The following is a 56,362-nucleotide window of genomic DNA, read 5'->3' as shown; positions in this document are numbered from 1 at the left end:
CGTGCCGCCGATGCCGTCGAACGCGCCGGAATGGTCGGCGAGACCGGTGTCGGCACCGGGCGCGAAGGACGCGCCGTTCATCCCGGGCAGGTGCATCCCGGTGGCGCCGGGCAGCCCGAAACCGGGCAGGCCCTGCTGGAAGCCGGGCAGACCCTGCAGGAAGTTCGGCTGCTGCTGGTCGAGGGTCGGCAGATGTGGTTGGGCCGGAGCCGAATCCGCCTGCTGGTCAGTGGAATTGTCGAGCGGCAGACCCCAGCCGGGACGCGGGCCGTAGGTCGGCAGGCCGGACGCGCCGGTGTCGGTGTCGGGCAGGCCGAGGCCGTGGAAGCCGGAGATCGCCGGGTCGTTGGCCGGGATCGCGTCGAGCGACGGGAACAGGCCCGCGTCGGTGCCGTGCTGGTAGTCGCCGAGCGGGCCGAAGTGCCCGTTCACCGGCGCGGCGGCCGCCGGACCGTGGTGCGGGAGCACCGAATCCGCGGTCAGGTCGGGGAAGGTGATGGTCGGGCTCGGCACATTCGGCTGCGGGTCCTCGACCTGCGACCAGCCCACGTTCTTGCTGTCGTGGTTGATGGCCGGGGTGCCGCCGTGATTGCCGCCGGCGGCGATGAGCGCGCCACCGGTGACGTACGCGCCTGCCCTGGCCACCCGCGCGACTCCATTGGCAATGCGGTAGGCGGCGTCTCCGTCGTCGTCACCGGCACCGGCAGCATCGTCGAAGGGCAGATCACGCGTCATGTGGGCTCCGCTCTCAAGGCTTCGGCGACCCGCCGCGCGGGCCGCCGAACCGAACTCGTTTCACACCCTATTTCCGGATAACCGGTCTGTCACATCCACCAGGTCGCAGGCGGTGTGCTCAGCGGTGCGTCACATAGCTTGTCACCCGGCATATCAGTACGGAAGACCCATTTTCCGGTTGCATACCGAACCTTGCGCCTGACCGGGAATCTGCTACTTCTTCTTGTCCGTGGCGGAATCGGTGGACAGTGCGGCCACGAAGGCTTCCTGCGGCACCTCGACGCGACCGATCGTCTTCATGCGCTTCTTGCCTTCCTTCTGCTTCTCGAGCAGCTTGCGCTTACGGCTGATGTCACCGCCGTAGCACTTGGCGAGCACGTCCTTGCGGATCGCCCGAATGTTCTCGCGCGCAATGACCTTCGAGCCGATGGCGGCCTGGATCGGCACCTCGAACTGCTGGCGCGGGATGAGCTCGCGCAGCTTGGTGGTCATCTTGTGGCCGTAGGCCTGGGCGGCGTCCTTGTGCACGATGGCCGAGAACGCGTCGACGGCCTCGCCCTGCAGCAGGATGTCCACCTTGACCAATGCGGACTGCTGTTCGCCGGCCTCCTCGTAGTCGAGCGAGGCGTAGCCGCGGGTGCGCGACTTCAGCGAGTCGAAGAAGTCGAAGATGATCTCGGCCATGGGCAGGGTGTACCGCATCTCGACGCGGGTCTCCGACAGGTAGTCCATGCCCAGCAGTTCGCCGCGGCGGGACTGGCACAGCTCCATGATGGTGCCGATGAACTCGCTCGGCGCGATCACGGTGCACCGGGTGATGGGCTCGTAGATCTCGCGTACCTTGCCTTCGGGCCAGTACGACGGGTTGGTGACGACGTGCTCGGTGCCGTCCTCCATGACCACGCGGTAGATCACGTTCGGGGCGGTGGAGATCAGGTCGAGGCCGAACTCGCGCTCGAGCCGCTCGCGGGTGATCTCCATGTGCAGCAGGCCGAGGAAGCCGCAGCGGAAGCCGAAGCCCAGGGCGACCGAGGTTTCCGGCACATAGGTCAGCGCGGCATCGTTGAGCTGCAGCTTGTCCAGCGCGTCGCGCAGGTTCGGGTAGTCCGACCCGTCGACCGGGTACAGCCCGGAGTAGACCATCGGCCGCGGTTCGCGGTAGCCGGTCAGCGCCTCGGTCGCGCCGTCGCGGGCGGTGGTGATGGTGTCACCGACCTTGGACTGACGCACGTCCTTCACACCGGTGATGAGGTAGCCGACCTCGCCGACGCCGAGGCCCTGGGTGGGCTTGGGTTCGGGTGAGACGATGCCGATTTCGAGTAGTTCGTGCGTCGCGCCGGTGGACATCATCTTGATCTTCTGGCGCGGGACGAGCTTGCCGTCCACCACACGCACATAGGTGACGACGCCGCGGTAGGTGTCGTAGACCGAGTCGAAGATCATGGCGCGGGCCGGGGCGTCGGCCTGTCCGACTGGCGGCGGCACCACGCGGACCGCCTCATTGAGCAGTTCGGCCACGCCGACACCGGTCTTGCCGGAAACGCGCAGCACGTCCTCGGGCTCGCAGCCCACGATGTGGGCGAGCTCGGCGGCGTAGCGGTCCGGATCGGCCGCCGGGAGGTCGATCTTGTTCAGGACCGGAATGATGGTCAGGTCCTTGTCCATGGCCAGATAGAGATTGGCCAGGGTCTGCGCCTCGATGCCCTGCGCCGCGTCGACGAGCAGGATCGCGCCCTCACACGCCTCCAGCGCGCGCGACACCTCGTAGGTGAAGTCGACGTGTCCCGGGGTGTCGATCAGGTGCAGGACGTAGTCCTCGCCGTCGACCTGCCACGGCAGCCGCACGTTCTGGGCCTTGATGGTGATGCCGCGCTCACGCTCGATATCCATGCGGTCCAGGTACTGGGCGCGCATGGCCCGCTCCTCGACCACTCCGGTGAGTTGCAGCATGCGGTCGGCCAGGGTCGATTTCCCGTGGTCGATGTGCGCGATGATGCAGAAGTTCCTGATCCGGCTGGGATCGGTGAACGTCTTGTCGGCGAAGCTGCTAATCGGAGTCACTCCTCGGCATGGCGAAACAGCGGCATGTCAACCCCGAAGTCTACGGTGCTGCATTCTTGGCCTCCGCTCCGCTCCGGCGAGTTCGCGGCCCCGAGGTCTCGATTCTTCCCTCCTCCGCTCCTCCGTTTCGCTCCCCCGCTCCGTCGGTCCAGAATCGAGACGGCCGCGAACCCGCAGGTGAGCTACCTTCAGGCGCAGGCGAATCCAGTACAGGTGAGAATCCCGTTGTCCGCCGTTAGGCTGCCGGACATGGCCGGCAGGTGGAACGCTCTGGGGAAGCAGTTGGGGATCGTGGCTAAGGAGCAGGGCGCCCAGCTCGTCACGCAGCAGGCCCCGAAGTTGATCGGGCGGGTGCGGCAGTCGACGATGTGGGACCGTGCGCTGAAGGCGGTGGGGACGCCGCGCCAGGGTCCGGGCGTCAATGTCCGGCCGACCTCGTCGGCGGGAGTACCGTCGCACGAACGCGCGCGCCGCATCGTCTACAGCCCGCAGCTCGACGGCCGGGCCGATCCCGGCGAGATCGTGTGGACCTGGGTCCCCTACGAGGAGGACCCGGACAACGGCAAGGACCGCCCGGTGCTGGTGGTCGGCCGCGAGGGCGACACGCTGCTCGGGCTCATGCTGTCCTCGAATTCCGAACACGCGCACCATCCCAACTGGGTGGGCATCGGGTCCGGCCCGTGGGACAGCGCCGAGCGCGACAGCTGGGTGCGGCTGGATCGTGTCCTGGATGTCCCTGAGATGGGCATTCGCCGCGAGGGTGCGATCCTCCCCCGCAAGACATTCGACCGGGTGGCGCACCGGCTCTGCGCCGAATACCACTGGCACTAGCGCCTTCCCGATACGACCGGCCCCTGTTCCGGAACGAGGCAGGGGCCGGGATCCTCAGCTCTCCATATTGCGGGAACGGCCGTACAGCATCCCGTAGACCAGGGCCCCCAGAACGCCGCCGATCAGCGGGAACACGATGAACACCCACAGCTGCGCGGGCGCGCCGTCCTGATAGAACGCGACGGCCAGGCTGCGGGCCGGATTCACCGAGGTGTTGTCGACCGGGATCGAGACCAGGTGCACAACGGCCAGCGTGAAACCGATCGAGAGCCCGGCGAACGGGATGTCCGACAGCTGGTCGGTGGAGGCCAGCACCACGAAAACCAGCAACCCGGTCAGGATCACCTCGACCGTGATGGCCGCCGCCAGGCCGTACCCATTGGTGGTGACGTCACCGAGCACCAGCTTCGATGGGGAGTGCTCGCCCCAACCGTTCGCTCCCAGACCGTCTTTGGCCCGGTCGTAGGAGGGCAGGTTCTTGGCGACGGCGTAGATGACCACGCCCGCGAGCAGGCCCCCGATGAACTGCGCGATCCAATAGACCGCCGCGACAACGATGGTGATCCGTCCCAGCAGCAGATGACCCACCGTGACCGCGGGATTCACGTGGCAACCCGAGATCGGCCCGATCGAGTACACCAGGAACAGCAACGTCAGGCCGAAAGCCACCGCCACACCGAGCGGACCGACCCGGCTGCCCGCCAGCACCGCGGTGCCGACGCCACCGAGGACCAGCACGAAGGTACCCAATGTCTCGGCGTATGCCTTGCGCCCGAGGGCGGGCGGTTGCTGCTCGACCTGATCCTCGGCGACTTCCTGAGCTGTGGGGGACATCGGCTACCTTCCGCTGGCATGGACAACGCACCGACAAGAACCGGCGGCGCGAGCCGAAAACGCCTCAGGCCAGGCGAGTTATCTCCACTACGACCTCGAGATCGGTCGAGCCGCTCCCGCTGAAGATACCTTTGAGAGGGGGCACATCCGCGTAATCACGCCCCACCCCGACTGATACGTGTTGCTCGGTGACCGGGATGTTGTTGGTCGGGTCGTAGCCCCACCACTGCCCGGTCCAGGCCTCCACCCAGGCGTGCATCTGACCGGCGACGGTGTGGCCGACCTCGGCGGACGGGTCCGGATGCAGGTAGCCCGAGACGTAGCGGCTGGGAATCCCCATGCCGCGCAACAGCAGCAGCGTGAGGTGCGCGTAATCCTGGCACACGCCTTGCCGTTCGGCGAAGGCCTGCACCGCCGAGGTGTGCACAGAGGTGCTCCCCGCCAGGTAGTTCATCTCCCGGTGCACCCATTCCGCGGCCCGGACAACCGCTTTCGCCGGCGACACGCCGCGCGCCAGCTGCCGGGCCACCGGGGCCAGCCGCCGCTTCTCGCGCGGCACGTAGACGGTGGGTTCGAGCAGTTCGTCGAAGCGGTCGGCAATGGCGTCGTCGCGCAGCTCCTCCCAGGCCAGCTCCTCGGGCGGCCCCGCGAACGGCTCGGTCTCGACGACCGAGGCGCTGGTGACCTCCAGCTCGGTGTGCGGAGCGTGCAGGTCGAAGGCGGTCACCGCCGTTCCCCAGTAGTCGATGTAGCGGTAGGACCGGGTGGACGGCACGGTGTCGACCCGATTGAGGATCACGGTCTGCCGGCTGTCGGCGCGCGGGGTGAGCCGGGCCTCGTTGAACGACCGCGTGACCGGCGCGTCGTACACATATCCGGTGGTGTGCACCACCCGCATCCGCCAGCTCATGCCATCTCCTCGACCAGGTCCGCGCCGCGACCGTGCAGCCCCGTCCACGCCACCCATGATTCGGCGTGGAAGTACTGCAGCGCCACGGCCTCCCCCACCTCGCGGCAGGTCTGCTGCAGCCACAGCAGCCGGCTGGGCAGATCCTCCAGCAGCACCGACGAGGGCAGGAATTCCAGTTCGCTGCGCGCCCGGCCGAGCAGGCGATGCGCTTCGTGGCGCGCCGCGAACCGGCTGTTGGGGCGCTGATCCAATTCCTGCAGACAGGTTTCGGCCACCCGCAGCGAATGGAATACCGAGCGCGGGAAGAGGCGGTCGAGCAGGATGAATTCCGCGATCTGATTGGCGTCGAGGACGCCGCGATGGGTACGCAGATACGGGTCGTGGGCCCCCGCCGAACGCAGCACCGTCACCCAGGCCGGCGAGGAGGTGCGGTCACCGGCGCGCGAATGCAACAGGCGCACAGTCATATCCACGCGTTCGATGGATCTGCCCAGCAGCAGGAATCGATAGCCGTCGTCGCGGCTCAGGGTGGAATCGGAGAGTCCGGCGAACATGGCGGCGCGATCGGTGATGTAGTGGCAGAACTCGTGCGGCCCCAGCGCCCGTGCCGCCCGCTCGGCCGCCGCCAGCCCGTTGAAGGTGGCATTGAGGCACTCCCACATCTCGGTGGAGGTGACTTCCCGTGCGCCCCGGGCATTCTCACGCGCCCGGCTGATGGAATCGACGATGGAGCCGCCGTCGCGGCCGAAGGCCACCAGTTCGGTCACCGACCACACATCCAGTTCCCGGTCCTCTTCGGGCGGCTCGATGCCCAGTACCCGCAGCAGCACCCGCGAGGTTCGGTCCGGATCGACCGTGGCGTCCTCCAGCAGCTGATGGACCGCGACATCGAGAATGCGCGCCGTATATTCGGCTCGCTCGACGTAGCGTCCGATCCAGAAGAGGGATTCGGCATTGCGCGCCAACATGATGCTCTGCCCTATCTGCCTCCGCTTCGCTCCGGCGGGTTCGCGGCCCTGAAGGTCTCGTTCTTCCCTCCTCCGCTCCTCCGCTTCGCTCCCCCGCTCCAAGGCGGAGGTCTATTCCAGCCGCAGTCCAGAACGAGCGCTCCATCGACCTGTGCTCGGGCCGCGAACCAAAAGAGTTGAGCCTCAGCGAATGCTGTTTGTTGTTGTTACTGCTGTTGTTGGTTGGCCCGCATCGCCGAGGGCTCTCTGGATTGGTCTCTCTCCGGGGCGATCTGCGGTTCGCCGACCAGCTGCGAACCGGACAATTCCCGTTGCGCCACCGAGGTTCTCGGTGCGAGCACCCAGGTGTCCTTGCTCCCGCCCCCTTGACTGGAATTCACCACCAGCGAGTTCGCGGGCAGCGCCACCCGGGTCAGCCCGCCGGGCAGCACCCAGATGTCGTCGCCGTCGTTGACCGCGAACGGCCGCAGGTCCACGTGCCGGGGCGCGAGCCGCCCGTCGATCTTGCTCGGCACCGTGGACAGCTGCACCACCGGCTGCGCGATCCAGCCGCGCGGATTGGCCCGCACCTTGCGCCGGGTCGCCTCGAGCTCCCGGGCGCCGGCCGCCGGGCCGATCACGATGCCGTAGCCGCCGGACCCCTCCACCGGCTTGACCACCAGTTCCGCCACCCGGTCCAGCACCTCGTCGCGTTCGGCCGGTTCCCAGCAGCGGTAGGAGTCCACATTGGGCAGGATCGGTTTCTCACCCAGGTAGTACTCGATGAACGCGGGCACATAGGTATAGACGAGTTTGTCGTCGCCGACCCCGTTGCCGACGGCATTGGCCAGCACCACCGTGCCCGCGCGGGCCGCGTTCAGGATCCCGGCCACCCCGAGCATGGAGTCCGGGCGGAACTGCATGGGATCGAGGAAGTCGTCGTCGATGCGCCGGTAGATGACATCCACCTGCCGCTCCCCCGCGGTGGTGCGCATATAGACGACATTGTCGCGGCAGAACAGGTCCCGGCCCTCGACCAGTTCCACCCCCATCTGCCGGGCCAGCAGCGAATGCTCGAAGTAGGCGGAGTTGTGGACGCCGGGGGTGAGCACCACCACGGTCGGGTCGGCCTCGTTGGGCGCGGCGGCGGCGCGCAGGGCGCGCAGCAGGTGGGCCGGATAGTCGCCGACGGCGCGCACCCGGTGCGAGGCGAACAGGTCGGGGAACACGCGCGCCATGGTGCGCCGGTTCTCCATGACGTAGGACACGCCCGAGGGCGAGCGCAGATTGTCTTCCAGCACACGGAAATCCCCGTGCTCGTCGCGCACCAGGTCGATCCCGGCCACGTGGATGCGCACGCCATTGGGCGGCACCAGGCCGGCGGCCTCGCGGTGGAAGTGCGCGCAGGAGGTCACCAGCCGTTTCGGGATCACGCGGTCGCGCAGGATGGTCTGCTCGCCGTAGACGTCGGCGAGGAAGGCCTCGAGCGCGCGCACCCGCTGCCTGATGCCGCGTTCGAGTTTGGTCCATTCGCCGGCGGCGATCACCCGCGGCACCAGGTCGAGCGGGAACGGCCGCTCCTGACCGGAGAGCGAGAAGGTGATGCCCTGATCGACGAATGCGCGGTCCAGCGCCTCGGCGCGGGCGGCCAGGTCCTCGGCGTCGATGGTGGCCAGGGCGTTGAATATCCCCCGGTAGGGCGCCCGCGGGCGGCCCGCGGAATCGAACATCTCGTCATAGGCACGGTCGTAGCGGCCCGGTTGATACCCCGCGAAGACGCCTGATTTATCCGATTTTTCGCGTTCCAATCCGGAAGGAGCGAGCGCGGCGGAGGCTGACGCGGTGGATCTGTCTACTCTGGAGAGACCCGGTGCGGGTGCTGCGGGGGTCATGCAAAAATAGTCCATCACGCAGGGGCAACGCGCAGTTGGACGGCGATAAATTTCTGGTTTCGGCCAGATAGCCAACAGGCTCGATTTCATACCTCGCGGCGTCGCCTGGTAGTCTCGACTGTCGGCGCTGCAACTGCCCCTCTCGTAGTGCGCGCCCGAAGACTTTGCATCCCGCATACACCACCAAGTGAAGGAACACGAGGAAACCGGCGTGGCCAACATCAAGTCCCAGATGAAGCGGATCCGCACCAACGAGCTTGCGCGCCAGCGCAACCAGTCGGTGAAGTCCGCGCTGCGCACCTCGATCCGCAAGTTCCGCGAGGCCGCTGCGGCGGGCGAGAAGGACAAGGCGCTCGAGCTGATGCAGTCCGCGAGCAAGAGCCTGGACAAGGCCGCCTCCAAGGGCGTCATCCACGGCAACCAGGCCGCCAACAAGAAGTCGGCACTGTCGCTGGCTTTCAACAAGCTCGGCTGATCCTGCCCGGTACGCCTACCGGCATCATGCTTCTCACAGCCGCCGTGGCCACGAAGACCACGGCGGCTTTTGTCGTGTCCGGAGCTGGCGACTTGCGCGAGCGCGCAGTTGGCAGCAGGATGGCCGCGAACCGTCGGGGGCTACCTGTAAACCTGCACTGGGAGAGATCTCTTGGCAACGCTGCGTCGTGACAACCGTTCGTCCTGGACCCGGGGCACGCTGGCCGTCAGCGTGGCCGCGGTCGCGCTGACCACCGGAATGGGTGTGGCAGCCGCGCGTCCCATCGGCCCGTTCGAGGTGGGCGGGGCCATCGAGGTCGAATACGACGGGGCGGGCGGACCGGAATTCTTCGGTGATCCCACCATTCCGGAGACCGACGCCGCGGGCGGCGGCAAGAAGCAGGACTTCGTCAACAACGTCTCCATCTACTGGACCCCGGCTACCGACGCGCATGCCATCGGCGGCGCCATCCGCGACAAGTGGAAGGGCGCGGGCGCGGAGTCGGGCGCGCTGAAGTACCCGGTGGTGGACGAGGGGCAGACCTCGAAACCCGGCCGCTTCCAGCACTTCCAGGGCGGCTCGATCTACTGGTCGGTGGGTGCCGGCACCCATGTGGTGAGCGGCGTGATCCGCGACAAGTACTCCGCGGTCGGCTGGGAGAGCAGCCCGCTAGGCTTCCCCATCGCCGATGAGAACAAGACCAACAGCGCCACCACCCACGAGCAGCTGTTCGAGGGCGGGGCCGTCTACTCCACCCAGAAGACCGGGACCCACGTCGTGTGGGGCTCGATCCGCGACGAGTGGGTGCGCAATGGCGCCGAGAACGGCCGCTACGGCTACCCGACCAGCGACGAGTACGACTACCAGGGCGGCAAGGCCCAGGAGTTCCAGGGCGGCAAGATCACCTGGAAGCCGGAGTAGTCCCGGGCCTTCCCGCTACGAGGCGCTCTCGCGCAGATCAAGAATGCGCGAGAGTGCGTGCTCGAGTGCGTAATCCGCGTCGGCTGCCTGCCCCTTGACGTCGGCATTGAGCGCGGCGACCACCTGCAGCGCCGCCCCGATGGACGCGCCGGTCCAGCCGCGCGCCTGGCCCTGCGCCTTCTTCACCTTCCACGGCGGCATCCCCAGATCACCCGCCATCTTGAACGGGTCGCCGCGCCCGGCCGAGCCGACGCGGGCGATGGTGTGCACCGAATCCGCGAGGGCGTCCGCGAGCAGGACCGCCGGGACGCCGCGATCGATGGCCCAGCGCAGCGCCTCCATGGCGGCGGGCCGATCCCCTGACACGGCCAGATCGGCGACATCGAACCCGGTCACCTCCGCCTTGCCCGAGTAGTACTGCCGCACCGCCGCGAGATCCACCTTGCCGCCGGTGTCGGCCGCCAATTGCGAACTGGCGGCGGCGAGTTCGCGCAGATCCGAGCCCACGGCCTCGATGATGGCCTGCACCACGTCCGCCGGTACCCGCACATTGGCGGCCCGGAACTCGTTGCGCACGAACTCGACCCGCTCCCCCGCCTTGGTCAGCTTCGCGCAGTCGTGCACCACCGCGCCCAGCTTCTGCAGGGCCGGCGCCAGCGCCTTGGCGCGCCCACCCCCGCTGTGCAGCACCACCAGCACCACGCCCTCCGGTGGTGCGGACGCCGCATCCTGGATGACCGCGACCGCATCCTTGCCCGCCTCGGCCGCCGACTCCAGCACGATCACCCGGTCCTCGGCGAACAGCGAAGGACTCAGCAGCTCGGCCAATTCCGCCGTGCTGGCATCCCCCGCCCGGAGCCGATCCACCGGCAGCGCCCCAGCGTCCGTCGAGCCGGCCCGGGCCTGCGCGGTAATTCCCGCCACCGCCCGCTCGATCAGCAATTCCTCTTCACCGAGCACGAGATGCAGGGGCGCGGGTCGCTGGTTCACGCCCCGATCCTACGAGCCCGCTCCGACAACCCCTGCATCCTGCACCCGGCCAGCACTGGTACGCAAATGTGTGACACACTTGTCTTATTCATACGTCTTGCACAAATGTATAACCATCGGTTAGGGTCGAGCTCAGCACACCGGAACAAGGATCGGAGCAGACAATGACCGCACGCACCGCCACCCGCAGCAGCTTCGACATCGACGGCCGCGGACTGTCCTACGTGGATTTCGGGGGTACCGGCCGGACCGTCATCGCGCTGCACGGGCACATGTCCGACGGCGAGAGCTTCGCCGGCCTGGCGGCACGGCTGTCCGCGGGGTGGCGGCTCGTCGCGCTCGACCAGCGCGGCCACGGCCACTCCGATCGCGCCGCCGACTACACCCGCGACGGCTACCTCGCCGACATCCTGGCCCTGCTCGACCACCTCGGCCTGGAACGCGCTGTGCTGCTGGGTCATTCGCTCGGCGGCATCAACGCCTACCAGTTCGCGGCCCGCCACCCGGAGCGGGTGGCGGCGATCATCGATATCGACGCACCCGCCGCGCTCGGCCTCGACGGCCACAACCCGCTGGGCTTCGTGGCCGGCCTCCCCTACGAGGCGGCGACCCGTGAGCAGCTGATCGAGGCCATGGGCCCGATGGCCGCGCACTTCGGCGCGCTGGTTCGCGAGCGTGCCGACGGTTCCTGGAGCCTGCCCTTCCACCCCCTCGACATCGTCGCCTCCGAGGACCTGGTGCACGGCGACCACTGGTCGGACTGGGTCGCCGGCACCTGCCCGGCCCTGCTCATCCGTGCCGCGCACGGCGTCATCCCCGCCGACATGGCCGTGGCCATGCGCGACCGGCGCCCGGGCACCCGCATGGTCGAACTCGATACCGACCACTTCGTCTACACCAACGACCCCGCCGGTTTCACCGACGCCGTCAACGAGTTCCTGAGCTCCCGCTAGCCGGATGGCGAGTCCTCGTCTCGACCCGGCCGAGGCGGCACCGATCCCGGCACGGCGTCCGGATCCGCCCGTGAGCGGCCAGGGTGCAGAGCCGCGATCACCAAGGCGCACACCACCGTTGCGACCAGACCTGAACGCAGACCGGTCGGTAGCGAGACCGAGGCTCCCAGGGCGGCGGCTCGGTCGGAGACCGTGAGCAGCCACCACAGTGGCGGTGCGGTGCAGTGCATGACCGCCGCGGCGAGGGGCGACCACACGCAGGCGAGCAGCGCACCCAGCGCACCCAGGATGGTGATGGGCGCGATCACCGGTTCGACCAGCATGTTCACCACGATCGCGACCAGGCTGAGGTGGCCGGTCATGGCGATGACCAGCGGCGTGGTGACCACGAAGGCCGCAGCGGCCACCGCGAAGGAGTCGGCGGGGATCCGCCACCAGCCATGGGCGCGAAGCCAATCCGACCAGCCCGGGGCGATCACGATCAGTCCCGCGGTGGCCAGCACCGACAGGGCGAATCCGGCATCCACCGCGAGACCCGGTGACCAGGCCAGCAATCCGATGATGGCGGCGCACAGGGCGGGTAGGGCCTGCTTACGGCGTCCAGTGCAGAGAGCCAGCAGCGCAATGGCTCCCATGACGGCGGCACGCAGGACACTGGGCGAGGGGCGGGCCAGGATCACGAACATGACCAGAGCCGCACCCGCGGCCACCGCGCCGACCCGTGGATCCACCGTGAGGGTGCGCATCGAAACCAGCACGGCCCCAAGCAAAATCGTGACATTCGCCCCGCTGACAGCCGTCAAATGCGTCAAATCGGACTCGCGGAAGTTCTCCTGGACGTGGTCGGTGAGGGTCGAGGTGTCGCCGATGACCAGGCCCGGGAGCAGGCCGGCGGCATCGTCGGAGAGCGCGCGGTGGGCGGAGGTCGCGAAGTCGCCGCGCACCTGCCCGGCGAGGCGCTGCCACCAGGGCGGGGTGCTCACCGAGGTGGGAGCGGCCTCCGCCCGCAGGATGGCGACCGTCATGTCCGGACGCCACGGACAGGCCACGCGGGCGGGGAATTCCACCCGCTGGCCGGGCAACAGGGTCCGCCACCCCGCCGCCGGCGCCATCACCAGCACCGATCCGCCGGAATGCACAATCCGTCCACCCAACCGGTAATCCACCAGCCCGGCCCGCACCATCACCTTCGGCCCGCCGAACGGCCGGGCGGACACCCGCTTCGGATCATCGGTCAGCTCCACCACCGCCACCAGCCGCTGCCCGGCCCGCACCGCCCGCAACGGATGCGTCTGCACCCGATGCGCATGCCACGCCCCCGCCACCCCGAACCCCGCCCCGATCACCAAGGCCCCCAGCACCACCCACGCCACCCCACTCCCCCGCCCCGCCCGCACCCGCCGAATCACCCACGCCGCCACACACATCCCCACCAGCCCACACCCGGCCGCCACCCCGACCCCGGCCCGCCAGCCCACCACCAACGGCGCCACCGTCGCGCCCCAGCCACAGACCGCCGCCGGAACCAGCCGCGCATCCAGCACCTCGGGTATTTCGACGGGCCCGCGATCCCCGGCATCGACGCGGTCGGTCGCCCCCGTAGTCATCGCCACCGCCCCGGCTCTGACCGCAGCTTCGCTACCGGAGCCATTCCACTTCCGGGCGCCGACCGTCCACCGGCGGCGCAATCGTTGCGCCCCAACAACTCTGCGCGACTGCCCTGCTCGGCGTGGGCCGTCGCCTGCCGGCCCCGATGAGCGCCCGCACGCCTCGCTGTCCGAGTCGTGCTCGCGCCCTCCGACTCGGCTTTCCGGCAACCGGTGCGACTGTACTGGTGCGCAACAGGGCAATTCGCGGTGGTCATATCGTCACCCGATCGCGGATGCGGGTGAGGCGGGAGTGGCCTATGCCCTCGATTTCGGAGAGCTGGTCGATGGAGGTGAAGCGGCCGTGGCGGGTGCGCCAGGTGAGGATGGCGCGGGCGGTGACGGGCCCTATGCCGGGGAGGGTGTCGAGGTCGGATTCGGTGGCGGTGTTGAGGTTCACCTTCGCGGGGAGGGCGGTGGAGCGGGGTGGGCCGGAGGATGGGGGTGAGTTCGCCGGGGGGTGGGCGGAATTCACGACGGTGGTGCCGACCTGCTGGGTGGTGGGGCGGGGTGTGGTGCGGCCGACGATGATCTGGTCGCCGTCGATGAGGGGCTGGGCGAGGTTGAGGGTGGAGAGGTCGGCTTCGGGGCGGGGAGCGGCGACGCGGAGGGCGTCGGCTATCCGGGCTCCGGCGGGGAAGCGGCGGAGCCCGCCGTGCTCGACGAGACCGACGACACTGACGACGAGCTCGCCGGGGGTGGCGGCGCCGCCCGGGGCAACAGAGCCGCCCGGAGCGCCGGTTGCCGTGGTAGCGAGCGGGATTCGATCCGGCTGCGAGGCGGCGGGCCGTGACGCGGGCGGCTGGGCCGCGCCCGGCACGGGCGCGGCTGTGACCGTCACGGCGGAAGCGGCGGCTTCGGGTGCGGCATCCTCCCGGTCGGCGGGTGCGGTTTCGCTGAGTGCGGCGATGGGCGGGACCGGTTGGGAGACAGGCTTTTCGCGCAGGGTGACGTAGCCGGCGAAGAGGATGGCGGCGATGCCGAGGGCGGCGATGACGAGGACACCGCGCGGGCCCGGATCCCAGCGAGTGCCGCGGAAACGTTCGGGGACCAGGCGTTCGTGCCACAGGGACACGCTGCCGCAGGGCTCGGACAGCCAGTCGGGCGAGAATCCGTCAGGCTGCCGATCAGCGCTCCGGCGATCGGGTTCGACGAGCTGGTCGAGCGAGTCCTCGTCCCAGCGGCCGGGATGTGGACGGCCGGAGGCGAATTCCGCCGGGTCGGCGGTGGCCTCGGCCGGGCCGGGGCGGGGGTCGGTGGCGGCGCGGGCGTTGAGGCGCTGCAGCGGGGTACGTTCGTCGAGTCGTGGCATGCAGCTCACGGTACGAGCGACGACGACCCCGGCCGCCCACGCGACCTGGGCTTTCAGCCGACCTGTGGATAGCGAATTACGTTGTGGACAACACCGTTTCCGCTAGCCGCAGCCGCCCGGCAGCACCAGCGCCCCGACCGCGCCCACGCCCAGGTGCACCCCCAGGGTAGGGCCGAATTCGGCGATGATGACCTCCCGGATACCGGGAATCAGATCCCGCAGCTGACCCGCGATGGTGTTGGCGGCCTCCTCGGCCCCCAGATGCTGGACCGCGACCGCCGCCCCGTCCTCGCCCGCCGCATCCACCACGGCCGCAACGAGTTTGGTGAACGCCTTGGAGCGCGTGCGGGCCTTCTCGCGCAGTTCCAGCCGCCCGTTCACGATCTGGATGATCGGCTTGGTGACCAGCTCGGTGCCGAAGAACGCCGCGGCAGTGCTCAGCCGCCCGCCGCGCCGCAGCTGCTCGGTCCGGTTGACGACGATGAACGCGCGCCCGCGGCTGGCCGCCGCCACCGCCGAGTCGTACACGACATCGAGCGGCTCGCCCGCCCGTGCCCGGCGCGCCGCCACCAGCACCGGCAGCCCGGTACCCAGCCCGGCGCTCAGCGAGTCCACCAGCCGGATCCGATCGGCGGCATCCATGTCCCGCACGGCCTGCCGCCCGGCCTCCCAGGTGCCCGACAGCTGCCGCGAGATGTGCACGGCCACTACGCCGTCGCCGTCGGACAACTCCAGCGCCCGCTCGTAGACGCTGCGCAGATCACCGGGCGAGGCGGCCGAGGTGGTGACCTGGGAGGAGCCGTAGTCGATGTCGCAGTCGTCGATCCCCTCCCGAATCTCGCGATCGTCGACCAGCACGTGCAGCGGCACGGCCAGCACACCAAGATCAGCCGTGAGGCCGGCCGGCAGGCTGGCCGACGAGTCGGTCACCACCACCACGGTCATGCAGTGTGTACCTCGTCGGCCGTGGCCTCGGTCAGCACCTTCACCATGGCCCGCGCGACGGCGCTGTGGCCCTCCCAGCCCCAGTGGATGCCGTCCGGGTTGGCGGGGCCGTTGAACACGTTGTCGCGCACGGCGTCCCCGAGATCCACCAGCGGCACCGCGTGCTCGGCGGCCCAGGCCGACACGGCCCGCACCATGGGCTCGCGCCCGGTGTGCACCCCGGCGTAGGCCTCGCACTTGTGCACCGAGGGCAGCACCGCCACGAACGGCAGCTCGGGCCGCAGCTGGGCCAGCGAGTGCCGCGACTGCTCCAGGTAGTCGACGCTCACCGCGGGCGGTAGCGCCACCGGCCAGCCCAGCGGCGACAGCCTGGGCTGCACCCAGTTGTAGGCCTCGCGCACCCGCCGGCGCACCGAGGCCGGCCGCACATAGCGGATCAGCTCGCGCAGCGCGGTCGGCAGCGGCGAGGGCAGCGAGTCCATGCCGGCGGTCGCGAACACCACGGCCCCGGCCCGCGGCACCGCGGCCCAGATGCGCGGGTCGCCGATCAGCGCCCAGTAGGCGTCACGGCAGGTCCAGCCGATGCGGGCCACCAGTTCGACGTCCCAGTCCAGCTCGGCGGCAACCAGATTGGGCCAGATGCCGGGATGGTCGGCGGGCAGCCCGCCCTTGGGACCGAAGTAGGACAGCGAGTCCGCCACCACCACCAGCACCTTGCGCTGCGGTGAACCGTCCTGCGCGGGTTGGGCGTTCGGACTCTCAGAGGACATCAGGGGCTACCTTCGCGACCGCGTTCCACACATCCAGGCGCCAGCCGGGCTTGTCGATGCCGGGACCGTGGCTGGTCAGCTGCACCCAGCTGGTATTGGCCAGGCCGCCCAGGGCCGGCCAGTTCGCCTCGGGCAGGTCGAGCAGGGCCGCGGTCAGCGCCGCGATCAGACCGCCGTGCGCAACCAGCATGACGGTACGGCCGGGCCAGTCCTCCCGCGCGGCCAAGAGTTCCTTCACCACGGGCAGCGCTCGCGCCCCCACCTCGAGCTTGGATTCGCCGCCGGGCGGGGTGAAGCGGGCATCGAGCCGCCACGCCTTGCGGGCGCCCGGGTACTCGGCGTCGACCTGGTGGTGGTCCAGGCCCTCCCAGTCCCCGAGGTTGGTCTCGCGCAGGCGCTCGTCGGTGACGACCGGCATGGCCGCGCATTCGGCGACGGCGAGCGCGGTGTCGTGGGCGCGCTTGAGATCGGAGGAAACGATGGCGATCAGGTCGCTGGTCGCCATGTCGGGCGCGCAGTCCTTGGCCTGGCGTTTGCCGATGTCATCGAGTTCGGTGTCGATCTGGCCCTGCATGCGGTCGCCGGCGTTCCATTCGGTCTGTCCGTGCCGCAGCAGAATCAACCGGCGGACGCCGGCCATCTTGCTCACTCGTCGTCCCCGCCCTTGTCTTCCTCGGTCGTCGCGCGCGGATCGCCGATACCGTCGACCGGCACCGCCGGGCAGTCCTTCCACAGGCGCTCGAGGCCGTAGAAGTCGCGTTCGTCCTCGTGCTGGACGTGGACCACGATCTCGACGTAGTCCAGCAGCGCCCAGCGGCCCTCGCGGGTGCCCTCGCGGCGCACCGGCTTGTATCCGGCCTCGCGCAGCTTGTCCTCGATATTGTCGACGATCGCGTTGACCTGGCGCTCGTTGGGCGCGGACGCGATGACGAAGCAGTCGGTGATGACCAGCTGCTCGGAGACATCCAGCACGACCACGTCGGCGGCCAGCTTCTCGTCTGCGGCCCGTGCGGCCACCGTCGCCATCGAGACGGCTTCTGCCGATGCTGTCACCCTGCTACCTCTTCCCTGCGCACTTTCACGATGCACTGTCTTGCGGCACGTACAGGTGCCGTTTCGATATGTATTGGACGACCCCGTCCGGGACGAGGTACCAGACCGGCCGGCCCTCCCCCGCCCGCCGCCGGCATTCGCTCGACGAGATGGCCAGGGCCGGAATCTCGACCATCGTGACCGTGCCCTCCGGGTAGTCGCGGAGGTGGTCGGCGAGATGGTCGATATTCAATTCGTACCCCGGACGGGTCACGCCGACGAATTTCGCCAGCTCGAACAGTTCCGACCAATCCTGCCACGTCAGGATGCTGGCCAGCGCGTCCGCTCCGGTGATGAAGTACAGATCCGCGTCCGGGTGGAGTTCGGCCAGGTCGCGCAGGGTGTCGACGGTGTAGGTCTCCTTGCCGCGATCCACGTCGACGCGGCTCACCTGGAACCGGGGATTGGACGCGGTCGCGATGACCGTCATCAGATACCGGTCCTCGGCCGGGCTGACCGCGCGATCGCCCTTCTGCCACGGCTGACCGGTCGGTACGAAAATCACCTCGTCGAGGTCGAACCGATTCGCGACCTCACTGGCCGCGACCAGGTGCCCGTGGTGGATGGGGTCGAAGGTGCCGCCCATCACGCCCAGCTTGCGGCGGCCGTTCGTCTGCACGAAAAGCGAGCTTACCGGGGGCGATTGCGCCGCCCCCGCACCGGCGGGGCTCAGCCGGCCGGCCATCCGGATTCAGACCGGCAGCAGGCGGCCCACGAGGGCGGTCAGCTGGCGGGCCGAACGGCATTCGTGCATCTCGATGATGTCGGCGTAGCGGTCGGCGGCGGAATCGCCGGTGCCCCACATCTTCTCGGCCTCGGGGTTGAGCCAGTAGGCGTGCTTGGCGGTGTCGACCAGCTGCCGGAGGGTGTCCAGCGCCGGGTCGCGGTAGTTGGTGCGGGCGTCGCCGAGAATGAGCAGGGAGGTGCGGCTGGTGACGGCGTCGGGGAACCGCTCGGCGAAACCCTCCAGGGCCGAGCCGTAGTCGGAGTGGCCCTCGATGCCGACGACCTCGGCTTCGGTGAAGATGCGGCGGGTCAGCTGATCCAGCGGGGTGGCCGCGTCGAACAGCTGGGTGACCTCGTCGACGCGGTCCACGAAGGCGAAGATGCGGACCCGGGAGAACTGCTCGCGCAGGGCGTTCACCAGCAGCATGGTGAAGCTGGAGAAGCCCGCGACCGAGCCCGAGATGTCGCACAGCAGGACGAGATCGGGGCGGCCGGGCCGCGGCTTGCGGGTGACGAGATTCACTGGGACGCCGCCGGTGGACATCGATTTGCGCATGGTCTTGCGCAGATCGATCTCGCCGCGGCGGCCGCGCCGGCGGCGCGCGGCCAGGCGGGAGGCCAGGACCCGGGCCAGGCGCTGGCTGCTACGGCGCAGTTCGTCGAGTTCGGCCTGGGAGATGCGCAGGAAGTCGGCGTCCTCGGCCTGCCGGGCGACGCCGTAGGTGGCGACGCGCTCGCGGCCGATGCGCTCGGCCACCCGGCGGCGGGTCTCGGCTTCGACGGTGCTGCGGAAGTCCTTGATGCGGCCGCGGGCCGTGCGGCGGGCGACCTCGGTGTCGAAGTCGGAATTGTCCATGCCCTGGGCGAGGCCGGCGAGAATCCTGCTCACCAGCAGTTCCGGCTGGAGATCCTTCAGCGTCTGGTAGGCGGAGAAGGACGGCCCGCCCGCCGCCTGGTACTGGCCCATCTGGTCGACCATCTGCGCGGCCAGCGCCTGCAATTGCTGCGCCTGCTCGCCCGACGGGTCCTGGATCAGCAACTCCGCCAGCATCTTCCGCAGTTCGAGGATGTCGACCGACCCGTCCGGTTTGATCGGCAGCTCCACCTCTTCGGCCCCGGCCCGCTCCCCCAGCGCGGCCGGGAACCACAGGTCGAACATGCCGTCGAAGGTGGCGCGCTGGGTGGTGCGGCGCAGCAGCGCGCAGGCCAGGCCCTCACGCAGCGCCTCCCGGTCCATGAGGTCCAGGACGGTGAGAACCTGTCCGGCGTCCACGGTTTCGGACGGCCCGACCGGAATCCCCCGGCCGCGCAACGCCTCCACGAAGCCGACCAGATGCCCCGGCAGGCCGTGTTCGGCCGTCGGTCCCGGCACCTGCACCGGCTTGGCCGGCGTACCGCCCGAGATCGCCCGCATGGCGGCGGAAACCAGCCCGCGCGGCGAGTTCTCTTTGCCCTTCGAGGGCTCCGACGCCCCGGCCACGATCAGGCCAGCTTCAGCTCGGACTGCGCACGCACGTGATCGGCCTGGTGCTTCAGCACCACTCCGAGCGTGGCCCGCACGGTCTTGTCGTCGAGATCCTTTGCGCCCAAGGCCAGGAGCGTGCGCGCCCAGTCGATGGACTCCGCGACCGACGGCAGCTTCTTGAGCTGCATGCCGCGCAGCACGTGCACGATCCGCACCAGCTGCGCCGCCACCGCCGGCTTCAGCTCCGGCACCCGGCTGGCCAGGATGCGGCGCTCGAGCTCCTCGTCCGGGAAGTCGATGTGCAGGTAGAGGCAGCGCCGCTTGAGCGCCTCGGACAGCTCGCGGGTGGCATTGGAGGTGAGCACCACGAACGGCTTGCGGGTCGCGCTGATGGTGCCCAGTTCCGGCACGGTGACCGAGAAGTCGCTCAGTACCTCGAGCAGCAGGCCCTCGATCTCGACATCGGCCTTGTCGGTCTCGTCGATGAGCAGCACGGTCGGCTCGTCGCGCCGGATCGCGGTGAGCAGCGGGCGTTCCAGCAAGAACTCCTCGGTGAAGACGTCGGCCTTGGTTTCGGCCCAGTCGTTCTCCGAGGATGCCTGGATGCGCAGGATCTGCTTGGCGTGGTTCCACTCGTAGAGCGCCCGCGCCTCGTCCACGCCCTCGTAGCACTGCAGCCGCACCAGTTCCGCACCCGCGACCTGCGCGACGGCCTTGGACAGCTCGGTCTTGCCGACACCGGCCGGTCCCTCGATGAGCAGCGGCTTGCCGAGCCGGTCGGCGAGGAAAACCGAAGTGGCGGTGGCCTTGTCGGCCAGGTATCCGGTGCGGGCCAGCCGCTCGATCACATCGTCGACCGACGAGAAGATCGGCTCCTGGTTGGGTGCGGTGGTGGGAGCCACGGCGGTCCTTTCGTATCCAGCGGGTGCTAGACGGGGCGAATCTGCCCGTCGCCCCACACAATCCACTTGGTGGAGGTTAGTTCGGGCAGACCCATGGGTCCGCGGGCGTGCAGCTTCTGGGTCGAAATGCCGATCTCCGCACCGAATCCGAACTGCTCGCCGTCGGTGAAGGCGGTCGAGGCGTTGACCATGACGGCGGCGGCGTCGACGCGAGCGGTGAACTCGCGGGCGGCCTTCAGGTCGGCGGTCACGATGGCCTCGGTGTGGCCGGTGCCCCACTCGTTGATGTGCTCGACGGCCGCGTCGAGATCGTCGACGACCTTCAAAGCGATGTCCAGGGACAGGTATTCGTCGGCCCAGTCGGTGTCGGTGGCGGGCACCAGGCCCGGCAGGTCACCGTGAATGGTGACGCCCTTGTCCTCGAGGGCCTTGATCATGCGCGGCACCGCGGTCTCGGCGATGGCCCGGTCGATCAGCACCGTCTCGGCGGTATTGCACACCGAGGGCCGGCGGGTCTTGGCGTTGATCAGGATGGACTCGGCCATATCCAGATCGGCGTCCCGGTGGACGAATACGTGGCAGTTGCCGGTGCCGGTCTCGATGGTCGGCACCAGCGCGTCGCGCACCACCGCATTGATCAGGCCCGCGCCGCCGCGCGGGATCACCACGTCCACCAGGCCGCGTGCCTGGATCAGGTGGGTGACGCTGGAGCGGTCCTCCGCCGGGAGCAGCTGCACCGCGTCGGCCGGAAGCCCCTGCGCTGCAAGCGCTTCCCGCAGCACCCGGACCAATGCCGCATTGGACTTCGCCGCCGAGGACGAGCCGCGCAGCAGCGCCGCATTGCCCGACTTCAGCGCCAGCCCGAAGGCGTCGACGGTGACATTCGGCCGCGCCTCGTACACCATGCCCACCACACCCAGCGGCACCCGCACCTGGCGGATTTCGAGACCGTTGGGCAGCGTCGACCCGCGCACCACGTCGCCGACCGGATCCGGCAGCCCGGCCACCTGCCGCAGCCCCGAGGCGATGCCGTCGACGCGGGTCTCGGTCAGCCGCAGCCGATCCAGCAGCGACTCGGCGGTGCCACCCGCCCGGGCGATCTCGATGTCCTCGGCGTTGGCGGCGAGTACCGCGTCCTTGGCCGCGAGCAGCGCGTCGGCCGCGGCGTGCAGCGCGGCGTCCTTCTGCGCGGTGGTGAGCTGAGCGAGCGTCCGCGACGCCACCCGAGCCCGGCGCGCCGACTCGTGCACCACCTCGCGGACGGCGTCCCGATCTGTGGTCGTGGGAGCAGTCATAAGGACAGATTACTGATGACGATCTGCCGCCGGTCGGGGGCAGGTTGTTACCGTGAGCGCATGACCGCGAGCATCCGGTTGTCCTCGGGCACCGGCCGATGGGTTCTACTGGCCACCGTCCTCGGTTCGGGGATGGCCATGCTGGACGCGACCGTCGTGAATGTGGCACTGCCGCGGATCGGTGACGAGTTCGGCGCATCGATGGCGGGACTGCAGTGGACGGTCAACGCGTACACGCTGACGCTGGCCGGACTGATCCTGCTGGGCGGGTCGCTGGGTGACCGGTACGGGCGGCGGCGGGTGTTCCTGATCGGGGTGGTGTGGTTCGCCATCGCCTCCGCATTGTGCGGTGCGGCGCAAGACATTTCGATGCTCATCGCGGCCCGGGCCCTGCAGGGTGTGGGCGGTGCGCTGCTGACGCCCGGCTCACTGGCCATCATTCAGGCCTCGTTCCGGCCCGAGGAGCGGGCGCGCGCGGTCGGAGCCTGGTCCGGGCTGGGTGGCGTGGCCGGCGCCATCGGGCCGTTCCTGGGCGGGTGGCTGGTGGAGGCGGCCGGCTGGCGGTGGGTGTTCCTGCTCAATATCCCGCTGGCCGCGGTGGTGGTGGCGGTGACGGCCCGGCATGTGCCCGAGACCCGCGATGCCGAGGCGCACGGGAGGTTCGACGTGCTCGGCGCGGTGCTGGCGGCCTTGTGCCTGGCCGGGATCACTTACGCCCTGACCATGGCGCCCGAGCACGGTACGAGTCGAATCCTGGTGTGGGGCAGCGCGATCGCGGGCGTCGCCGCGGGTACGGGATTCGTGGTGGTGGAGCGGCGGCGGTCACGCGACGGCCAGGATCCCGCGGCCATGCTGCCCGTCGCCGTGTTCGCCGCCAAGCAGTTCACCGCGATCAATCTGGTCACCTTCGTCATGTACGGGGCCATGAGCGTGGTCTTCTTCCTGCTGGTGCTGACCCTGCAGGTGGTGGCCGGATTCACGCCGATCGCCGCGGGCACGGCCATGCTGCCGGTCACCGTTCTGATGCTGCTGTTCTCGGCCCGCTCCGGCGCGCTGGCCCAGCGCATCGGACCCCGCTGGCCGATCACCGTCGGTGTGCTGCTCGCCGCGACGGGCATGCTGCTGATGACCCGTATCGGCATCCACACCTCCTACCTGGTCGATGTGCTGCCCGCCGCACTGGTTTTCGGCTCGGGCCTGACGCTGGCGGTGGCGCCGCTGACCGCGACCGTCCTCGCCACCGCCGACGAACGCCATGCGGGCGTGGCCAGCGGTGTCAACAATGCGGTCGCCCGCGCCGCGGGTCTGCTGAGCGTGGCGGCCATTCCGCCCCTGGCCGGACTCACCGGTGCGGCGTACACCAATCCGCCCGACTTCGCCCACGGCTTCCACCTGGCCATCCTCACCTGCGCCATCCTCATGATCGCGGCCGCCGCCCTGGCCTACTTCACCGTTCGCGACGACGCCCTCCGCGCCGCCCCGCCCTCGTGTGAACCGGAGTGCCGCACCTTCTCCGCCGTCGCCAGCCCGCCCCTCGAACCCGACCACCACACCGCCCCGACCGGAAGCGAGCCCTCATGACCGCGCCCGAGCCGACCATCACCCAGGTCACCGACACCGTCCCCCAGTACTTCGCGATCAAGGTCGGCGATACCCGCGCCGGCCTGACCGCCTACGTCGATCACGGCCGCCAGCGCATCTTCTTCCACACCGAGATCGACGAGGCCTTCGCCGGTCAGGGCCTGGCCTCCAAACTCATCGGCGCCGCCCTCACCGCCACCCGAGCCGCCGGCAAATGCATCGTCCCCATTTGCCCCTTCGTCAAGGCCTACGTCGAAAAACACCACGACTTCGACGACATCCTCGACCCCGTCACCCCGCAGGCGACGTCCATCGTCGAATCCGCCCTCGGCTGAGCCGCCTGAACTACGGTCCGGACCATGGCGCGAATTGCGGTGGTGGGCAGCATCAATATGGATCTGGTGACGACCGTGGGGCGGCGGCCCGAGGCCGGAGAGACGGTGGCCGGGGACGGGTTCGCACTGGTTCCGGGTGGGAAGGGGTCGAATCAGGCGATCGCGGCGCGACGGGCGGGGGCCGAGGTCGAGTTCGTGGGGGCGGTCGGCGGGGATGTGTTCGCCGGCGCGCTGCGGAAGGTGTTGCATGAGGCGGGGGTTGGGGTCTCACGACTGCGCGAGGTCGAGGGGCCCAGTGGGATCGCGACGATCGTGGTGGACCGGAACGGCGAGAACACCATCATCGTGGTGGCGGGGGCCAATGGGCGGATGACGGAACTGACCACGGCGGACCTGGATACGATCGCCGCCGCGGATGTGCTCATGTGCCAGTTGGAGATTCCGATTCCCACGGTGCGCGCGGCCGCCCGGCACGCGCGGGCCGGTGGCACCACCGTGGTGCTGAATCCCTCACCGGTGCAAGAGCTTCCGGGCGAGTTGTGGGCCGAGGTCGATGTCGCTGTCGTCAATGAAGGTGAGGCGGCTCGACTGGCCGCCGCGCTCGCCGGCGTGCCGCACGTCATCACAACGCTGGGTGGCGCGGGGGCGAGCTATCGCGGTCCCGACGGCGCCGCGCTCTCCCATCCGGGGATTCGCGTGCAGGTCGTGGACACCACCGGTGCGGGCGACACCTTCACCGGGGCGCTGGCTGCCCACTGGCACGAAGGCCCCGCCACCGCGCTGGCCTGGGCCTGTACCGCGGGGGCGCTGGCCACGACGAAACTGGGTGCCAGTGCCTCGATTCCGGAGTCGGCGGAGGTCGAGCGCGCGCTCGCGGGGCCGGGGCGCGATAGCCGGGTGTGATGATGCGGTGAGGGTCTACGAAAGGGTGTGGCATGTCGCTGCGGCACGGGTTGCTGGGGTTGCTCGCGGAGGGGCCGGCCAGCGGGTACGACCTGGCCCAGCGGTTCCAGGAGGCGCTGGGGCCGGTGTGGCCGGCGCGGCATCCGAAGATCTATGCCGAGCTCGGGCGGCTGGCGGAGGCCGGAATGATCGAGCTGGACAGCGAAGGGGCGCGGGGGCGCAAGGCGTACCGGATCACCGAGGCCGGGCTGGCCGAGGTGCGGCGGTGGCTGGTCGAGGACGAGGTCGATCACACCCTGCGGTTGGAACCGCTGCTGCGGTCGTTCTTCTTCTGGCTGATGGAGCCGAAGGATCTGGGCGAGCACCTGGATCGCGAGGGGCGGTTCTTCAGCGATACCGCAGCCATGTACCGCGAACTGGCCATGGCCAAGGACCGCGGCGAGTTCGGCACCGATCCGCACGACAGGTCCAAGCGGATCGCGGTCGAGGCGGGCATCCGGTTGTACGAGGCGCTGGCCGAATGGGCCGAATGGGCGCGCGACGAGATCGACGACGATCGGTAAACACCTAGGCCGCACCGGGATTCGAATTGATCGGGATATTCGCGACCGCTGACATGTACCTTGGGACATGTACTCTTGTTCATATACCCGGGTATGCGTATCAACCGCGATTCGATCCGAGCCTTCACATGACAACAGCCACTTCGGCGTGCGCGGCGTCCGGTTCCTCGGCCCCATCGGCGCGAGCAAGGCGGCGCTGCAGTCGTATTCGAACCGCCGCCGCGACGGCGTAGCGGGCACCGGGAACAGATGGCGGCGATCCGCCATTTCCACCGACGTGGACATTCGACCAAAAAGTTGAACCCGACGAATGTCCGCACCGTTTGACATCGGCATCGCACACCAGAATCAGGAGATGGGCCAATGGATTTGAGACTGGGCGGCAGAACCGCGCTCGTGACCGGCGCGTCGGCGGGCATCGGTGCGGAGATCGCGCGGGTACTCGCCGCGGAGGGCTGCCATCTGCATCTGGCCGCCCGCAACAAGGAGCGACTGGACGAGATCGGCGAGCAACTGCGCGCCGAGTACGGGGTGCAGGTGCGCTCCCACCCGGTGGACCTGCGGTCGGCCGAGGATCTCACCGGGCTGGCGGACGCGGTCGGCGCTCCGGACATCCTGGTCAACAATGCCGGCGACATTCCGGCCGGACCCCTGGCGGCGGTCGACGCCGAAACCTGGCGGCACGCATGGGAGCTCAAGGTCTTCGGCTACATCGACCTGAGCCGCCGCGTCTACGCGGACATGAAGCAGCGCGCCGGCGGCGTCATCGTGAACGTCATCGGTTCGGCGGGCGAGCGGCCCGATGCCGAGTACATCGCGGGCAGCACCGGCAATGCGGCGCTCATGGCGTTCACCCGCGCGCTGGGCAGCCGCAGCTGGCGCGACGGCATCCGGGTGGTCGGCATCAATCCGGGCCCGGTGGCCACCTCGCGCATCACCACACTCATCGAGACCAATGCCCGCTTCGCCGAGATGGCGGCGGACTTCCCCTTCGGCCGCCCGGCCCATCCGCGTGAAATCGCCGATATGGCAGCGTTTCTCGCCTCGGATCGGTCCGGCTACACCACCGGCACCATCGTCACCATCGACGGCGGCCTGAGCCTGATCTGAGGCTCAGGCGACCGAGGTCGTTTTGCCCGTATGCAGGGCGACCAGGTCGGCCATCTGCTGGCCGGCCCGTTCCAGGGGTGCGGTCGAGCGGGTCGCCAGCGACATGACGACCGCGCCCTCGACCGCCGCGATGATGGTGGTCGCCAGGGAGCGGGCGGTGGCGGGTTCCACAGCCTCGGCCTCGAGCCGGTCGGCGAGGATGTCCTCCCACTCGCCGAAGGTCTCCCCCGCCACGTCGGCCGCCTCGGGCGATTCCGAGCGGCCGAGCGCCGCGGCCACGATCGGGCAGCCCGCGGTGAAGTCGCTCGCAACCAGCACGTCCCGCCACAGGGCCGGGAAGGCGGCGATGGCGCCGGCCAGATCGGTGCCGGCGGTGACGGTTCGGATGAGTGCGCTGGTGGCCTGTCCGGCGGTCCGGGTGGCCTCGGCGACCAGTTCGGATTTGCCGCCCGGGAAGTTCAGGTAGATCGACCGGCGGGAGATGCCGCTGTGCTCGAGCAGCTGCGCGATGCCGGTCCCGGCGATGCCATTGCACCGCATCAGGGCGATGGCGCTGTCGATGAGGCGGTCGCGGGCACCCATGGACGGTTCCTCCTTGCTCTATACCGATCGGTGTACTACCGTTTTCGGATATACCGATTGGTCTACTCAGTGTAGTCCGCCGCTCAACTCTTCGACGAGGAATCGGGGCCACACCATGCCGTCAGCATCCACCGCGCGACAGTCGACGCTGCACGATCCCCTGCCGCTGGCCAGCGGTCAGGTGCTAACCAACCGGATCATGAAATCCGCCCTCAGCGAAGGGCTGGCCAACGGCGACAATGCCCCCGACTCGCGACTGGACCGACTGTACGGCCGCTGGAGCCGTGGCGGCTACGGCCTCATCGTCACCGGCAATGTCATGGTCGACCGCCGCCACTGCGGCGAACCCGGCAATGTGGCCATCGAGGACGAGCGGCATCTGGCGGCCCTCACCCGCTGGGCCAAGGTCGCCAAGGACGGCGGCGCCAAGGTCTGGGTGCAGCTGAATCATCCCGGACGGCAGGCCAATCCGATCGTCACCCGCACCCGCACGGTCGCACCCTCGGCCATCGCCATGGGCATCCCCGGCGTGCCCGCCCCGCGCGAGCTGACCGAGGACGAGATCCTCGACATCATCGCCCGCTTCGGCCGCGCCGCCCGGGTCGCCGAGGCCGCCGGATTCGACGGTGTCCAGATCCACGGCGCGCACGGCTATCTGGTCTCGCAGTTCCTGTCCCCGCTGTCGAATCAGCGCACCGACGCCTGGGGCGGCGGTGCCGAGCGGCGGCGGCAATTCGTGGTCGAGGTGGCGCGCAGCATCCGCGCGGCGGTGAGCCCGGGCTTCGGGCTGGGCATCAAACTCAATTCGGCCGACTTCCAGCGCGGCGGCTTCACCGAGGACGAGTCGCGCACCGTCATCGAGGAGCTGTCCGGCGAGCAGGTGGACCTGTTCGAAATCAGCGGCGGCAGTTACGAATCCCCCGCCATGATGGGCCGGCCGCGCACGGCCTCGGCCAGCACCCGCGCCCGCGAGGCGTACTTCCTGGACTACGCCGAGACCGCCCGGCAGGCCGCGGGCTCGGTCCCGATCGCGGTGACCGGCGGTTTCCGCTCCCGCGCCGCCATGTCCGACGCACTGGCCGGCGGCACCTGTGACCTGGTCGGCCTGGGCCGCCCCACGGCCGTGATCCCCAGCGCCGCAGCCGATCTGCTCACCGAGCGCACCGACGCCCTACGCCCGCCGCACATCTCGCTGGGCCTGCCCCCGCGTCTGGCCGCCAATGGCGGCCTGAAGTCCTTCGACGGCGCGCTCGACCTGCAGTGGCACACCGATCAGCTGCACCGGCTCGGCGCGGGCAAGGATCCTGATCCGGACCGCTCACCCTGGCTGACGGCGGTGACCATGCTGCGCCGCAACGGCTTCGACGCCTTCCGCAGCAAGCGATCCGCTGCCCCGAGCACCACCGCCGACCGGGCGGCCCGCAAGTTCCGCGCCGAGCGCGCCATGGGCCGCTACGTGATGAACCCGACCATCCGCGCCCTGGACCGGATCGGCATCCGCACCGCCTTCGCCAGCGAGATCGAAACCGTCGGCCGCAAGTCCGGGCAGCCGCGTCGCGTGCCGGTGTCGCTGCTGTTCGACGACGAGGGCGCGTGGGCCATCTGCCAGCACGGCCTGCGGTCGGGCTGGGGCCTGAACCTCACGGCCAACCCGAATGTCCGTGTCCGCCAGGGTGACAACTGGCGCACCGGCACCGCCGTGCTGCTCCCCGACGACGATGTGGTGGCCCGCGCCCGCACCTTCGCCCCACATCCGGCACTGGCCCCGTTCACCCGCGGCTTCTTCGCGGCGCTGGAGAGCGATCCGGTGACGGTCCGGATCACCTTCACCGATCGATAGTCCGGCGGCATTTCATCGTAATCGGGAATTTATTTCCGTGTGATATGGTGAAAGCGAAATCGAATTCTCCTGTCTACCATCGGGTCTCGCGGTTGTGATTACCGATATTGGGCTGCCGCGCATCCTTACGTGGAGGGAGAATTCGATGGACAACGGCTCGACGGACAACAGGGGCCCGAGCCGGACCGCGATGATAGCGGCGGCCGGGCGCGCGGCGCATCTGATCGTGGATCGCCCACCGCATCTGTTCCAGGACACCGTGGCCGAGACGCTGCTGGGCGAGCGGGCCGCCGAACTCGTCTCCTATCACCGGGAGTTCGGCGATCACCCGGTACTCAGCGGCACCAGATCCCAGGTCAGCGCCCGCAGTCACTACACCGAGGCCCGGCTGGCGGCCGGCGAGTTCGAGCAGTACGTGATCCTCGGCGCGGGCCTGGACACCTTCGCCTACCGCTCGCCCCTGGCGGGGCGGGTCGCGGTCTACGAGGTGGACCATCCCGCCACCCAGGCGTGGAAGCGGGAATTGCTCGCCGCCGCCGGAATCGGCGTCGCCACGGCCGAATTCGTCGGCGTCGATTTCGAACGCGACGACCTGGCGGCGGAATTGACCGCCCACGGCTTCGACCCGAATCGGCCCGCCCTGGTGAGCTGGCTGGGCGTCACCATGTATCTGACCGAATCGGCGATCGGCGCCACCCTGGGCACGCTCTCGGGCTGGGCGGCCGGCACCGAATTAGTGATGGAGTACGCGCTGTTACCGGAGCTGCGCGACGCATCCGGCCGTGTCTTCGCCGAATTCGCGCTCGCCGCCACCGCCGAACAGGGCGAGCCGCTGCTCAGCTTCTTCTCACCCGAGTCCGTGACAGCGCTGCTCGATCGGCACGGATTCACTGTGGCCGAACACATTTCGCAGCGCGCCGCCGTCGACGCCGCCCTGTGGCAGCGCGCGGACGGCCTGCACCCGGTCGACTTCTGCCGGCTGGTGCGCGCTCACATTCCGGGACGGACCAGGATCTGAATGTGATCGTCGGGATTGCGCAGTGACTCGATGGCGCCCGCGACCCCGTCCAGCCCCACCTGATCGGTGATGAGCGAGGCGGCGTCCACGGTGCCATCGGCGATGCGGCGCAGGGTCTTCGCGTACTCCTCGTGCGGGTACACCATGCACATCTGGAGCGAGATGTCCTTGTAGATGCCGACGATGGGCCGGATGACGTCGTCGGTCATGACCGCGCCGATCTGCAGGATGGCCGTCTCGCGCGGGACCTTGTACATGAGGTCGTTGAGCAGTCCCGGCACCGAGGCGCACACCCACACGTGCAGCTGCTGCCCCGGCGCGGACAGCTCCTGCCACACCTCGACCGGATCCTCGACGGCCGGATCCACCACCCGGTGCGCGCCCAGCCGCAGCGCGGCCTCCCGGCGCAGCTTCGACGGATCCGAGGCCACGATGGGTGCGACGCCGCGCTCGGCCAGCGCGGCCACCGCACCCAGACCGACCGGCCCGCAACCGATCACGATCCCGGTCCCGTCCGGCCCGATGCCGGTGCGCGCCACATTGCCGAACCCGACCGCCAGCGGCTCGGTCAGGGCGGCGACATGCGGCGGCACATGCTCGGGAATGGGCTCGAGCGCCATGGCCTGCAACACCATGCGCTCGCCGAAGCCGCCCGGGAACTCGTTGGAGTATCCGACGCCGTGGATCCCGCCCGCGGCGTCCAGCGCCCAGGGCAGCGCGACCACGTGTTGCCCTGCCACGAACGGCGTGTCCGGTCCGGCGCCGATGACCCGGGCGGCCAGCTCGTGGCCCAGCACCAGGTCCCGGTGCGGATCGAACAGGAAGGTCGGCACGCCGCTGTCGCGCGAAGCCTGCAGGAACTCGTCGGTGTGGTCGAGCGCCTGCTTGTCGGATCCGCAGATCCCGCAGGCAATGGTCTCGACCAGCACCTGCCCGGGTCCGGGGACCGGTTCGGGCACCTCGTCGACCACGAGTTTCCGATTCCGCATGACTACCGCACGCATGTCACTGTCCTTCCGTGCCGGGAGCGCGGGTGCGGGTGGGTCAGCCCCTAGCCCACTCGTGACCCCAGTAGCTGTCTGCGGTCATCTCCTCGGCGACGTAGTCGTCGCCGACGAGCATGCCCTCGCAACCGAATTCGAGATCCCAGCCGCCCGGCGTCCGGACGTAGAAGGAGATCATCTTGTCGTTGGTGTGGCGGCCCAGCGTGGAGGACAGGTGGTAGCCCGCCTTGTTCACGCGGTCCAGGGCGCGGCCCACATCGTCGAGCGAGTCCACCTCGACCATGACGTGCACGATGCCCGGGCCGTCCGGCCGCGAGCCCGGGATGAGCGCCAGGCTGTGATGGCGGGCATTGACGCCCATGAAGCGGATCCAGATCGGATGATCGGGCGGGCCCACCCGGAACGAGCCGCGGGAGGCGAAGCCCAGCACCTCGGTGTAGAACTTGCGCGCCTCCTCGATATCGCGCACCGGCAGCACCACGTGGCCCAGACCCAGGTCCCCGGTGACGAACCGGTTGCCGAACTTGCCGACCACCGGGCTGTGGTCCAGCAGCGGGCCGTGGAAGACCTCGATGGTGAACCCGGACGGATCGACGAAGGCGATGGCCTCCTCGACGTGCCGGTTGGCGGCCTCGGCGAGCGTCAGCGTGGTGACCGCGACGCCGGCCTTCTCCAGGATCTCGCGCACCAGCTCCAGCGAGCGCCGGTCGGCGACCTGCCAGCCGACGGCGATGACCGCGTCGCGGTCGCCGGGCACCAGCTCGAGCCGGTAGGTGTGCTCGTCGACGCGCAGGTACACCGAATCGGCGTTCGGGCCGGAGCCCTCGGCGAAACCGATGGTGTCGAAGGCGAATGCGCGCCAGGCGTCCACATCGGCGATCTGGGCGCGCACGTAGCCGAGCGAGGCGAAGGCAGCCATGGTGATACTCCTCGGGAGATTCGGGATATCAGGAATAGGTGACGGTGACGTCGTCGGTGACCGGAACGGCCTGGCAGGCGAGCACATAGCCGTCGGCGATGTCCTCCTCCTCCAGGATTTCATTGCGGCGCATGCTCACCTCGCCGGAGACCACCCGGCACACGCAGGCGCTGCACGCGCCCTCCTTGCACGAGTACGGGGCGTCCAGGCCCTTGGCGAGCATGGTGTCGAGCAGGGTCTGCTGCCGCGGCCAGGTCAGCTCGTGGTTCTCGCCGTCGAGCTCGACCCGCGCGAGGGCGGCGTCACCGTCGTCGGCCACCACCTCGGTTGCGGCCGTGTCGATCTCGAACGGGTTGCCCGACAGCGAGACGAACTTCTCCGAGTGGACGCGCTTGCGGTCCGCGCCGAGCTCGGCCATCGCAGCCGCGACCGCGTCCATGAACGGACCGGGACCGCAGACGAAAACCTCCCGGCCCGCCCATGGACGCGCCATCGCGGCCAGACCGGCCACGCTCGGCAAGCCCTGCACCGACTGCAGCCAGTGCAGCACCAGGAGTCGATCCGGGTGCGCGGCAGCCAGTTCCGCGAGCTCCTCGGCGAAGATAACCGAATTCTCGTGCTGGTTGGCGTAAATCAGCGTGCAGTGGCCGGAGCCCTGTGCCAGCACGGATTTCAGGATGGACAGCACCGGCGTCACGCCGCTGCCTCCGGCGAACAACAGCAGGTCGGTATCCAGCGAGTCCGGGGTGAAGATGCCGGCGGGCGGCAGCACGTCCAGGGTCAGGCCCTCGGTGGCGTTGTCGCACAGCCAGTTCGAGCCGTAGCCGTCGACGGTCCGCTTCACGGTGACCTTCAGCGGACCGCCCTCGTGCGGCGCGCTCGACAGCGAGTAGCAGCGGCTCACCGACCCGGTGAGATCGCTGGGGATGCGCAGGGTCAGGAACTGTCCCGGACGATACGAGAACCGATCGGCGTGCGCGGCGTCCGGCGCCAGCTCGAGCGACACCGCGTCGGCCGTCTCGCGCACCACGCGCACGATCCGCACCGATGTGATCCCGCTCACCTGCGCGGCTTCCACAGCCGCGTCCACCTCGAAGTCCGTGACCGTCATCCGTTCCACCAGTTCCATTCCTGTGCTGTCAGTTTCGACCCCGTCCCGGAGGGGTACCCGCTACTCGGGGCCGACCGCCGACGATGTCGGGAGGCCCACCCGGAGGCCGCCGACCGCAGCCGGCGACTCCACTCAGGCCAGAGTTCGCCCGCGAGTGCGCACGTCCACGTCACGCGTGCTGACGGTCAACGCACCCGAGGCGACGGCCTCGTCGATGCTGGCCCGCAGCACCGGGCACGTGTGAGCTCGCAGTCCGGTGTCCGCGAGTTCCGTGCAGGCGGCCTGCGCGTCCCTGTTCCACTGCACGCTGGTGTGCTGGTCGCTGTACTTCTCCACCAGCACGCAGGTCCCGCAGGACCGGCACGAAACCTTGTCCATGGCAGCGTCTCTCAGCCCTGCGCCACGGCGTCCGAGACGTTGCTCGCAACGGCGGCTTCGCGCTTGGCGATATTGTCGGCGACCTCGGCCTCCCACGCGGTGACCGCGCGGGTGGTGTCCACCTCGTACTCGAAGCGGTCGGTCATCTCGTCCTTGACCTCGGCCGTGTCCACGTAGAACTGCTCGTACCAGCGACGCAGCTGGTAGACCGGCCCGTCCTCCTCGCACAGCAGCGGATTGTTGATGCGCGACTTGCGCTTCCAGATGGCCGCGTCCTGCTCGAAGCCCTTGCCCAGGCCGCCCACGAACTTTTCGGCGATCTCCTGCGCCTGCGCGGCGGGCACGCCCGCCGGCTTCTTGGCGATCGCGCCGTACATGAGCACGAACTGGTTCTCGCTGATCGGGTAGTGGCAGTTGATCAGATAACCCTCGACGACCAGCCCGTTCGGGCTCTCGCTCTTCAGGTAGTCGATCATGTAGGAAGGCCCGTAGTAGGAGGCCTCCGACTGCAGGACGTTCTTGCCACCCAGCGCCTTGGCGGTCTCGCCCATCATGTCCTCACGCGACACGGAGGTCATGTACTGGCTGGCGGTGTGGCCCTCGAAGACGTTCTTGAAGAAGGTCGGGAAGCCGTAGTGCACGTAGAAGAAGTGCGCCATGTCCACGACATTGTCGACGACCTCGCGGCAGTTGGCGTCGACGATCATCGAGTTCCAGGTCCAGTCGGTCCACTCGTCGTCGAAGGCGGCGTCGATGCGCGGGATCGCCAGCTCGGACGGCGGCTGCTTGCCCTCCGGGTCGTTCCAGACGAACAGCATCTTGTTCTCGACCATGGTCGGCCACGCCTTGGTGCGGGCCAGCGGGGGCACGCGGCGCGCGTACGGGATGCCGGTGCACTTGCCCTTGCCGTTCCAGCGCCAGTCGTGGAACGGGCAGGCGATGGAGTCGCCCTTGACGGTGCCGTCGGCCAGGTTGCCGCCCATGTGGGGGCAGTACGCGTTGAGCACGTTGAGGGTGCCGTCCTCGGCCGCGAACACCACGATCTCGGTGCCGAAAGCCTTGACGGTGTGCGGCTTTCCATCGCGGAAGGAGTCGGCCAGGCCCAGGCAGTGCCAGCCGCGCGCGAATCGCGCCGGGGGCTTGCCCGCGTCGATGACCCGCACCTCACCGTCCATGGTGGTCATGTGAATTCCTCTCCCTTGCCTTGCTTCGATGGTTGCGGCCGATGTGACGGCGACGACAGCGCAGTCTCACTGGCCGGGCTGTGACTACTGATGGACGAGACGACCGCGCCGGCCGATGGCCGGGACGACTACGCCCAGTGATGCTCGGGACAACCGTGCCTACTGCGTGTCGAGACGACCGAACGCCGCGCGGTAGAACAGCAGCGGCTTCGCCTCGGAATGCTCATTCAAGCAGGTCACGCGGCCGATGACGATGGTGTGGTCGCCGCCGTCGGCTTCGTCGTACAGCTCGCAGTCGATGGAGGCCATGGCCCCGGCGAGCAAGGGCGAGCCGTTCTCCGAGGCGGTCCACTCCACGCCCGCGAACTTGTCGGCGCCCGGACGCCCGAGCTGACGGCAGATCTCGGCCTGATCGTCGGCCAGGATGTTCACGCAGAACCGGCCCACCTCACGGATCCTCGGCCAGGTGCTCGAGGTCCGCGCCGGGAAGAAGCTCACCAGCGGCGGATCGATGGACAGCGATGCGAACGACTGGCACGCGAAGCCGAGGGGTTCGTCCTCGGCAAGGGCGGTGATCACGGTGACTCCCGAGCAGAACCTGCCGAGAACGGTCTTGAATGCCGTCGCGTCGATGGCCGGTGTCCGGCCGCCGGGCACATTGACACCAGTAAGCACCGGCGCCTCCTTATTTCGATCCGAAATATAGCTAGCAGTCATGACAGCAGGTCGCGCGCAGGAGGCGTCAACTCCGTGGTTCGGTGATCGGGACATGGATGCGTAGGTTTTACGTAGTTCTCCCGATTCCGCAGGTTGTGGCACGAGGCACTGTGATGGGTAGCACAAGCTCCGAACTAGGTACATGCCTAATCGGAATAGTCCTAGACTGGATATGAACCAACGGAGGTACATATGTCCGTCACCATGCTGCCCCCGGCGGAGACTCGACACCCACACAACCCCATGCGCGCCAAGGAATCTCGCGCCAGCGCTGAAGTTCCCGTCTCGATGATCGAGCGGATGACCTTGATCCTGGACGCATTCGACGCATCCACCCCCACCCTCACGCTGCTCGGCCTGGTCGAGCGCACCGGGCTGCCGCGGTCCACCGTGCACCGGATCCTCGACCAGATGATCAAGCTGCGCTGGCTGGCCCACACCTCGGGCGGCTACCGGCTGGGCATGCGCGCACTCGAGCTCGGCGGACTCACCGCCGACCACAACGAGATTCGTGATGCCGTGTCCCCGCTGCTGCACGAGCTGAGCCAGCGCACCGGCATGGTCGGACACCTGGCCGTCCTCGACGGCCGCGACGTGGTCTACCTGGACAAGGCCGGCGGCCGCTTCGCCGCCAGCCTGCCCACCCGACTGGGTGGCCGGATGCCCGCGCACGCCACCGCGCTCGGCAAGGCGATGCTCGCCTGCCTGGAGCCGAACATCGCCGAGGCCGCGCTGCGTACCCGGCTGCCGCGCCTGACCCCGCGCACCATCTGTGAGCCCGAGGCGCTCTCGCGCGAGCTGCAGCAGATCCGCATGCGGCAGGGCGTGGCCATCGACCGAGAGGAGGCCGTCGCCGGAATCGCCTGTGTCGCAGCGCCGCTGCGGGGCCGCGGCACCGCGCCCGCCGCGCTGTCGCTGTCCGGGCGCGCCGACGGCATGAGCTACGACCGGCTGGCCCGCGTCGTGCTCGAGGTCGCGCACGAGGCCGGCCGCACCCTGTTCCCGCGTCGCGCCCACTGGCGTTGAGCGGAGCCAGGGCATGCGGGGGCGATACAGTTCGATCATGACCGATGGCGTGCCTGCCGAAGAGGCGCAGGCGATTCCGGAACTTCCCACAACGGCGTGGGCGGTTCTCGGAATGCTCTCGCACGCCGAAGAACTGTCCGGATACGACCTGAAGAAATGGGCCGACTGGAGTCTGCAGTTCTTCTATTGGAGTCCGTCGTTCAGCCAGATCTACGCCGAGCTCAAGCGTTTGGAAAAGCACGGTTACGCGACCTCCCGGACCGTGGTGTCCGAGGACGGCATGCGTGGCAAACGCATGTACGCCATTACCGAGAGCGGGCGTGAGGCGGCGTCGAACTGGGTCAACCACTCCCCTGTCGAGGCCCCCGTTCTCAAGCACAGCGTGATGCTGCGGGCCTGGCTGGGGCACCTGGCCGAGCCCGAGCGTATGCGCGAGATCCTCACCCAGCACATCGAATACACCGAGACCATGCGGCGGCGCGCACAGGCCGACGCCGAGGGCGCGGATGTGAATCCGGACTGGGCATATCCCAGCGCGGTATTGCGCTGGTGCGTCAAGCATTACGAGGCCGAAAAGGAATTCGCCGAGGACCTGCTGGCGGATTTGGACAAATTGGCGAGACAGCGTAGCCGCCGGAAGCCTGCGAAGAAGCAGAATTCCAGCGATTCCCACTGAACGGACTTGGTGATAGTCGGCGCCCAGCGGCCGTGACACGGTTCACACGATCGTGTTACTACCCACCCTGGAGGACGCCACATGTCCACCTCCGTCGACACCGCGGTGCCACCGAGTCCCGCGCCTGACGAATCCGGGCGCCTCGACGGCGCCTCCAATCTGAGGATCTGGTCGGTCCTCGCGGTCATCGTGCTGTTCACCGAGGTCTCCCCGATGCAGTACGTCATGGTCGCGTCGGCACTGCGACAGATCGCGCCCACCTTCCCCGACCAGGGCGCGAACATCAACTGGGCCATCATCGTCTTCGGCATCTTCGGCGCCGCCGTGTCCCCGCTGATCGGAAAGCTCAGCGACATCTGGGGCAAGAAGAAGATGTTCCTGGTCTGCGGTGTGCTGTTCCTCATCGGCACGGCCCTGTGCGCCGTCACCAGCAACTGGGCGGTGTTCCTCGTGGGCCGCGCGCTGGAGGCGACGGCCATCGCGACGACCGTGGTGTCCTACGGACTGATCCGGGACCTGATGCCGCGCAGGCTGGTTCCCGTCGGCCTCGGCATCGCCTCCACGGGTCTGGGCGTGTCCGCCCTCGCCGGTCCGCTGATCGGCGGCTACATCACCGATCACTACAGCTGGCGCGGACTGTTCTGGTTCCTGTTCGTCTTCACCGTGATCATGATTCCGCTGCTGATCATCGTGGTGCCGGAGTCGAAGCTGCGCACCCCGCAGCGCCTGGACATCATCGGCGCGGTGCTGCTCGGCGCGGGCGCCACTCTCACCCTGCTGTACCTGGACAAGGGCCAGGACTGGGGCTGGACCAAGCCCTCCACACTGGCGTGGCTGATCGGCGGCCTGGTGCTGCTCGCCCTGTTCCCGATCGTGGAAATGCGTGCCAAGCAACCGATCATGGACATGAAGCTGCTGTTCAACCCGCGCGTCAGCGTGGTGCTGTTCATCGGTCTGCTGGCCTCGTTCATGATCGGCTACCAGTCCTACGCGACCGGCTACATGACCCAGTCGCCGCCGTCCGATCAGGTTGTGGCGCAGGTCAAGGACGCCACCTGGGATCAGGTGAAGGCCGGTGCCCTGGCCCAGGCACAGGCGCAGGCTCTCACTCAGGCGCGAGCACAGGGTCTCGCCGCGGCCGAGGCACAGGCCAAGGCTGCGCTGCCGCCCGGCATGGACCTGCCGCCGGATGTGGTCAAGAAGCTGACGGACACGGTGAATGCGCAGGTGACACCCGAGGTCGTGAACGCGCAGGTGCCGCCGGAGATGGTGTACCAGCACTTGCCGCCGGACATGGTCAAGGTGGATCTGCAGCCGGGCTACAGCTACGGCGACAACTTCTCGCTGCTGAAGTACGCCACCCACGTGACCCTCGCACAATCGTTGATCGCCATGATCTTCGGCTTCCTGGGCGGCCTGTGGATCCGGCGCTCGGGCGCCCGCTGGCCACTGGTGACGGCACTGGTCATCTTCGTCGGCAGCGGCCTGGCCTATGCGGGGCTCTCGCACGGCTGGCAGACGCAGGCGCTGATCAGCGCGGTGTACGGCATCGCCTTCGCGCTGTACTACGCATCCACGCCGAACCTGATCGTGGAAGGCGTGCCGGCGAAACAGCAGGGCATCAGTGCGGGCATGCTGGGCGTCATGCAGGCCATGGGCGCCGGTATCGGCCTCGCGGTGGCCACCGCGTTCCTGACCGCGAATCCGGTCAAGGCCGTGGTGTCGGTGGCGGGCCAGGCGCCGGTCACCAAGGACATCCCGCTGCTCTACGCCGACAAGGGCTACGAGATCAGCTTCTACTTCGTGGCCATCTCGGCCGCGGTGGCACTGATCGGAACGCTCATCATGAAGCACGGCCGGACTCCGGCCACCGGTGGTGCCGCGCACTGACACTCGTGTGAGGCACTGACAACCGAATGAACAACGGCCCGGAGGCGATTCGCCTCCGGGCCGTTGTGGCGTACTGGAAAACTCCGTCACCACTATGGCCCGAGGCGTGCACTGACCGCACTTTCCTGACCGCTGAGCGGGACCTCACCTCGTTGTTCCGCACTCGTCATATTTCGATTGGAAATAGGTCGCCAGCCCGTGCGGCCGGAGGAGGTGGTCGACGATGACCGGTGAACTCGACTCGATCGCAGCCGCGGTGGCGGCGGTGGCCCGCGGCGGCATGGTGCTGGTCGTGGACGACGAGAACCGCGAGAACGAAGGCGATCTGATCCTGGCCGCCGAGCACGCGACCGCGGAGAACATCGCGTTCCTGGTGCGGCACACCAGCGGGGTGCTCTGCGTGCCGATGGCCGGCGAGGACTGCGACCGTCTCCAACTGCCGCCGATGACCTCGATCAACGAGGATCCCAAGGGCACCGCCTACACCGTCTCGGTGGACGCCGTCTCCGGTGTCAGCACCGGCATTTCGGCCGCCGACCGCGCCTGCACCATGCGCCTGCTGGCCGACCCGCGCACCACCGCGGCCCAGCTCTCCCGGCCCGGGCACGTGTTCCCGCTGCGCGCGAATCCCCGTGGCGTGCTGGGCCGTCCGGGCCACACCGAGGCCGCCGTCGATCTGATGCGGCTGGCCGGGCTGCGTCCGGCCGGTGTCATCGCCGAGGTCGTCGATGACGACGGCAGCATGGCGCGGCTGCCCGAGCTGCTGGTCATGGCGCGCGAATGGGGTATCCCGCTCGTCTCCATCGCCGACCTGATCGCACATCGGAAACAGCTGGAGCACGGCATCATCCGCGAGGTCGAGACGCGGCTGCCCACCCGCTTCGGCGACTTCCGCGTCTACGGCTACTCCGACGCCCACACCGGCGCCGAACACCTCGCCCTCGTCCACGGCGACCCGTCGGGCGAGAACACGCTCGCCCGAGTGCATTCCGAATGCCTCACCGGCGACGCCTTCGGCTCGCTGCGCTGCGACTGCGGCGAGCAACTCGACGCCGCTCTGGAGGCCGTCGCCGAGGCCGGGCGCGGCGTCATCGTCTACCTGCGCGGCCAGGAGGGCCGGGGCATCGGGCTGCTCAACAAGCTCCGCGCCTACGAACTCCAGGACGCGGGCGCGGACACCGTGGATGCGAACGTCCGCCTGGGCCTGCCCATCGACGCCCGCGACTACGGTGCCGCCGCCCGCATCCTCGCCGATCTGGGGGTACGGTCGGTGCGCCTGCTCAGCAACAACCCGGCGAAGCAGTCGGGCTTGCAGGCCAATGGCATCGCGGTGCACGCGCGGATCCCCCTGCAGACCCAGCCGACCGAGCACAATGTGCACTACCTCGCGACCAAGCGCGATCGGATGAGCCATCAGCTCCCCCATATCCCCGCGGTCGGGTAGCCGTATCCCGGGGTAGCGCGGGCGTCAGGTGTCCTCCGGTTCCCGCTCGTCCCACTGCAATCCGAGCCGGAAGGCCTGCAACCCCGGCTTCGAGGGCGACAGCCACGCCTGAAACCGCAAGTCCGACGGATATTTCGCGCCCGACCGGCGGATCGCCGCCTTCGTCTCCGCCGCGATCTGCCGGGCCGAGGCGACACCGTGGTTGAACATCTGGCCGCGCACCCCGCCGTCTTCGCGCACCTCCAGGCGGGACTGGGCGTTGGAGGCGAAGAAGCCCTGCGCCACCCACTCCGGCTCGTCGGCCAGGGTGAGAACCCAGATCGCGTGCGGCACCAGGGGATGCAGGACCGGGAGATCCACCGCCAGGGAGAGGAACAACCGGTCGATGTGGTCGTCGAGTTCGTCGAGGGTCAGTGCGTCGGGCTCCTTGTAGCCGAGGGCGCCGATCTCGGTGCGGCGCGCCTCGTCCGGCCACGCCAGCCAGCACTCGGCGGGCTGGTGGTCTTCGTCGTATTCCCAGTCGAATTCGCGCTCGACCGTACGCGGCCCGCGCGGCTCGATTCGCAGGCTCACCTCGAGCGGGCGGATCGATCGGCCCAGCGTCACGATGTCGTCGGGACGCAGCCAGATCGCCAGAGCGCCCGGGCCGCCCACCAGATCCGGTTCGCCGAGGACGCCGATACACTCGGCCAGCGCGGTCGTGAACACGTGATCGACGAGCGCGGGCGGACAGGGGTACGACAGCAGAAGCTGTTTGATCTCCCCGTATCCGAAGCCCGGCGCCGTGATCGAGCGCGGGGTCTCGACCGCGACGAGCGCCGCGCCTTCCGCAGTCAGCGCAGCTGCGTCGCCGGTCGATTCCCACCCCAATTTCGCGTAGACGCCGTCGATCTCGGTCCGGGACCAAGTATCGAGTTCGGCGGCCAGCAATACCGACATGGCCTGACCGAAGCTACCGAGTTCCACGCGGCGTCCGTAGTTCCGCGCCCACCACTGGTTGGCCTCCGCATCGCGTTGCCGCCGTTGCTCTTCCGTCGGGCGCCGGACGTCTGCACTCAGGTCTTCGCTCACCGCGGCAGCGTATGTGACGGGGACGCATCGGATGGCCGTGGGATTCACGGCAGCCAGTGCACCGGGGTCACCTCCCGGATGTGGACGAGAATGTCGAAGGCCTTCGACAGGTCGCGAATCGCCAAGTGCTCGTCCGCATCCCGGACCGGGTCGTAGACGCCACTGATCACGCGCATCTTGGCGGGAGCCGCGATCGGGCCAGTGCGCATGTCGAGCCAGAGTTGCGGAAGGCCCATCTCACCCAGCGCCGCGTCCAGGAAATCCGGTGCGGGGGCGGGGATCTCGGCCACACCGACATTGCCGTGGTTGAATCCGATGGCCACCGGGGCATAGTCGCGGCCGAAATGCTGACGCAGAACGCTGCCGACACTGGATTTGGCGACCTGGTCCCCGGCCAGACCCAGGGCCGCATCATCGGCGGAGACGTGCGATATGCCGTCCCAGTACACGGTCCGCAGTCCGGTGCGCTGGTAGTGGCCGACGATCGAGGAGGCCCACAGTTCGGCTTCACCCGCGTAGCTGCCGCGGCCCGCGACGCTGTGGCGGTGGAAGTCCTCGATCAGAGCCATTCGGGCCCGGACGGTTTCACTGATGTCCGGGATCGAGGCGAGGAGCGTCGAGGCGTCGCGGGCGTGGTCGAGGAACGGGCGGCCGGGGTGGACGCCTCGGGCACGTTGGACGTGCTCGTCCAGCGTGTGGGCGGTGCGGATGGGCTCCAGGTGAGCAGCGAGGTCGGCCACACGATCCGGAGCCTGGATTCGGACCGCATCGAGCAGGGCGTCGTAATCCTCCGGCTTGGCCTGAGCCGGCTTGACGCCGATGACGCGCACTTCATCCCCGGGATGGGCCTCGTTGAACTCACGAATCCAGGTCAGTGCCGCAGCCATCTCCGCGGTACGCCAGGGACGCCAGGCCAGTTCGAGAGCCGACACCGCCGTCCCCCTGCCCTCCCGCACGTAGGCATCCAGGGTCTCGCCGACATCGGCACTGTCCTGGACAGCGAGCGTACGGAATCCGTGGTGCACAACCAGATTCCGGAACAACTCGTCGCGAAGCCCGAACGTCTCCTGAGCGAACCGCGTGGACTCCCCGATCCCGACCACGGTCGCGGCTGATAGTGAGTGCCCGAGCGTGTCGATCGTAGTGGCATCGAAAGGGGCTGCACTGAATGTGGTTTCGGTCGGCATGACCCTACTCTCCAACCTCGACCAAGGTTCAGGTCAAGCCCGAAGGGACAAAACCCAAAAACCAAAGACAAAGGACCAAAAGATCAAAGACGCCCGGAGAAGGGACGGGGCTGGGCTCACGTCCGCACCCACACCTACGAGCCCCTCACCTTTGAAGCCGCATGTGGGGTTACTGCAGGAGGTATTCGCTCAGATCACGGGGTTGGGGTCGCCACATGATGCTTGTCGGCGCCATGGTGGCGACGGCAGTGCCGGCTGAGATCGGAGAAACCGTGGCAGGAATGTCAGTGCAGGCGTTCGTCGCTCGGCCAGAGCCGGTGAGCCGGTGAGCCGGCGGGGCGGGGTCGCCGCATGCTGGTGGCGGTGGCAGCGGGGGGTGGGATCGGAGAAGCAGTGGCAGGAATGTCGGTGCGGGCGTCCGGCGTTGGGCGAGAATTGGTGAGCCAAAGGGGCAGGGGGCAGTGGCGGTCATGGTCGCGGCGATGATGGCGGTCGGAGTCGCGGTCGCGGGATTTGACCGCAGTGGCGATGGCCGTGCCGAGCCTGGCAGGGGGTATATCGCTGTGGGCGTCGGCAGTTCGGGGATCAGCGGTGAAGTAGCGGTGAGTGTGTCTGTAGAAGGTGATCCGTGCAGTCCGTGGGCTGGGATCGGTGGGTGGCGGCTCTCAGCCCGGGCGTCAGCTCGAGTCCGGTAGGGCACGCGACGCAACCACACTCCCCGGTCCCTGCGCACGCCAGCAGCACACGAGCAGCCGGGAATCACGCTGCCCGTGAACCCCACCTTCGGCAACTGGAATCGATGGCAGCGGCGACCCACTCACCGACGTGATGTCTATCGTTCACGCGAGGAATGCCTGTTGGGTCAAGACGTTTCGGTGCAATCCAACCGGTCCGCCCCCGATAAGGGGAATCTTTATCCATGACAACGGTTTTCCAGCCGTCGGGACTGTCGTTGACCAGCGCGTGGCAGTGATCGCAGGCCAAGGTCAGGTTGGTCAGGTCGGTGGGTCCGCCTTTGGCCCAGTCGGTGATGTGGTGCACCGCGCACATACTCGCGGGTGCCTCGCATCCGGGTCGGGTGCAGCCCTTGTCGCGGGCGATCAGGGCCAGGCGCTGGGCCGGGGTGGCCAGGCGCTGGCAGCGACCCAGGTACAGCGGCAGCCCGTCGGCGTCGAGGACCGCCAGCACCGGGCGGGTACCCTCGGCCATCTTCAACGCCTCGCTGATCGACACGTGCCCGCCCGACGCGGTGGTCCCGACCCCGGCCCCACGCTCGAGATCCGCGACGGACATGGTCAGGATGGCCTGCACCGGCAAACCACGATGGGAGCCGAGCTTGGCCGGGTCGACACCGGGCTGCAGCAGCGCGAACAGGGCGTCGTGGGTGCGCTGACCGGCATCACGACGGTCCCGACGCGCAGCAGCCTCCAACACCGTCGAATCGACCACCTTGACCGTGGCGGCAACGCTGTCGGCGTCGTCGATGTTGCACATCCCCGGCCGGGCGAGCTTGGCGAAGACGGCGTCGAGCAGTGCCCGCAGTTCGGGGGTGATCCAGCCCTCGATCCACGACATGCCGTCCACCCCGGGGCGGCCGAGGATCAGGCCGCGGCGGCGACGACGGTCGGTGTCGGAGACGACCTTGCCGTCGGGGTCAATGCGGGCGAGGATGTCACGGCCGATCTTGGGCAGGTCATCGGGCCACCCGACCCGGGAGTGGCCGACCAGGATGTCCTCGGCCTCGGCACGGGTCTCGGCGGGAATGCCAGCAGGCAGGTGGTTCATCACGTCGATGATGTTGCGGACATGATCACGCGAGATATCCCCTGCCTCAAAGGCTTCGGCGGTCTCGGCCAACGCGGCCGGGCGCAGATGACCGGTGGGTTCGAAGAATTCCCCGCACTGGCGGGTGATCTTCACCCGCACCGACGCGTCCTACCTCGACAACCCCAAGGTCTGCCGCAGGAACGGCACCACAGCCTTCGCTCCACTGCCTTCGGGCAGCGAACGATTGCAGGCCTCGATGATCAGGCGTGAATCCAGCGCCGACAGTTGGCGTTTGCAGGTTTCCAGGCGCTGCATCAGCTCCACGACATCACTGTCGGAGAACGGGTTCAGGTTTCCGTGGAGGACGGAATTCGACAGGGTTTCGACGGCGGTCGCCAATTCGGCGATACCGCACGTGTCGAGTGTCACCCCCGTCGAATTCATGCATTGATTTTACCGCCGAATGGGCATGCTAGGAACCCGAAATATCCAGTATCTCTTGCCTTTTCACAATTTCCGAGACACGGGCACCCATTGTTTTACCGGCGGCCAAAATCGGTTCTGTCGATCGCAGTGTCCGACTGAGGATGAAAGCTCCTTCCAGCGCACCGAGAATCGCAATCATCAGTTCCCGGGCGTCGGCCGCTTCCAGGCCACGGCGGATGAAATAGCTTGTGCCGTCGTCGATCCAGGAGTTCATGACTTCCGCTGCCACGTCGCGGATTCCGGGTTCGCTGTCGGCGACTTCCCCGGCCACGGTGCCGACCGGGCACATGTTCATCCAGCCGGCCTGCTCGATGGTTTCCGCGGCGGCGGTGAAGGCGGCCGGGACTGCTACGCGGAGGTCGTCGTGGACGTCCATCAGGAGCGGCAGCAGCTGGATGTAGGCGGCGCCCGAGACGCGGAGGGCTTCGGCGGCGATGGCCGGCTTTCCGGCGGGGAAGTGGTGGTAGAGCGAACCCATCGGGGCGCCCGACGCCGAGGTGATCTGTTTGACGGTGATCGCGCTGTAGCCCTGGACACGCATGAGTTCGGCGACGGCGGTGACCAGGCGATCCCGGGTGGTGGTTGACAGCTTCTCGCTCACCCGTCCAGACTAGAGCAAACGCACTAGAGCGTGTGCTCTAGAGGGGAGATATCATGCCGGCTGTCGAACTGAGTGCGGGACGGGTGCACTACGCCGAGCGGGGCGAGGGGCCACCGGTGGTGCTGTTGCACGGGCTGCTGATGAACCACACGGTGTGGGACGAGGTGATCGGCAAGCTGCCCGAGGGCTTCCGGTATGTGTTGCCGGATCTGCCGCTCGGATCGCATCCGGAGCCCTTGCGTGAGGGCACGGATCTGACCTTGCGCGGGCTCAATCAGCTGATCGCGGATTTTCTTGCCGCCCTGGACCTGCGCGACGTCACGCTGGTGCACAGCGACTGGGGCGGCGGGCTCTTCCTCACCGCTTACGGCCTCGACGAGCGCGTCGGCCGGTTGATCGTGCTGCCCTGCGAGGCCTTCGCCAACTTCCCACCCGGCCTGCCGGGCAAGACGGCCATCGTGGGCGCGGCGCTGCCCGGCGGAATCACGATGGCGCTCAAGCAGTTACGCGTCCGGTGGCTGCGCTCCTCACCGCTGCTGTTCGGCTGGATGGCACGCTATCCGCTCAGCGACGAGATCATCCGCGGCTGGACCGATCCCGGCCTGCGGGACAAGCGGATTCAGCGCGATCTGCTCGCCTACGCCCGATCCCGCCGCAACAAGGCCGAGCTCATCGCGAATACCGAAGCGCTGCGCGACTTCCGGGGCGAGACCCTGATCCTGTGGTCGTCGGCCGGCAAGGTGATGCCGCGCGAGCACGGCCGCCGCCTGGCCGAACTGATTCCCGAGGCGCGCCTGGTGGAGATCGACGACGCCTACGTCCTGTCGATGCTCGATCAGCCGGATGCCGTCGCCGCCGCCATGTCCGCCTTCCTGACCGGCGCGGTCATCGAACACAGCTAGGGCATTGGTCCGATTCGGTATGGTCGAGGCCGCAGACGGACTATCGCACGGGAGGCGCTGATGCCCAGCTTGCTCAGTCGGGCGGTGCCCGCGTATCTGCGGGTCGTCCGGGCCAATCGGCCGTTCATCAGCGCCGAGGGTGCACGCGAGCACATTCGGGAGCGCAGCCTCCGGCCCCAGGCGTACGGCCCGCCGCGCCTGTTGCGTGCGGATGTGACCATCGAGGTGCGCCGGGAGAACGGCTGGCCGATCTACACCCTCACGCCCCGATCCGGGCGCGCCCGAGGCAATGTCGTGTACTGCCACGGCGGCGGCTGGGTCAATGAGGTCGCCCGGCAGCATTGGCAGCTGGCCGCCGATATCGCGGCCGAGGCGGGCACGACGGTCACGGTGCCGATCTATCCGCTCATCCCCTACGGCACCGCCGATCAGGTGATCCCCGCCTTCGCGAATCTTGTTCGCGCCAATCGAGAAAAGTACGGCGAGGTCTGCCTGGCGGGGGATTCGGCGGGCGGCCAGATCGCGTTGTCCACGGCGGTCCTGCTCCGCGACGAGCAGCAACCGGCAGTGCCTCGGACAGTGCTGATTTCACCCGCCCTGGACCTGAGCCTGAGCAATCCGGAGATCCTGACCGTCCAGGCCGAGGATCCCTGGCTCGGACGCGATGGCGGCCTGGTCCTCGGCGACCACTGGCGCGGCCCGCTCTCGATCACCGACCCGCGGGTCAGCCCGCTGTTCGCCGACTTCACCGGCCTCGGCCCGCTCACCGTCTTCTGCGGCACCCGCGACATCCTCGTGCCCGACACCCGGATCATGGTGGGCAAGGCCCGGGCCGCCGGCGTCGAGGTCGACTATCACGAGGCGCCCGAACTGGTCCACGTCTATCCCCTGACACCGACTCCCGAAGGTACCGAGGCGCGCAAGCTGATCATCGACGCCCTGCGCGGCGCACTGACCCCGGCGGCCTCCCCGGCCTGAGCCTCAGCCGGATTTGCCTGTCCCCGGCGCGTTTTCGGCCAGCCACCGTCGCGCCCTGGCCGCCGAGGCGCGCGAAAGCCAGGCGTCCTGCACGACCTCGGTGAGCTCCTGCAGGCCGAGTTCGGGAATTCGACTGCCGCGCACCAGGACCGAGAGATGCCCCTGGAAGTGCGGGGTCGTGAAGAACGGTGAATCCGGGTCCTGGGCGAGGGCCAGCTTGTCGTCCTCCGACGGCACCCAGAAGATGATGACGTCGTCGTACCGCTCCCCGGTCACCGGGTCGGCGGCGTCGGGGCGCGGGGTCCGGAAGTAGACGAAGGACTTGCGGCCGACCTGGTAGACCGGGTTGCCCGCGGGCCCGTGCTCGATGGTCACGTGCGGCATACCGGCCGCCAATTCGTGGACGTCCGCCAGGCGGGCTCGGCGCGTTCGGCTCGGCACCCGGTCGAGTGTATCGCCGCACACATCAGCAGCGGCCGCGAGCTGCGTTTATGCGAACCTGCTGGCACAGAATGCGGCAAATCACATAGGTTTGACGCCATGGCGCGGCGTGTCAATGGAAACCTCCCCGAAGAGGTAACTAGCTTCGTCGGCCGCCGCGACGAGCTGGCTACTGCGAAGCGCCTGCTGCCCACCACCCGGGTGCTCACCCTGCTGGGTCCCGGCGGCATGGGAAAGACCCGCCTGTCACGACAGATCGGGCACCTCGTCGCGCGCGCGTTCCCCGACGGCGTATGGCTGGTCGAGCTGGCCGATGTGCAGGATCCAGCGCTGGTCACCCTGAGTGTCACCGAGGCGTTGAACCTGCGCGACGAATCCACCGCGCCGCTGCCCCGGCTCACCGAATTCCTGGCCGACAAGCGGCTGCTGCTCATTCTGGACAACTGTGAGCATCTGATCGAGGCGTGCGCCGCGCTGGTCGGCCGGATCATCGCCACCACACCGGATGTGCGGGTGCTGGCCACCAGCCGCGAGGTGCTCGGGATACCGGGCGAACAGGTCATGCCGGTGCCGCCGCTGACCGTGGCCCAGACCGCCGACGAGGACAGCGACGCGCTGCAGCTGTTCATCGAGCGCGCCAGCGCCGCCAACCCGGGCTTCCAGGCCACCGCCGGCAACCGGCCGGTACTGGCGGAGATCTGCCGCCGCCTCGAGGGCATGCCGCTCGCGCTGGAGCTGGCGGCGCTGCGGCTGCGCATGTTCACGCCGGAGCAGATTCTGGACCGTCTCGACGACACCATCGGGCTGCTCAGCGCCGGACCGCGCACCGCGCCGCAGCGCCAGCAGACCATCGAGGGCGCGATCCGCTGGAGCTACGACCTGTGCACCGCGGCGGAACAGGCCTTGTGGGAACAGCTTTCGGTGTTCGCGGGCGGTTTCGACATCGATGCCGCGGAGGCGGTGTGCGAGCTGGGGTCCGCGTCGCTGATGGAGGCGCTGACCGGGCTGGTGGACAAGTCGGTGGTGATGCTGCGCTTCGACGGGGATGTCGCCCGGTACTCGATGCTGGAGCCGATCCGTCAGTTCGCCGCCGACCGGCTCGCCGAGCGCCGCACGGACCAGGAGGTCCGGGCGCGGCACCGCGAGCATTACCGGCAGTTGGCCATGCGCGGGCAGACCGCGTACTGGACCGCGGAGGACGTGGCGTGGTTCCGGGAGCTGAGCCGCGAGCACGCGAATCTGCGTGCCGCCCTGCGCACGGGGCTGGAGGACGAGCCGCTGCGCACCATGGCCACGGTGACCGTGCTGCGCCCGTTCTGGGAGCACAACCGCTTCCTGTCCGAGGGCTACCGCTGGCTCACCGATTCGCTGGCCCGGAATCCGGAGCGGACCGCCGAGCGGGCCAAGGCGCTGTCCTCGGCCGCCTCGCTGGCCGCCCTGCTGGGTGATCAGGAGTCGGCGGCGCGGCTGGTGAGCGAGTGCATGGAATTGGCTGCCGCCCTGGGTGATACCGACATCATGGCCGAGGTGGCGCTGGACCGGTCGCTGCTGGCCTTCGCCGCCAGCGACCGCGAACGCTCACTGGAGCTGGGCCGCAGCGCCATCGAGCTGGCGGCCACACACGGCCAGCACGCCATCGAAATGGACTCGCACGCCTTCTCTTTCATGGCGGCCATGGTGCTGGAGGCGCCGGGGCGCACCGAATTGGCCCAGCGCTTCCTGGAACTCACCACCGACAGCGGTTCGCACCTGCTGGGCGGGCTGGCGCTGTGGACGGTCGGGATCGACCACTGGCGGCGCGGCGAACTCGAGGCCGCCGCCGAATTCCACGGCCGCGCCATCGAGGAGCTGGCCCTGTTCGAGCGCTGCATTTGGCTGTCGTCGGCCTTCGAGGGGCTGGCCTGGACGGTCTCCGCGGACGGCGACCACGAGCGGGCCGCCCGCCTGCTCGGTGCGGCGGAATCCCTGCAGCGCAGCACGATTCGGCTGGCCCACACCATCACCGTCGCGGTCGGTGAGAAGGAGCGGCTCAAGGTCCGGGACGCGCTGGGCGAGGAGGCGTTCCGCACCGCGTTCGGCGCGGGCGCGAGCCTGCCGCTGGAGGAGGCCATCGACTACGCCCTCGGCCGCACCGCCGCCGAGCCGGAACCCGTTGCGCCGCCGCCCGCCCTGAAGCGCGCTCCGCGGGCGGCCACCGCGACCCTGTCGGAAACCAGTGTGCTGACCCGCCGTCAGAAGGACGTCGCCCGCCTGGTCGCGGCCGGTCACAGCAACAAGCGCATCGCCGCCGACCTGGTCATCTCGGTCCGCACGGCCGAGACCCACGTCGAGCACATCCTCACCAAGCTCGGGCTCACCTCCCGCACGCAGCTGGCCGCCTGGGCGCACGAACACAATCTGTAGATCCGCCGGCTACGCGACCTGAATCTGTCACGGCCGAAGGCACATTCGGATCGTGCGCGTGTCGGGGAAAAGCGGGCTACTGGTAGCCGGTGGCCCCGTCGATGCGTTCGCGCAGCAGATCGGCATGGCCGGCGTGACGGCCGTACTCCTCGATCATGTGCAGGTAGATCCAGCGCAGGGAGAGGTCGGTCCCGGTGCGCGGATGGGTGACGGTGTGGTCGAGAGGAAGATCGGCTATGGCCTTGTCGCACACGGCGATTTCCTCGAGGAATCGGGCGTAGTCGGCCTCGGCCTGCTCGGGAATGGTGTCGTCGAAGTCGGCGTCCTGGCTGGTATCGCTGGAGTAGAGGTAGCCGACCGACTCCCCCGCCGCCCGCATCCGGAACCAGCCGCGTTCGACCTCGGTCATGTGCCGGATCAGGCCCAGCAGGGACATGGTGGACGGCTCCACGCTGCGGGTCGCGAGCTGGGCGCCGGTGAGCCCCTGGCATTTCCAGAGCAGGATCTCGCGGCCGCGGGTGAGCAGAGAGTGCAGCATGGCCCGCTCGTCGCCGACGAGCACCTGGGCGGATCGGGTGATGTCCGGGGCTGTCCACGTCATGCTCGGACTGTAGCGCCGGGCCGAAACCGGGAAAACGAGTTCGGGGGTGGGAAATCCCACCCCCGAACATCGGAAACCGCTTGCTACAGGCCGTTGTTCAGGAAGTCGATCACGGACCGCTCGAAGGCGTCCTTGCGCTCCACCATGACCCAGTGGCCGCAGCGGGCGAAGGTGCGCAGGTCCGCGTTCGGCAGCTGCCGGGCGGCGAAGAGCGAGCCCTCCACCGGCGTGACCCGGTCATCGCGGCCCCACAGGATGAGCACCTCCTGCGTGATGCCCTTCAACCGTGCCCACAGCGGGACCGGTTCGGCCAGCTTGGGGTTGTAGAAGGTGGCGTAGGCGTCGCGCAGGGCGGCCTGGGCCTTGGGATCGGCCGCGGCCTTCAGGCGCTTGGCCACCAGTTCCTCGGTGAGCGTGGCCTGGTTGTAGACCATGGCCCGCAGGAAGCCCATGGCCTTCTCGTCGGTGGGGTTGGCGTTGAACTCCATGAGCCGCGTAATGCCCTCGGACGGTTCGGGTCCGAGCACGTTCACGCCGACGCCGCCGGGCGCCATCAGCACCACGCGATCGACGCGACCCGGGTGCTCGAGCGCGAGCAGGGTCGCGACGGTGCCGCCCATGGAATTGCCGAGCACGTGCGCCTTCTCGATGCCCAGTTCGTCGAGCAGCCCGATCACCGCGTCGGCGGCGATGCGCAGGTAGTTGCGCCCGTACACCTCCGGGCGGCCGCTCTCGCCGAAGCCGGGCTGATCCAGGATCAGGCAGCGGAAGTGCTGCGCCAGCACCGGCAGGTTGTCGCCGAAGTTGGCCCAGCCGGACACGCCCGCGCCGGAGCCGTGCAGCAGCACCAGCGCCGGGCCCTCGCCGGCCTCGTGATAGCGGAGCTCGTGGCCGTCGACCGTCACCCAGCGGGTGGTGTTCTCCGCGGTCAGGGTCATCAGAGCATCCGATCCGCGACCTCGAGGCCCATGGCGCCCTTGCCGTACATGGCCAGGGCCCGCTCCACATCGTTGATCACGTGCACGCTGCCCGCGTGTGCGTCACGCCAGTTGCGCTCGATGATGTTCGGGCGGCGGATGGCGTGGCCGCCGGAGTTCTTGAACAGCAGGTCGATCGCCTCGAGCGCCCGCTCGGTGCCGCGCACCTGATCGCGGCGAGTGGCCAGGCGCAGCTCGAACGGGATCTCCTCACCGGCCTCCGCATAGCGCAGCTGCTCGCCCATATTGCGCTCCATCTGGAGCACGGCGGCGTCGATTTCCGAAGCGGCACGGGCGATCCGGACGTGGGCGAAGGGATCCTCCGACACCTTCTGCCCGCCGTAGGACAGCCGCACCCGCTCGCGCTGGCGCTCGATGTGCGCCTCGTACGCGCCCTGGGCCGCACCGATGATCGGGGCGGTGATGGTGTTGGAGAACAGCGCGCCGAACGAAATCTTGTACAGCGGAGAGGTATTCACCTGCTGGCCGGGACCGACCAGGTTGGCCTGGTCCGCGGCCGAGTAGGCGCGGTGGGCCGGCACGAAGGCCTTCTCGATGACGATGTCGTTGGAACCGGTGCCCGCGAGGCCCGACACGTCCCAGGTGTCCTCGATACGGTAGTCGGTGCGCGGCACCAGGACCGTGTAGTAGTCCATGCCGGTCGCGGTGGGCACCAGCGCGCCCAGGAACACCCACTGGGCGTGGTCACAGCCGGAGGAGAACTGCCAGCGACCCGTCAGCTCGTAGCCGCCGTCGACCACGGTCAGCTTGCCGGTCGGCGCGTAGGAGGAGGACACCAGGGTGTCGGAGTTCTCGGCCCACACGTCCTGCTGGGCCTGGTCCTCGAACAGGGCCAGCTGCCACGGGTGCGCGCCCAGCACCGAGGACACCCAGGCGGTGGACGGGCAGACGGTGGCGATGGTGCGGATCACCTCGTAGAAGGCCACCGGCGACTCCTCCAGGCCGCCGAAGCGGGCCGGCTGGAGCATGCGGAACACGCCGGCCTCGGTGAGCTCGGCAATGCTGGCGTCGGGCACCCGCCGCTGCGCCTCGGCCTGAACCGCGCGTTCCCGGATCGCGGGCAGCAGATCGCGGACCCGATCGAGCACCTTGTTAGTCATGCGGGCGTTCCTCCTCGTGCCAGAGTTTCCTGCCCTCGAAGCTATGGCCAACGCGGTGTTTCGATCCGAAATAGTCCCGATGATCGGAACCCGGGTTCCGCTCGATACGGACCGCTCGCTGTGCAGCGGCTATTTGTGGGCGTATTCCCAGGTGATGTCCTCGTCGAGGGCCTTGCGGATGTTGCGTTCCAGGTCCGGGTTCCAGTCCTGCGGCTGGGCCACCGCGACCCAGCCGTCCAGGGGCAGGTCGCCGTAGCGGTGGCCGTGGCCCGACGGGACGCCCTGGGCGTTGGCCAGGTCCGCGCTGATCTGCCAGAAGGTGACGATCGGCCACCAGCGGATGGACTTGGAGACGTCCGCACCGCGCGGCTCCTTCAGCCAATCCGGCTGCGTGAACAGCAGATCCGGCGACCACCAGACGATCGGGTCGGAGGCGTGCTGCAGATACACCACGCGCGGGTCGAACCACGCCCGGTCCGGGCGGCCCAGTTCCGGTGCGGTGGCGGCGAAGCGGACGATCAGTCCGTCGGCGTAGATGGGCAGGATCTCCGGCGTTCCCGGATCGCGGCGCCGCTCGAGCTGACTCCAGATCCGGTTGGAGTTGGGCGGGCCGACCCACAGCACGCCGTCGACCATGGTGCGGATGTCGTCGAGTCCGGTGAAGGCGCCCTCGGAACCCTGCGAGCCCAGACTCTCCCCGTACACCAGCAGTTTCGGGCGCTGTCCCGGCGGCAGCTGCGCCCAGCGCTCATGGACGGCGTGGATCACCGCATTCCCGGACTCGGTGGCCTTCTCGCGGTCGGACAGGAACGACAGCACGCTCGGCAGGTAGGAGTACTGGGTGGCGGCGATGGCGGTGTCACCGCCGTACATGTACTCGATGGACGAGGCGGTGGTGGAGTCCACCCAGCCGGTTCCGGTGGTGGTGACCACGACCAGCACCTTGCGCTCGAAGGCGTGGGTGCGATCCAGTTCCCGCACCACCAGATCGGCGATGTCCTGCTGCGTGTTCGCCGAGTCCAGGCCCGCGTACACCCGAATCGGTTCGCGCGCGGGCCTTCCCGTGACCTGGGCGATCCGGTCCGCGGTCGGCGCGGTGGCGACGAACCAGCGGCCCTCCGACCCGAGGGTGTCCCAGGGCGCCAGTGACTGTGGGCTGCCGGACCTTTCGGGCAGCTGCGGCTGGACGATGCTCGCCGAGGTCTTGCCGTTGCGCAGGCTGAACGCCGAATTCGCCACGGAGAAGAAGGCTTTCGCCAGCACGCCCTGGAACAGCAGCACCGCGACCACCGCGACCACGATCACCGCGCCCGGGTAGGCGATGTTCCGCGGCACCCGCCATTCGATGTTGAGCAGCCGCACGATCAGCCGGATCAGCCACCGCACCAGGCGATACGCCACGATCACCAGCGCGAGGGTCGCCGCCGCCACCAGTTCGGCGCGCAGGTAGCTCGAGGTGGTGGTCGGCGTCATCCCCATCAGCACTTCGAGATCACGCTGCCAGCGCGCCGACCGGGCCAGCACCAGGGCCGCGCCGGCGATGGTCCCGACCACGATCACGGCCTTGCTGACCGCCCGGGTCGTCTCGCTCGGATGCCAGAGCTTGGCCAGGCCCTCGGCCGACTCCGGCAGCCGTGGCCGCACCCACTTCTTGAAGGCCCACTCCAGCACGCCACCCACGCCGTATCCGATGGCGGCACTGATCCCGCACACCAGACCCTCGAACAGCCAGGTGCGCGGAAGCAGTGAGGGCGACACCGCCCAGAGGAAGAAGATCCAGGCCACCACCAATCCCGGATAGCTCGGATTGACGGCCCGCTCCGCCCGATCCGCGACCGCCCACACCCGTGAACGCAGCGATGCCGGCCGTGCCGCGCCTGCGGCCTGCCCATTCGTCTCACCCGTGTCGGTCGATTCACCAGTCGCGGTTACCTTTTCGCCCGGTGTCGTCTCATCGCGACCGGTTGTCTCGGCACGTTCGGTCGTCTCGGCACGTTCGGTCGTCTCGGCACGTTCGGTCGTCTCGGCACGTTCGGTCGTCTCGGCACGTTCGGTCGTCTCGGCGGGCTCGGTCGGCTGTTCCGGCTCGGTCGGCTGCTCGGGCTCGGCCGCAGGCTGAGATACGGGCGGCTGGGGTTCGGTCGTTTCGCCGCGCCCGGTAACCGCGTCGCGGGCGTCGTCCCCGTGCTCGTCACCCTGCTGTTCGTCCGCCGTCATGCCCCCGAGTCTGGTCGCACGACGGCGGCCACACGAGAGCGACACGCGCGCCGACACCGCCCGGACAACGGGGGCTCAGTCCGCCGCCCAGCCATTGACACGCCCCGGTTGTCGATCACAGATGCTGCGGCAGGGTGCAGTCGTCGAGATCGGGGTGTTCCAGGCGCGCGACCAGCTCGGGGTTGGCGTCGCGAACGCGGCGCGCGACGTCCACGAACGACCGCACCAGCGGCGTCTCGTGGTCGACGCGCCAGCCGACCGTCACCTGGTTGTGCGGAGCGTCCGCGACCGGCAGCACCCGGACCCGGGGAAACGGCATCCACCGCGCCGACGCCACCGTCAGCACGACGCCGACCCCCACCGCGACCTTGTGCAGCTCCTCGAGCAGCGAACTCGACCGGGACACCACCGGCGCGGGCCGCCCGTCGCGGTGATCGTGCAACTCCCAGAAGGCATTCCACTCCGGATCGGTGGTGGCCGCCCCGAGCAGCGGCTCGTCGAGCAGGTCCCGCACCCGCACCTCGGGCAGTTCCGCCAGCCGGTGCTCGGCGGGCACCAGCGCCACCAGCGGCTCGGCGAACAGGGGCTCGAAGCGGATTCCGGCCGCGCGGAACGGGAGTCGCACGAACGCCACGTCGACGGTCCCGCTCTCCAGGCCGGCCGCGGGCTCCTCGTAGGTGAACTGCCGCATGTCGACCGTCACCCCGGGATGCTGTTCACGGAAGGCCGCGAGGATCGGCTCGGTGAGGGTGAGCGCCGCGCCCTCCAGATAACCGAGCACCAGCCGATCCGACTCCCGCCGCTGCGCCACCCCCGCCCGCTCGACCGCCATTTCCAGTGTGGCCAAAGCGCTTCGGACGCCTTCGAGGAGGGCCGCCCCCGCCGCGGTGAGCTCGACGCTGCGGGTGGTCCGCGTGAACAGCACCAGATCCAGCGCCTTCTCCAGCTGCCGGATCTGCGCGCTCAGCCCCTGCTGCGCCACATGCAACCGCTGCGCGGCGCGCGTGAAGCTCAGCTCCTCCGCCACCGCAACGAAATACCGCAGCTGCCGCATGTGAATTTCCATAGCGGGCGAGTCTAGAACCCGTTCCAGAGGCAAAACGGCCATCGACCACCACAACTCACCCGACGCGGCAGCAACCCGGCCGCCGGATCGCCGCTGCGGACAAGGGACAGCGACCACGGACGCCGAGCGGCGGCGGTGCCGGCGCGGCGGCAGCCATGGCCCTCGGCCCGGTGTGAGCGGTGTCACCCTCATCGCCTGCGAGTCCCGGCCACCTCGAAGCCTTCTCGCCTCGATCCTGGAGCGACTGGCCCGTTACGCCGCCGAAACCCCGTTCCGCAGTGGCTTCCGTGCCCTGCCGCCCGAGAGTGTCGACGCAAAGCGATCGGCTATCCGCGGCGGGCGGCCGCGGTGCCCGCGCGGCGGCCGAAGAAGGTGCCGTCGCCCAGGGATGTCCCGGAGATATAGCCGAAGCCGTGCAGGCCGTTGGCGGCCCGGCCCGCGGCGTAGAGGCCCGGGATGGGGCGGCCGTCGAGGTCGAGAACGTGGCCGTCCAGGTCGGTGTGGAGGCCGCCCAGGGTGAAGACGGATGCGCCGGTGCCACGACGGTCACCGGCCTCCGAC

At 68.9% G+C, this 56,362-nt stretch carries 54 protein-coding genes (2 of these 54 cut by a window edge); 18 read left to right on the top strand and 36 right to left on the bottom strand.

Annotated features, from left to right (window positions below; translation table 11 throughout):
* Both ACWEKS_RS03840 and lepA read right to left on the bottom strand, forming a co-directional pair.
* On the bottom strand, positions 1-735 hold the beginning of the coding sequence (locus ACWEKS_RS03840; protein WP_452338655.1) for a hypothetical protein. Its footprint begins 1,461 nt before the window's first position; the window shows 735 of its 2,196 coding nt (coding positions 1-735); its start codon is at positions 733-735; the stop codon falls past the left edge of the window.
* 213 nt (positions 736-948) lie between these two features.
* A complete protein-coding gene (gene lepA / locus ACWEKS_RS03835) occupies positions 949-2,796 on the bottom strand; it encodes a translation elongation factor 4 (protein WP_379382335.1) in 1,848 nt (615 codons plus the stop codon).
* A gap of 249 nt (positions 2,797-3,045) precedes the next feature.
* On the opposite strand from lepA, the gene ACWEKS_RS03830 reads away from it, so the two are divergent.
* Positions 3,046-3,627: a type II toxin-antitoxin system PemK/MazF family toxin gene (locus ACWEKS_RS03830; protein ID WP_452338654.1), complete on the top strand. Its 582-nt coding sequence runs from the start codon at positions 3,046-3,048 to the stop codon at positions 3,625-3,627.
* Between the two features lie 54 nt (positions 3,628-3,681).
* Here the strand turns inward: ACWEKS_RS03830 and ACWEKS_RS03825 are convergent, their stop codons facing one another.
* The 4 genes from ACWEKS_RS03825 to ACWEKS_RS03810 all read right to left on the bottom strand — a co-directional run bounded on the left by ACWEKS_RS03825 (position 3,682) and on the right by ACWEKS_RS03810 (position 8,210).
* On the bottom strand, positions 3,682-4,461 hold the full coding sequence (locus ACWEKS_RS03825; protein WP_452338653.1) for an aquaporin: 780 nt from the start codon (positions 4,459-4,461) through the stop codon (positions 3,682-3,684).
* Positions 4,462-4,525: 64 nt separating this feature from the next.
* Complete coding sequence (locus ACWEKS_RS03820; protein WP_452338652.1) at positions 4,526-5,371, bottom strand: transglutaminase family protein; 846 nt, start codon at positions 5,369-5,371, stop codon at positions 4,526-4,528.
* A complete protein-coding gene (locus ACWEKS_RS03815) occupies positions 5,368-6,339 on the bottom strand; it encodes an alpha-E domain-containing protein (RefSeq protein ID WP_452338651.1) in 972 nt (323 codons plus the stop codon). Before ACWEKS_RS03815 ends, ACWEKS_RS03820 begins: the two co-directional genes overlap by 4 nt.
* A 206-nt stretch (positions 6,340-6,545) precedes the next feature.
* Positions 6,546-8,210 (bottom strand): circularly permuted type 2 ATP-grasp protein, encoded by a 1,665-nt coding sequence (locus tag ACWEKS_RS03810; protein WP_452338650.1) that lies wholly within the window; start codon positions 8,208-8,210, stop codon positions 6,546-6,548.
* Between the two features lie 211 nt (positions 8,211-8,421).
* Between ACWEKS_RS03810 and rpsT the strand changes: the two genes are divergently transcribed.
* Positions 8,422-8,685 (top strand): 30S ribosomal protein S20, encoded by a 264-nt coding sequence (gene rpsT / locus ACWEKS_RS03805; protein WP_452338775.1) that lies wholly within the window; start codon positions 8,422-8,424, stop codon positions 8,683-8,685.
* Positions 8,686-8,856: 171 nt separating this feature from the next.
* Positions 8,857-9,606, top strand: a complete 750-nt coding sequence (locus tag ACWEKS_RS03800; RefSeq protein WP_452338649.1) for an LGFP repeat-containing protein — start codon at positions 8,857-8,859, stop codon at positions 9,604-9,606.
* Positions 9,607-9,621: 15 nt separating this feature from the next.
* On the opposite strand, the gene holA is transcribed toward ACWEKS_RS03800, so the two are convergent.
* Positions 9,622-10,596 (bottom strand): DNA polymerase III subunit delta, encoded by a 975-nt coding sequence (gene holA, locus ACWEKS_RS03795; protein WP_452338648.1) that lies wholly within the window; start codon positions 10,594-10,596, stop codon positions 9,622-9,624.
* 164 nt (positions 10,597-10,760) lie between these two features.
* Here holA and ACWEKS_RS03790 point away from each other — a divergent pair, with 164 nt between their 5' ends.
* Positions 10,761-11,549 carry an alpha/beta fold hydrolase gene (locus ACWEKS_RS03790; RefSeq protein ID WP_452338647.1) on the top strand — a complete coding sequence of 263 codons (789 nt, stop codon included), beginning with the start codon at positions 10,761-10,763 and terminating at the stop codon, positions 11,547-11,549.
* Here ACWEKS_RS03790 and ACWEKS_RS03785 read toward each other — a convergent pair.
* From ACWEKS_RS03785 to ACWEKS_RS03740, 10 genes are all read right to left on the bottom strand, one after another.
* Positions 11,546-13,156, bottom strand: a complete 1,611-nt coding sequence (locus ACWEKS_RS03785; RefSeq protein WP_452338646.1) for a ComEC/Rec2 family competence protein — start codon at positions 13,154-13,156, stop codon at positions 11,546-11,548. The genes ACWEKS_RS03790 and ACWEKS_RS03785 overlap by 4 nt on opposite strands.
* Before the next feature lie 253 nt (positions 13,157-13,409).
* Entirely contained in the window at positions 13,410-14,507 is a 1,098-nt protein-coding gene (locus tag ACWEKS_RS03780) for a ComEA family DNA-binding protein (protein ID WP_452338645.1), read from the bottom strand.
* A 102-nt stretch (positions 14,508-14,609) separates the two neighbouring features.
* Complete coding sequence (locus ACWEKS_RS03775) at positions 14,610-15,452, bottom strand: DegV family protein (protein ID WP_452338644.1); 843 nt, start codon at positions 15,450-15,452, stop codon at positions 14,610-14,612.
* Positions 15,449-16,222 (bottom strand): diglucosylglycerate octanoyltransferase, encoded by a 774-nt coding sequence (gene octT / locus ACWEKS_RS03770; protein ID WP_452338643.1) that lies wholly within the window; start codon positions 16,220-16,222, stop codon positions 15,449-15,451. Before octT ends, ACWEKS_RS03775 begins: the two co-directional genes overlap by 4 nt.
* Complete coding sequence (locus ACWEKS_RS03765; RefSeq protein WP_452338774.1) at positions 16,212-16,862, bottom strand: histidine phosphatase family protein; 651 nt, start codon at positions 16,860-16,862, stop codon at positions 16,212-16,214. Before ACWEKS_RS03765 ends, octT begins: the two co-directional genes overlap by 11 nt.
* Positions 16,863-16,867: 5 nt before the next feature.
* Positions 16,868-17,275: a ribosome silencing factor gene (gene rsfS / locus ACWEKS_RS03760; protein ID WP_379382356.1), complete on the bottom strand. Its 408-nt coding sequence runs from the start codon at positions 17,273-17,275 to the stop codon at positions 16,868-16,870.
* A 25-nt stretch (positions 17,276-17,300) separates the two neighbouring features.
* The gene (gene nadD, locus ACWEKS_RS03755; RefSeq protein ID WP_452338642.1) at positions 17,301-17,933 is read right to left on the bottom strand and encodes a nicotinate-nucleotide adenylyltransferase; all 633 of its coding nucleotides are present in this window, start codon (positions 17,931-17,933) and stop codon (positions 17,301-17,303) included.
* A gap of 72 nt (positions 17,934-18,005) precedes the next feature.
* Positions 18,006-19,454, bottom strand: a complete 1,449-nt coding sequence (locus ACWEKS_RS03750; RefSeq protein WP_452338773.1) for a vWA domain-containing protein — start codon at positions 19,452-19,454, stop codon at positions 18,006-18,008.
* Positions 19,455-19,522: 68 nt separating this feature from the next.
* Positions 19,523-20,407: an AAA family ATPase gene (locus tag ACWEKS_RS03745; protein WP_379382360.1), complete on the bottom strand. Its 885-nt coding sequence runs from the start codon at positions 20,405-20,407 to the stop codon at positions 19,523-19,525.
* Positions 20,408-20,433: 26 nt separating this feature from the next.
* Complete coding sequence (locus tag ACWEKS_RS03740; RefSeq protein ID WP_452338641.1) at positions 20,434-21,702, bottom strand: glutamate-5-semialdehyde dehydrogenase; 1,269 nt, start codon at positions 21,700-21,702, stop codon at positions 20,434-20,436.
* A 60-nt stretch (positions 21,703-21,762) separates the two neighbouring features.
* On the opposite strand from ACWEKS_RS03740, the gene ACWEKS_RS03735 reads away from it, so the two are divergent.
* The 5 genes from ACWEKS_RS03735 to ACWEKS_RS03715 all read left to right on the top strand — a co-directional run bounded on the left by ACWEKS_RS03735 (position 21,763) and on the right by ACWEKS_RS03715 (position 26,194).
* Entirely contained in the window at positions 21,763-23,283 is a 1,521-nt protein-coding gene (locus ACWEKS_RS03735) for an MFS transporter (protein ID WP_452338640.1), read from the top strand.
* Positions 23,280-23,618, top strand: coding sequence for a GNAT family N-acetyltransferase (locus ACWEKS_RS03730; protein ID WP_452338639.1), 339 nt, complete (start codon positions 23,280-23,282; stop codon positions 23,616-23,618). Before ACWEKS_RS03735 ends, ACWEKS_RS03730 begins: the two co-directional genes overlap by 4 nt.
* A 24-nt stretch (positions 23,619-23,642) precedes the next feature.
* Positions 23,643-24,521, top strand: a complete 879-nt coding sequence (locus ACWEKS_RS03725) for a ribokinase (RefSeq protein ID WP_452338638.1) — start codon at positions 23,643-23,645, stop codon at positions 24,519-24,521.
* A gap of 32 nt (positions 24,522-24,553) precedes the next feature.
* Entirely contained in the window at positions 24,554-25,084 is a 531-nt protein-coding gene (locus ACWEKS_RS03720; protein WP_452338637.1) for a PadR family transcriptional regulator, read from the top strand.
* 363 nt (positions 25,085-25,447) lie between these two features.
* The gene (locus ACWEKS_RS03715) at positions 25,448-26,194 is read left to right on the top strand and encodes a short-chain dehydrogenase/reductase (protein WP_452338636.1); all 747 of its coding nucleotides are present in this window, start codon (positions 25,448-25,450) and stop codon (positions 26,192-26,194) included.
* Between the two features lie 3 nt (positions 26,195-26,197).
* Here ACWEKS_RS03715 and ACWEKS_RS03710 read toward each other — a convergent pair whose 3' ends face one another.
* Positions 26,198-26,776: a TetR/AcrR family transcriptional regulator gene (locus tag ACWEKS_RS03710; RefSeq protein ID WP_452338635.1), complete on the bottom strand. Its 579-nt coding sequence runs from the start codon at positions 26,774-26,776 to the stop codon at positions 26,198-26,200.
* A 115-nt stretch (positions 26,777-26,891) separates the two neighbouring features.
* Between ACWEKS_RS03710 and ACWEKS_RS03705 the strand changes: the two genes are divergently transcribed.
* Both ACWEKS_RS03705 and ACWEKS_RS03700 read left to right on the top strand, forming a co-directional pair.
* Positions 26,892-28,616, top strand: coding sequence for a nitroreductase family deazaflavin-dependent oxidoreductase (locus tag ACWEKS_RS03705; RefSeq protein WP_452338634.1), 1,725 nt, complete (start codon positions 26,892-26,894; stop codon positions 28,614-28,616).
* A 145-nt stretch (positions 28,617-28,761) separates the two neighbouring features.
* Complete coding sequence (locus ACWEKS_RS03700; protein WP_452338633.1) at positions 28,762-29,634, top strand: class I SAM-dependent methyltransferase; 873 nt, start codon at positions 28,762-28,764, stop codon at positions 29,632-29,634.
* Here ACWEKS_RS03700 and ACWEKS_RS03695 read toward each other — a convergent pair.
* From ACWEKS_RS03695 to ACWEKS_RS03670, 6 genes are all read right to left on the bottom strand, one after another.
* Entirely contained in the window at positions 29,607-30,638 is a 1,032-nt protein-coding gene (locus tag ACWEKS_RS03695) for a zinc-binding dehydrogenase (protein ID WP_452338632.1), read from the bottom strand. The two genes, ACWEKS_RS03700 and ACWEKS_RS03695, sit on opposite strands and share 28 nt — an antisense overlap.
* 40 nt (positions 30,639-30,678) lie before the next feature.
* Entirely contained in the window at positions 30,679-31,557 is an 879-nt protein-coding gene (locus ACWEKS_RS03690; protein ID WP_452338631.1) for a VOC family protein, read from the bottom strand.
* Between the two features lie 28 nt (positions 31,558-31,585).
* A complete protein-coding gene (locus ACWEKS_RS03685) occupies positions 31,586-32,668 on the bottom strand; it encodes a 2Fe-2S iron-sulfur cluster-binding protein (protein WP_379426252.1) in 1,083 nt (360 codons plus the stop codon).
* A gap of 132 nt (positions 32,669-32,800) precedes the next feature.
* Positions 32,801-33,046 (bottom strand): hypothetical protein, encoded by a 246-nt coding sequence (locus tag ACWEKS_RS03680; protein WP_452338630.1) that lies wholly within the window; start codon positions 33,044-33,046, stop codon positions 32,801-32,803.
* 11 nt (positions 33,047-33,057) lie between these two features.
* A complete protein-coding gene (locus ACWEKS_RS03675; RefSeq protein WP_452338629.1) occupies positions 33,058-34,230 on the bottom strand; it encodes a Rieske 2Fe-2S domain-containing protein in 1,173 nt (390 codons plus the stop codon).
* A gap of 159 nt (positions 34,231-34,389) precedes the next feature.
* On the bottom strand, positions 34,390-34,905 hold the full coding sequence (locus ACWEKS_RS03670; protein WP_452338628.1) for a flavin reductase family protein: 516 nt from the start codon (positions 34,903-34,905) through the stop codon (positions 34,390-34,392).
* A 234-nt stretch (positions 34,906-35,139) separates the two neighbouring features.
* Between ACWEKS_RS03670 and ACWEKS_RS03665 the strand changes: the two genes are divergently transcribed.
* The 4 genes from ACWEKS_RS03665 (at position 35,140) to ACWEKS_RS03650 (ending at position 39,983) form a co-directional block, all read left to right on the top strand.
* Positions 35,140-35,973: an IclR family transcriptional regulator gene (locus ACWEKS_RS03665; protein WP_354834982.1), complete on the top strand. Its 834-nt coding sequence runs from the start codon at positions 35,140-35,142 to the stop codon at positions 35,971-35,973.
* Positions 35,974-36,010: 37 nt separating this feature from the next.
* Positions 36,011-36,649 (top strand): PadR family transcriptional regulator, encoded by a 639-nt coding sequence (locus ACWEKS_RS03660; RefSeq protein ID WP_452338627.1) that lies wholly within the window; start codon positions 36,011-36,013, stop codon positions 36,647-36,649.
* Positions 36,650-36,730: 81 nt separating this feature from the next.
* Positions 36,731-38,539 (top strand): MFS transporter, encoded by a 1,809-nt coding sequence (locus ACWEKS_RS03655; protein ID WP_452338626.1) that lies wholly within the window; start codon positions 36,731-36,733, stop codon positions 38,537-38,539.
* Positions 38,540-38,762: 223 nt separating this feature from the next.
* Positions 38,763-39,983 carry a bifunctional 3,4-dihydroxy-2-butanone-4-phosphate synthase/GTP cyclohydrolase II gene (locus tag ACWEKS_RS03650; RefSeq protein WP_452338625.1) on the top strand — a complete coding sequence of 407 codons (1,221 nt, stop codon included), beginning with the start codon at positions 38,763-38,765 and terminating at the stop codon, positions 39,981-39,983.
* Between the two features lie 24 nt (positions 39,984-40,007).
* On the opposite strand, the gene ACWEKS_RS03645 is transcribed toward ACWEKS_RS03650, so the two are convergent.
* The 5 genes from ACWEKS_RS03645 to ACWEKS_RS03625 all read right to left on the bottom strand — a co-directional run bounded on the left by ACWEKS_RS03645 (position 40,008) and on the right by ACWEKS_RS03625 (position 45,095).
* On the bottom strand, positions 40,008-41,054 hold the full coding sequence (locus tag ACWEKS_RS03645; protein WP_452338624.1) for a hypothetical protein: 1,047 nt from the start codon (positions 41,052-41,054) through the stop codon (positions 40,008-40,010).
* 44 nt (positions 41,055-41,098) lie between these two features.
* Positions 41,099-42,241: an erythromycin esterase family protein gene (locus ACWEKS_RS03640; protein WP_452338623.1), complete on the bottom strand. Its 1,143-nt coding sequence runs from the start codon at positions 42,239-42,241 to the stop codon at positions 41,099-41,101.
* A 759-nt stretch (positions 42,242-43,000) separates the two neighbouring features.
* Complete coding sequence (locus ACWEKS_RS03635) at positions 43,001-44,167, bottom strand: DUF222 domain-containing protein (protein ID WP_452338622.1); 1,167 nt, start codon at positions 44,165-44,167, stop codon at positions 43,001-43,003.
* A 9-nt stretch (positions 44,168-44,176) separates the two neighbouring features.
* Positions 44,177-44,452, bottom strand: coding sequence for a hypothetical protein (locus ACWEKS_RS03630; protein WP_452338621.1), 276 nt, complete (start codon positions 44,450-44,452; stop codon positions 44,177-44,179).
* Between the two features lie 28 nt (positions 44,453-44,480).
* Positions 44,481-45,095: a TetR/AcrR family transcriptional regulator gene (locus tag ACWEKS_RS03625; protein ID WP_452338620.1), complete on the bottom strand. Its 615-nt coding sequence runs from the start codon at positions 45,093-45,095 to the stop codon at positions 44,481-44,483.
* 53 nt (positions 45,096-45,148) lie between these two features.
* On the opposite strand from ACWEKS_RS03625, the gene ACWEKS_RS03620 reads away from it, so the two are divergent.
* Positions 45,149-45,997, top strand: a complete 849-nt coding sequence (locus tag ACWEKS_RS03620) for an alpha/beta fold hydrolase (protein ID WP_452338619.1) — start codon at positions 45,149-45,151, stop codon at positions 45,995-45,997.
* A gap of 60 nt (positions 45,998-46,057) precedes the next feature.
* Complete coding sequence (locus ACWEKS_RS03615; RefSeq protein ID WP_452338618.1) at positions 46,058-46,975, top strand: alpha/beta hydrolase fold domain-containing protein; 918 nt, start codon at positions 46,058-46,060, stop codon at positions 46,973-46,975.
* 3 nt (positions 46,976-46,978) lie between these two features.
* On the opposite strand, the gene ACWEKS_RS03610 is transcribed toward ACWEKS_RS03615, so the two are convergent.
* A complete protein-coding gene (locus tag ACWEKS_RS03610) occupies positions 46,979-47,359 on the bottom strand; it encodes a hypothetical protein (protein ID WP_452338772.1) in 381 nt (126 codons plus the stop codon).
* A 156-nt stretch (positions 47,360-47,515) separates the two neighbouring features.
* Between ACWEKS_RS03610 and ACWEKS_RS03605 the strand changes: the two genes are divergently transcribed.
* Positions 47,516-49,819, top strand: a complete 2,304-nt coding sequence (locus ACWEKS_RS03605) for a LuxR C-terminal-related transcriptional regulator (RefSeq protein ID WP_452338617.1) — start codon at positions 47,516-47,518, stop codon at positions 49,817-49,819.
* A 76-nt stretch (positions 49,820-49,895) separates the two neighbouring features.
* Here the strand turns inward: ACWEKS_RS03605 and ACWEKS_RS03600 are convergent, their stop codons facing one another.
* The 6 genes from ACWEKS_RS03600 to ACWEKS_RS03575 all read right to left on the bottom strand — a co-directional run.
* Positions 49,896-50,420 carry a DinB family protein gene (locus ACWEKS_RS03600; RefSeq protein WP_452338616.1) on the bottom strand — a complete coding sequence of 175 codons (525 nt, stop codon included), beginning with the start codon at positions 50,418-50,420 and terminating at the stop codon, positions 49,896-49,898.
* A gap of 83 nt (positions 50,421-50,503) precedes the next feature.
* The gene (locus tag ACWEKS_RS03595; protein ID WP_452338615.1) at positions 50,504-51,358 is read right to left on the bottom strand and encodes an alpha/beta fold hydrolase; all 855 of its coding nucleotides are present in this window, start codon (positions 51,356-51,358) and stop codon (positions 50,504-50,506) included.
* Complete coding sequence (gene hsaA, locus ACWEKS_RS03590) at positions 51,358-52,518, bottom strand: 3-hydroxy-9,10-secoandrosta-1,3,5(10)-triene-9,17-dione monooxygenase oxygenase subunit (protein ID WP_452338614.1); 1,161 nt, start codon at positions 52,516-52,518, stop codon at positions 51,358-51,360. The genes ACWEKS_RS03595 and hsaA overlap by 1 nt, the downstream gene beginning before the upstream one ends.
* Positions 52,519-52,647: 129 nt before the next feature.
* Positions 52,648-54,735, bottom strand: coding sequence for an alpha/beta hydrolase (locus ACWEKS_RS03585; protein WP_452338613.1), 2,088 nt, complete (start codon positions 54,733-54,735; stop codon positions 52,648-52,650).
* Positions 54,736-54,850: 115 nt separating this feature from the next.
* Entirely contained in the window at positions 54,851-55,801 is a 951-nt protein-coding gene (locus ACWEKS_RS03580; protein WP_452338612.1) for a LysR substrate-binding domain-containing protein, read from the bottom strand.
* A 326-nt stretch (positions 55,802-56,127) separates the two neighbouring features.
* Positions 56,128-56,362, bottom strand: partial view of an FAD-dependent oxidoreductase gene (locus tag ACWEKS_RS03575; RefSeq protein ID WP_452338611.1) — the final stretch only. The gene runs 1,274 nt beyond the window's last position; only the last 235 of its 1,509 coding nucleotides appear in the window; the start codon falls outside the window, past its right edge — the gene reads right to left on this strand; its stop codon occupies positions 56,128-56,130.

The sequence above is a fragment of the Nocardia sp. NPDC004711 genome (genome assembly GCF_053601595.1).
The sequence above is the reverse complement of the archived record's forward strand: the minus strand, read 5'-3'. Positions and strand labels throughout refer to the sequence as shown.

Bases quoted from the DNA above. Each gene is read 5' to 3' on its own strand.
- ACWEKS_RS03740 (WP_452338641.1), bottom strand. From the start codon at position 21,702: ATGACTGCTCCCACGACCACAGATCGGGACGCCGTCCGCGAGGTGGTG.
- ACWEKS_RS03725 (WP_452338638.1), top strand. From the start codon at position 23,643: ATGGCGCGAATTGCGGTGGTGGGCAGCATCAATATGGATCTGGTGACG.
- ACWEKS_RS03780 (WP_452338645.1), bottom strand. From the start codon at position 14,507: ATGCCACGACTCGACGAACGTACCCCGCTGCAGCGCCTCAACGCCCGC.
- ACWEKS_RS03610 (WP_452338772.1), bottom strand. From the start codon at position 47,359: ATGCCGCACGTGACCATCGAGCACGGGCCCGCGGGCAACCCGGTCTAC.
- ACWEKS_RS03790 (WP_452338647.1), top strand. From the start codon at position 10,761: ATGACCGCACGCACCGCCACCCGCAGCAGCTTCGACATCGACGGCCGC.
- ACWEKS_RS03775 (WP_452338644.1), bottom strand. From the start codon at position 15,452: ATGACCGTGGTGGTGGTGACCGACTCGTCGGCCAGCCTGCCGGCCGGC.
- ACWEKS_RS03695 (WP_452338632.1), bottom strand. From the start codon at position 30,638: ATGCGTGCGGTAGTCATGCGGAATCGGAAACTCGTGGTCGACGAGGTG.
- ACWEKS_RS03810 (WP_452338650.1), bottom strand. From the start codon at position 8,210: ATGACCCCCGCAGCACCCGCACCGGGTCTCTCCAGAGTAGACAGATCC.
- octT (WP_452338643.1), bottom strand. From the start codon at position 16,222: ATGTCCTCTGAGAGTCCGAACGCCCAACCCGCGCAGGACGGTTCACCG.
- ACWEKS_RS03585 (WP_452338613.1), bottom strand. From the start codon at position 54,735: ATGACGGCGGACGAACAGCAGGGTGACGAGCACGGGGACGACGCCCGC.
- ACWEKS_RS03615 (WP_452338618.1), top strand. From the start codon at position 46,058: ATGCCCAGCTTGCTCAGTCGGGCGGTGCCCGCGTATCTGCGGGTCGTC.
- ACWEKS_RS03655 (WP_452338626.1), top strand. From the start codon at position 36,731: ATGTCCACCTCCGTCGACACCGCGGTGCCACCGAGTCCCGCGCCTGAC.
- ACWEKS_RS03705 (WP_452338634.1), top strand. From the start codon at position 26,892: ATGCCGTCAGCATCCACCGCGCGACAGTCGACGCTGCACGATCCCCTG.
- ACWEKS_RS03720 (WP_452338637.1), top strand. From the start codon at position 24,554: ATGTCGCTGCGGCACGGGTTGCTGGGGTTGCTCGCGGAGGGGCCGGCC.
- ACWEKS_RS03605 (WP_452338617.1), top strand. From the start codon at position 47,516: ATGGCGCGGCGTGTCAATGGAAACCTCCCCGAAGAGGTAACTAGCTTC.
- ACWEKS_RS03675 (WP_452338629.1), bottom strand. From the start codon at position 34,230: ATGACCACCATGGACGGTGAGGTGCGGGTCATCGACGCGGGCAAGCCC.
- ACWEKS_RS03690 (WP_452338631.1), bottom strand. From the start codon at position 31,557: ATGGCTGCCTTCGCCTCGCTCGGCTACGTGCGCGCCCAGATCGCCGAT.
- ACWEKS_RS03620 (WP_452338619.1), top strand. From the start codon at position 45,149: ATGCCGGCTGTCGAACTGAGTGCGGGACGGGTGCACTACGCCGAGCGG.
- ACWEKS_RS03660 (WP_452338627.1), top strand. From the start codon at position 36,011: ATGACCGATGGCGTGCCTGCCGAAGAGGCGCAGGCGATTCCGGAACTT.
- ACWEKS_RS03715 (WP_452338636.1), top strand. From the start codon at position 25,448: ATGGATTTGAGACTGGGCGGCAGAACCGCGCTCGTGACCGGCGCGTCG.
- ACWEKS_RS03730 (WP_452338639.1), top strand. From the start codon at position 23,280: ATGACCGCGCCCGAGCCGACCATCACCCAGGTCACCGACACCGTCCCC.
- ACWEKS_RS03785 (WP_452338646.1), bottom strand. From the start codon at position 13,156: ATGACTACGGGGGCGACCGACCGCGTCGATGCCGGGGATCGCGGGCCC.
- ACWEKS_RS03825 (WP_452338653.1), bottom strand. From the start codon at position 4,461: ATGTCCCCCACAGCTCAGGAAGTCGCCGAGGATCAGGTCGAGCAGCAA.
- ACWEKS_RS03595 (WP_452338615.1), bottom strand. From the start codon at position 51,358: ATGACCCTGACCGCGGAGAACACCACCCGCTGGGTGACGGTCGACGGC.
- ACWEKS_RS03680 (WP_452338630.1), bottom strand. From the start codon at position 33,046: ATGGACAAGGTTTCGTGCCGGTCCTGCGGGACCTGCGTGCTGGTGGAG.
- ACWEKS_RS03630 (WP_452338621.1), bottom strand. From the start codon at position 44,452: ATGAATTCGACGGGGGTGACACTCGACACGTGCGGTATCGCCGAATTG.
- ACWEKS_RS03830 (WP_452338654.1), top strand. From the start codon at position 3,046: ATGGCCGGCAGGTGGAACGCTCTGGGGAAGCAGTTGGGGATCGTGGCT.
- ACWEKS_RS03685 (WP_379426252.1), bottom strand. From the start codon at position 32,668: ATGACGGTCACGGACTTCGAGGTGGACGCGGCTGTGGAAGCCGCGCAG.
- ACWEKS_RS03665 (WP_354834982.1), top strand. From the start codon at position 35,140: ATGTCCGTCACCATGCTGCCCCCGGCGGAGACTCGACACCCACACAAC.
- ACWEKS_RS03650 (WP_452338625.1), top strand. From the start codon at position 38,763: ATGACCGGTGAACTCGACTCGATCGCAGCCGCGGTGGCGGCGGTGGCC.
- ACWEKS_RS03710 (WP_452338635.1), bottom strand. From the start codon at position 26,776: ATGGGTGCCCGCGACCGCCTCATCGACAGCGCCATCGCCCTGATGCGG.
- ACWEKS_RS03765 (WP_452338774.1), bottom strand. From the start codon at position 16,862: ATGGCCGGCGTCCGCCGGTTGATTCTGCTGCGGCACGGACAGACCGAA.
- ACWEKS_RS03815 (WP_452338651.1), bottom strand. From the start codon at position 6,339: ATGTTGGCGCGCAATGCCGAATCCCTCTTCTGGATCGGACGCTACGTC.
- ACWEKS_RS03640 (WP_452338623.1), bottom strand. From the start codon at position 42,241: ATGCCGACCGAAACCACATTCAGTGCAGCCCCTTTCGATGCCACTACG.
- ACWEKS_RS03820 (WP_452338652.1), bottom strand. From the start codon at position 5,371: ATGAGCTGGCGGATGCGGGTGGTGCACACCACCGGATATGTGTACGAC.
- ACWEKS_RS03750 (WP_452338773.1), bottom strand. From the start codon at position 19,454: ATGCGGGCGATCTCGGGCGGTACGCCGGCCAAGCCGGTGCAGGTGCCG.
- ACWEKS_RS03700 (WP_452338633.1), top strand. From the start codon at position 28,762: ATGGACAACGGCTCGACGGACAACAGGGGCCCGAGCCGGACCGCGATG.
- ACWEKS_RS03580 (WP_452338612.1), bottom strand. From the start codon at position 55,801: ATGGAAATTCACATGCGGCAGCTGCGGTATTTCGTTGCGGTGGCGGAG.
- hsaA (WP_452338614.1), bottom strand. From the start codon at position 52,518: ATGACTAACAAGGTGCTCGATCGGGTCCGCGATCTGCTGCCCGCGATC.
- ACWEKS_RS03735 (WP_452338640.1), top strand. From the start codon at position 21,763: ATGACCGCGAGCATCCGGTTGTCCTCGGGCACCGGCCGATGGGTTCTA.
- ACWEKS_RS03600 (WP_452338616.1), bottom strand. From the start codon at position 50,420: ATGACGTGGACAGCCCCGGACATCACCCGATCCGCCCAGGTGCTCGTC.